Source organism: Curvibacter sp. GW821-FHT01G03 (assembly GCF_059422285.1).
This window is the reverse complement of the sequence record NZ_JBWKWP010000017.1, coordinates 1-55510: the sequence shown is the minus strand read 5'-3', so window position 1 is coordinate 55510 and position 55510 is coordinate 1. Positions and strand designations below refer to the sequence as shown.

At 65.7% G+C, this 55510-nt stretch carries 53 protein-coding genes and 1 pseudogene (1 of these 54 cut by a window edge); 11 read left to right on the top strand and 43 right to left on the bottom strand.

Features of this window, described 5'->3' with window-relative positions:
- The 9 genes from AC07VS_RS22390 to AC07VS_RS22350 all read right to left on the bottom strand — a co-directional run.
- A protein-coding gene (locus AC07VS_RS22390) for a hypothetical protein (RefSeq protein ID WP_492350293.1) crosses the window boundary here: on the bottom strand, nt 1-86 show its beginning. The gene continues 283 nt to the left of window position 1, outside the view; 86 of the gene's 369 nt are visible here — the first part of the coding sequence; the start codon lies at nt 84-86; its stop codon lies beyond the left edge, outside the window.
- A 97-nt stretch (nt 87-183) separates the two neighbouring features.
- Nucleotides 184-1047 carry a fumarylacetoacetate hydrolase family protein gene (locus AC07VS_RS22385; RefSeq protein WP_492350294.1) on the bottom strand — a complete coding sequence of 288 codons (864 nt, stop codon included), beginning with the start codon at nt 1045-1047 and terminating at the stop codon, nt 184-186.
- Nucleotides 1048-1080: 33 nt separating this feature from the next.
- Nucleotides 1081-1836 (bottom strand): SDR family oxidoreductase, encoded by a 756-nt coding sequence (locus AC07VS_RS22380; RefSeq protein ID WP_494658382.1) that lies wholly within the window; start codon nt 1834-1836, stop codon nt 1081-1083.
- A 39-nt stretch (nt 1837-1875) separates the two neighbouring features.
- A complete protein-coding gene (locus AC07VS_RS22375; RefSeq protein ID WP_494752050.1) occupies nt 1876-3285 on the bottom strand; it encodes an FAD-binding oxidoreductase in 1410 nt (469 codons plus the stop codon).
- Nucleotides 3286-3313: 28 nt separating this feature from the next.
- A complete protein-coding gene (locus AC07VS_RS22370) occupies nt 3314-4594 on the bottom strand; it encodes a TRAP transporter large permease subunit (protein WP_494658384.1) in 1281 nt (426 codons plus the stop codon).
- 47 nt (nt 4595-4641) lie between these two features.
- Nucleotides 4642-5259, bottom strand: a complete 618-nt coding sequence (locus AC07VS_RS22365; protein WP_492350298.1) for a TRAP transporter small permease — start codon at nt 5257-5259, stop codon at nt 4642-4644.
- Nucleotides 5260-5342: 83 nt separating this feature from the next.
- Nucleotides 5343-6578: a fumarylacetoacetate hydrolase family protein gene (locus AC07VS_RS22360; RefSeq protein WP_494752049.1), complete on the bottom strand. Its 1236-nt coding sequence runs from the start codon at nt 6576-6578 to the stop codon at nt 5343-5345.
- 19 nt (nt 6579-6597) lie between these two features.
- Complete coding sequence (locus tag AC07VS_RS22355) at nt 6598-8379, bottom strand: IlvD/Edd family dehydratase (protein WP_494752048.1); 1782 nt, start codon at nt 8377-8379, stop codon at nt 6598-6600.
- 84 nt (nt 8380-8463) lie between these two features.
- Nucleotides 8464-9474: a TRAP transporter substrate-binding protein gene (locus AC07VS_RS22350; protein ID WP_492350301.1), complete on the bottom strand. Its 1011-nt coding sequence runs from the start codon at nt 9472-9474 to the stop codon at nt 8464-8466.
- 153 nt (nt 9475-9627) lie between these two features.
- Here AC07VS_RS22350 and AC07VS_RS22345 point away from each other — a divergent pair, with 153 nt between their 5' ends.
- A complete protein-coding gene (locus AC07VS_RS22345; protein ID WP_494752105.1) occupies nt 9628-10611 on the top strand; it encodes a LysR family transcriptional regulator in 984 nt (327 codons plus the stop codon).
- Here AC07VS_RS22345 and AC07VS_RS22340 read toward each other — a convergent pair.
- The 16 genes from AC07VS_RS22340 to AC07VS_RS22265 form a co-directional block, all read right to left on the bottom strand.
- The gene (locus AC07VS_RS22340) at nt 10606-11205 is read right to left on the bottom strand and encodes a hypothetical protein (RefSeq protein ID WP_494752047.1); all 600 of its coding nucleotides are present in this window, start codon (nt 11203-11205) and stop codon (nt 10606-10608) included. The two genes, AC07VS_RS22345 and AC07VS_RS22340, sit on opposite strands and share 6 nt — an antisense overlap.
- Entirely contained in the window at nt 11202-12353 is a 1152-nt protein-coding gene (locus tag AC07VS_RS22335) for an AAA family ATPase (protein WP_494752046.1), read from the bottom strand. The genes AC07VS_RS22340 and AC07VS_RS22335 overlap by 4 nt, the downstream gene beginning before the upstream one ends.
- Nucleotides 12354-12459: 106 nt before the next feature.
- The gene (locus AC07VS_RS22330; RefSeq protein WP_494658388.1) at nt 12460-13704 is read right to left on the bottom strand and encodes a Zn-dependent hydrolase; all 1245 of its coding nucleotides are present in this window, start codon (nt 13702-13704) and stop codon (nt 12460-12462) included.
- A gap of 40 nt (nt 13705-13744) precedes the next feature.
- A complete protein-coding gene (locus AC07VS_RS22325) occupies nt 13745-15217 on the bottom strand; it encodes a M81 family metallopeptidase (RefSeq protein ID WP_494752045.1) in 1473 nt (490 codons plus the stop codon).
- 10 nt (nt 15218-15227) lie between these two features.
- On the bottom strand, nt 15228-15929 hold the full coding sequence (locus AC07VS_RS22320; RefSeq protein WP_494752044.1) for an ABC transporter ATP-binding protein: 702 nt from the start codon (nt 15927-15929) through the stop codon (nt 15228-15230).
- Nucleotides 15926-16696, bottom strand: coding sequence for an ABC transporter ATP-binding protein (locus AC07VS_RS22315; protein WP_494752043.1), 771 nt, complete (start codon nt 16694-16696; stop codon nt 15926-15928). Before AC07VS_RS22315 ends, AC07VS_RS22320 begins: the two co-directional genes overlap by 4 nt.
- Nucleotides 16693-17598 carry a branched-chain amino acid ABC transporter permease gene (locus AC07VS_RS22310; RefSeq protein WP_494752104.1) on the bottom strand — a complete coding sequence of 302 codons (906 nt, stop codon included), beginning with the start codon at nt 17596-17598 and terminating at the stop codon, nt 16693-16695. The genes AC07VS_RS22315 and AC07VS_RS22310 overlap by 4 nt, the downstream gene beginning before the upstream one ends.
- A 92-nt stretch (nt 17599-17690) precedes the next feature.
- The gene (locus AC07VS_RS22305; protein ID WP_492349817.1) at nt 17691-18551 is read right to left on the bottom strand and encodes a branched-chain amino acid ABC transporter permease; all 861 of its coding nucleotides are present in this window, start codon (nt 18549-18551) and stop codon (nt 17691-17693) included.
- A gap of 102 nt (nt 18552-18653) precedes the next feature.
- Nucleotides 18654-19865, bottom strand: coding sequence for an ABC transporter substrate-binding protein (locus AC07VS_RS22300; RefSeq protein WP_494752042.1), 1212 nt, complete (start codon nt 19863-19865; stop codon nt 18654-18656).
- Nucleotides 19866-20061: 196 nt separating this feature from the next.
- The gene (locus tag AC07VS_RS22295; RefSeq protein ID WP_494752041.1) at nt 20062-20799 is read right to left on the bottom strand and encodes a response regulator transcription factor; all 738 of its coding nucleotides are present in this window, start codon (nt 20797-20799) and stop codon (nt 20062-20064) included.
- Nucleotides 20800-21010: 211 nt separating this feature from the next.
- Nucleotides 21011-23026, bottom strand: a complete 2016-nt coding sequence (locus tag AC07VS_RS22290) for a cache domain-containing sensor histidine kinase (protein WP_494752040.1) — start codon at nt 23024-23026, stop codon at nt 21011-21013.
- Between the two features lie 51 nt (nt 23027-23077).
- Nucleotides 23078-25390, bottom strand: coding sequence for an FAD-dependent oxidoreductase (locus AC07VS_RS22285; RefSeq protein ID WP_494752039.1), 2313 nt, complete (start codon nt 25388-25390; stop codon nt 23078-23080).
- Nucleotides 25391-25451: 61 nt separating this feature from the next.
- The gene (locus tag AC07VS_RS22280) at nt 25452-26366 is read right to left on the bottom strand and encodes a VTT domain-containing protein (protein WP_494752038.1); all 915 of its coding nucleotides are present in this window, start codon (nt 26364-26366) and stop codon (nt 25452-25454) included.
- Between the two features lie 208 nt (nt 26367-26574).
- Complete coding sequence (locus AC07VS_RS22275) at nt 26575-27933, bottom strand: HipA domain-containing protein (RefSeq protein ID WP_494752037.1); 1359 nt, start codon at nt 27931-27933, stop codon at nt 26575-26577.
- A 10-nt stretch (nt 27934-27943) separates the two neighbouring features.
- The gene (locus tag AC07VS_RS22270; protein ID WP_494752036.1) at nt 27944-28246 is read right to left on the bottom strand and encodes a helix-turn-helix domain-containing protein; all 303 of its coding nucleotides are present in this window, start codon (nt 28244-28246) and stop codon (nt 27944-27946) included.
- A gap of 196 nt (nt 28247-28442) precedes the next feature.
- Nucleotides 28443-28970, bottom strand: a complete 528-nt coding sequence (locus AC07VS_RS22265) for a GNAT family N-acetyltransferase (RefSeq protein WP_494752035.1) — start codon at nt 28968-28970, stop codon at nt 28443-28445.
- Between the two features lie 185 nt (nt 28971-29155).
- Here AC07VS_RS22265 and AC07VS_RS22260 point away from each other — a divergent pair, with 185 nt between their 5' ends.
- Both AC07VS_RS22260 and AC07VS_RS22255 read left to right on the top strand, forming a co-directional pair.
- Nucleotides 29156-29545 (top strand): DUF488 domain-containing protein, encoded by a 390-nt coding sequence (locus tag AC07VS_RS22260; protein WP_494752034.1) that lies wholly within the window; start codon nt 29156-29158, stop codon nt 29543-29545.
- Between the two features lie 69 nt (nt 29546-29614).
- Complete coding sequence (locus AC07VS_RS22255; protein ID WP_494752033.1) at nt 29615-31393, top strand: NYN domain-containing protein; 1779 nt, start codon at nt 29615-29617, stop codon at nt 31391-31393.
- 8 nt (nt 31394-31401) lie between these two features.
- Here AC07VS_RS22255 and AC07VS_RS22250 read toward each other — a convergent pair whose 3' ends face one another.
- A complete protein-coding gene (locus AC07VS_RS22250; RefSeq protein ID WP_494752032.1) occupies nt 31402-32334 on the bottom strand; it encodes a LysR family transcriptional regulator in 933 nt (310 codons plus the stop codon).
- 88 nt (nt 32335-32422) lie between these two features.
- Between AC07VS_RS22250 and AC07VS_RS22245 the strand changes: the two genes are divergently transcribed.
- From AC07VS_RS22245 to AC07VS_RS22220, 6 genes are read left to right on the top strand one after another with little or no spacing between them, the layout of a single operon-like run.
- Nucleotides 32423-32983 (top strand): VOC family protein, encoded by a 561-nt coding sequence (locus AC07VS_RS22245; RefSeq protein WP_494752031.1) that lies wholly within the window; start codon nt 32423-32425, stop codon nt 32981-32983.
- A 36-nt stretch (nt 32984-33019) separates the two neighbouring features.
- Nucleotides 33020-34699: an FAD-dependent monooxygenase gene (locus AC07VS_RS22240; RefSeq protein WP_494752030.1), complete on the top strand. Its 1680-nt coding sequence runs from the start codon at nt 33020-33022 to the stop codon at nt 34697-34699.
- A gap of 12 nt (nt 34700-34711) precedes the next feature.
- The gene (locus AC07VS_RS22235) at nt 34712-34912 is read left to right on the top strand and encodes a DUF2783 domain-containing protein (protein ID WP_492349803.1); all 201 of its coding nucleotides are present in this window, start codon (nt 34712-34714) and stop codon (nt 34910-34912) included.
- Nucleotides 34913-34922: 10 nt separating this feature from the next.
- Complete coding sequence (locus AC07VS_RS22230) at nt 34923-35885, top strand: MBL fold metallo-hydrolase (RefSeq protein ID WP_494752029.1); 963 nt, start codon at nt 34923-34925, stop codon at nt 35883-35885.
- Nucleotides 35886-35945: 60 nt separating this feature from the next.
- Entirely contained in the window at nt 35946-36941 is a 996-nt protein-coding gene (locus AC07VS_RS22225) for a Bug family tripartite tricarboxylate transporter substrate binding protein (protein ID WP_494752028.1), read from the top strand.
- Nucleotides 36942-36967: 26 nt separating this feature from the next.
- On the top strand, nt 36968-37963 hold the full coding sequence (locus AC07VS_RS22220; RefSeq protein ID WP_494658416.1) for a fumarylacetoacetate hydrolase family protein: 996 nt from the start codon (nt 36968-36970) through the stop codon (nt 37961-37963).
- Between the two features lie 504 nt (nt 37964-38467).
- On the opposite strand, the gene AC07VS_RS22215 is transcribed toward AC07VS_RS22220, so the two are convergent.
- The 12 genes from AC07VS_RS22215 to AC07VS_RS22160 all read right to left on the bottom strand — a co-directional run bounded on the left by AC07VS_RS22215 (nt 38468) and on the right by AC07VS_RS22160 (nt 49491).
- Nucleotides 38468-39448 carry a Bug family tripartite tricarboxylate transporter substrate binding protein gene (locus AC07VS_RS22215; RefSeq protein WP_494658402.1) on the bottom strand — a complete coding sequence of 327 codons (981 nt, stop codon included), beginning with the start codon at nt 39446-39448 and terminating at the stop codon, nt 38468-38470.
- Nucleotide 39449: 1 nt separating this feature from the next.
- A complete protein-coding gene (catC, locus tag AC07VS_RS22210; RefSeq protein WP_494752027.1) occupies nt 39450-39728 on the bottom strand; it encodes a muconolactone Delta-isomerase in 279 nt (92 codons plus the stop codon).
- 16 nt (nt 39729-39744) lie between these two features.
- Nucleotides 39745-40572, bottom strand: coding sequence for a 3-oxoadipate enol-lactonase (gene pcaD, locus AC07VS_RS22205; RefSeq protein ID WP_494752026.1), 828 nt, complete (start codon nt 40570-40572; stop codon nt 39745-39747).
- A gap of 113 nt (nt 40573-40685) precedes the next feature.
- Nucleotides 40686-41378: a 3-oxoacid CoA-transferase subunit B gene (locus AC07VS_RS22200; RefSeq protein WP_494752025.1), complete on the bottom strand. Its 693-nt coding sequence runs from the start codon at nt 41376-41378 to the stop codon at nt 40686-40688.
- Nucleotides 41379-41380: 2 nt separating this feature from the next.
- Nucleotides 41381-42082, bottom strand: a complete 702-nt coding sequence (locus tag AC07VS_RS22195; RefSeq protein WP_492349786.1) for a 3-oxoacid CoA-transferase subunit A — start codon at nt 42080-42082, stop codon at nt 41381-41383.
- Between the two features lie 52 nt (nt 42083-42134).
- The gene (locus AC07VS_RS22190; protein ID WP_494752024.1) at nt 42135-43478 is read right to left on the bottom strand and encodes an MFS transporter; all 1344 of its coding nucleotides are present in this window, start codon (nt 43476-43478) and stop codon (nt 42135-42137) included.
- A gap of 29 nt (nt 43479-43507) precedes the next feature.
- Complete coding sequence (gene benD / locus AC07VS_RS22185; RefSeq protein WP_494752023.1) at nt 43508-44302, bottom strand: benzoate diol dehydrogenase BenD; 795 nt, start codon at nt 44300-44302, stop codon at nt 43508-43510.
- Nucleotides 44299-45321: a benzoate 1,2-dioxygenase electron transfer component BenC gene (benC, locus tag AC07VS_RS22180; protein WP_494752022.1), complete on the bottom strand. Its 1023-nt coding sequence runs from the start codon at nt 45319-45321 to the stop codon at nt 44299-44301. Before benC ends, benD begins: the two co-directional genes overlap by 4 nt.
- Before the next feature lie 15 nt (nt 45322-45336).
- On the bottom strand, nt 45337-45828 hold the full coding sequence (gene benB, locus AC07VS_RS22175) for a benzoate 1,2-dioxygenase small subunit (protein ID WP_492349782.1): 492 nt from the start codon (nt 45826-45828) through the stop codon (nt 45337-45339).
- On the bottom strand, nt 45825-47189 hold the full coding sequence (locus tag AC07VS_RS22170; protein WP_494752021.1) for a Rieske 2Fe-2S domain-containing protein: 1365 nt from the start codon (nt 47187-47189) through the stop codon (nt 45825-45827). Before AC07VS_RS22170 ends, benB begins: the two co-directional genes overlap by 4 nt.
- 111 nt (nt 47190-47300) lie before the next feature.
- On the bottom strand, nt 47301-48236 hold the full coding sequence (gene catA, locus AC07VS_RS22165; RefSeq protein WP_494752020.1) for a catechol 1,2-dioxygenase: 936 nt from the start codon (nt 48234-48236) through the stop codon (nt 47301-47303).
- Between the two features lie 67 nt (nt 48237-48303).
- Nucleotides 48304-49491 (bottom strand): muconate/chloromuconate family cycloisomerase, encoded by a 1188-nt coding sequence (locus tag AC07VS_RS22160; RefSeq protein ID WP_494658411.1) that lies wholly within the window; start codon nt 49489-49491, stop codon nt 48304-48306.
- Nucleotides 49492-49634: 143 nt separating this feature from the next.
- Here AC07VS_RS22160 and AC07VS_RS22155 point away from each other — a divergent pair, with 143 nt between their 5' ends.
- A complete protein-coding gene (locus tag AC07VS_RS22155) occupies nt 49635-50675 on the top strand; it encodes a LysR family transcriptional regulator (RefSeq protein WP_494752019.1) in 1041 nt (346 codons plus the stop codon).
- Nucleotides 50676-50792: 117 nt separating this feature from the next.
- On the opposite strand, the gene AC07VS_RS22150 is transcribed toward AC07VS_RS22155, so the two are convergent.
- From AC07VS_RS22150 to AC07VS_RS22130, 5 genes and pseudogenes are all read right to left on the bottom strand, one after another.
- Nucleotides 50793-51272 (bottom strand): (R)-mandelonitrile lyase, encoded by a 480-nt coding sequence (locus AC07VS_RS22150; RefSeq protein WP_492349777.1) that lies wholly within the window; start codon nt 51270-51272, stop codon nt 50793-50795.
- Nucleotides 51273-51367: 95 nt separating this feature from the next.
- A pseudogene (locus AC07VS_RS22145) lies at nt 51368-51529 on the bottom strand (aldo/keto reductase); the annotation flags it as partial.
- Entirely contained in the window at nt 51526-52233 is a 708-nt protein-coding gene (locus AC07VS_RS22140) for an MFS transporter (RefSeq protein WP_494752018.1), read from the bottom strand. The pseudogene AC07VS_RS22145 and the gene AC07VS_RS22140, both read right to left, overlap by 4 nt.
- Before the next feature lie 62 nt (nt 52234-52295).
- Complete coding sequence (locus AC07VS_RS22135) at nt 52296-53030, bottom strand: response regulator transcription factor (RefSeq protein WP_494752017.1); 735 nt, start codon at nt 53028-53030, stop codon at nt 52296-52298.
- Nucleotides 53027-54994: a PAS-domain containing protein gene (locus AC07VS_RS22130; RefSeq protein WP_494752016.1), complete on the bottom strand. Its 1968-nt coding sequence runs from the start codon at nt 54992-54994 to the stop codon at nt 53027-53029. Before AC07VS_RS22130 ends, AC07VS_RS22135 begins: the two co-directional genes overlap by 4 nt.
- A 140-nt stretch (nt 54995-55134) precedes the next feature.
- On the opposite strand from AC07VS_RS22130, the gene AC07VS_RS22125 reads away from it, so the two are divergent.
- Nucleotides 55135-55371, top strand: coding sequence for a hypothetical protein (locus AC07VS_RS22125; RefSeq protein WP_494752015.1), 237 nt, complete (start codon nt 55135-55137; stop codon nt 55369-55371).
- Nucleotides 55372-55510: the final 139 nt, after the last annotated feature.

Here is a 55510-nt window from a genome sequence, read left to right as displayed (position 1 = left end):
ACGGACGACAGAAATTCTTCAGCCGTGACGATGCCCCAGAAACGTTTGTGGATACCTTGGGGTTCGCGGATGATTTCGTAGGGCATGGTCTGGAAACTGCAAATCTGATCGTCTGGACGCCATAAATTCGCCCATCGGTCTCTATTTGACCATGAACGGACAAGGGGCAGGCGCCCCCGCCCTTCAACCGTCGATCAGCGCCGGATCCCAGGCAAACACCGTCTGCTGCTGCGTGCCGAGTTTCTCGATGCCCAGCGTCATCACATCCCCCGGACGCAGGAACTGCGGGGCCGGCTTTTTGCCCATGCCCACGCCGGGTGGGGTGCCGGTGGTGATCAGGTCGCCGGGCTCCAGGGTCATGAAGCGGCTCAGGTAGCTGACCAACTGGGCCACGGTGAAGATCATGGTGCGGGTGTGGCCGGTCTGCTGGCGCTGGCCGTTCACATCCAGCCACAGGGCCAGGTCTTGCGGATCGCCCACCTCGTCGGCACTGACCAGCCAGGGGCCGATGGGGCCGAAGGTGTCACAGCCCTTGCCCTTGTCCCAGGTGCCGCCGCGCTCCAGTTGGTATTCGCGCTCGGAGATGTCGTTGATGGTGCAGTAGCCGGCCACATGCTTCAGTGCATCCGCTTCGCTGACGTAGCGGGCGCGGCTGCCGATCACCACGCCCAGTTCCACCTCCCAGTCGGTCTTGACCGAGCCCTGGGGCAGCACCACGGGGTGGTGGCAGCCCACCGCGCTGTCCACGGTCTTGGTGAAGACAATGGGCTCTTGCGGGATGGGCATGTTGGCTTCGGCCGCGTGGTCGGCGTAGTTGAGGCCGATGGCGATGAACTTGCGCATGCCGGTCCAGGGCACGGCCAGGCGGCCTTGGGGCACCACGGGCAGGGTGTTGGGATCGAGGCTGGCGAGTGCGGCCATGCCGGTGGGCGACAAGGTGGCCGGGCCGATGTCGGCCAGCACCGCGCTGAGGTCACGCACGGTGCCGTCGCTGTGCAGCAGGCCGGGTTTCTCTTGGCCTTTGGGGCCGTGGCGAAGCAATTTCATGAACAGGGTTCCGCGTGAAGGGTGAAAGAAAGCTCAGTTCGACCAGCCGCCATCGATGACCTGGGCGGTGCCGGTGGTGAAGGACGATTCGTCACTGGCCAGGTAGACCGCCAGGGCCGCGATCTCTTCGGCCCGGCCCAACCGGCCCAGGGGCTGGCGTTCCACAAAGCCGGCCTCGACCTGGGCCAGCGACTGGCCGCTGGCCTGCGCCTGGGCCTGAATGCGCTCCTGCAGTGAAGGCGACATCACGGTGCCGGGGCAGATCGCATTGCAGCGGATGCCCTGGCCCACGAAATCGGCCGCCACCGACTTGGTCAGCCCCACCACGGCGGCCTTGGTGGTGCCATAGACAAAGCGGCGCGGCGCGCCCTTGATGCTGCCGGCCACCGACGACACATTGATGATGGAACCCCGCCCCTGCGCCAGCATGCCGGGCAGGAAGGCGCGGATGGTGCGCCATTGCGAGCGCACGTTGAGGTCAAACGCAAAGTCCCACTCTTCATCGGTGCAGTCCAGCAGGGTGCCGGCGTGCACAAAGCCTGCCCCGTTGAACAGCACGTCCACCGGGCCCAGCTCGGCCGCGGCGGCCTGCACGGCCTCGCTTCGGGTCACGTCCAGCACGCGGGTGATGCAGCCGGTCTGCTGCTGCAGCGAGGTCAGGGCCTCGGGGTTGATGTCGGTGGCGATCACACGGGCGCCCTCGGCAGCGAAGGCCACGGCGGTGGCGCGGCCGATGCCCTGGCCGGCGGCGGTCAGAAAGGCGGTCTTGCCTGCAAGTCGTTGGGTCATGGGGGACAGATCCTCGGGTTGGATGGAGGGGGGCCGGGTTCAGATCACCTTGCCGGGGTTGAGCAGGCCTTGTGGGTCCAGGGCCTGTTTGAGGGATTGCATCAGGGCGATTTCGGCCGGGCTGCGCGCGTGGCCCAGCCAGGCGCGCTTGAGCGTACCGATGCCGTGCTCGGCCGACACCGTGCCGCCGTACTCGCGCACCAGCCCATAGACAATGCCGTCGACCAGGCTCTTGGGCTGTTCGGCCACGCCCGCCTGGTGCACGATGATGTGCAGGTTGCCATCACCCACATGCCCGTAGAACAGGGTGCAGGCGTTGGGAATGCGCGCCTGCAAAGCCTGGCGGCAGCGGCTCACGTAGTCGTCCATGCGGGCCACGGGCAGGCCGACGTCGAAGGCCAGATGGTGGGGCAGTTGGGGGTGCAACTCGCCCGTGGCGTCACGCACGGCCCAGAAAGCCTTCACATCGGCCAACGACTGGGCCAGGGCCGCATTGGGCAGCACGCCGGTCTCCATCAGGCCGGCCAGCCAGGCCTCGAAGCGTGGCGCGTCGTGGGCTTCATCGGTGCCCAGGGCTTCGACCAGCACATAGGCGCCGTGCGGGCTGTTGTCGCCCTGCAGGGGGTTGCGCACCCCAGGCACCCGGGTGGTGGCGAACTGCCAGTACTCGGGCCACATCACCTCGAAAGCCGAGAGCAACGGCCCCAGGTTCTGGCGCGCCGAGTTCAGCAAGGTGAGCACCCCGGCGTAGTCGCGCACCGCGCACATCGCCACCAGGGTGGAGGCCGGCTTGGGGTACAGGCGCAGCACCACGCGGGTGATCACCCCCAGCGTGCCTTCGCTGCCGATGAACAGGTGCTTGAGGTCAAAGCCTGCGTTGTTCTTGATCATCTTGTTGAGGCTGGTGATCACCGTGCCATCGGCCAGCACCACCTCCAGGCCCAGCACCATCTCGCGTGCCATGCCGTAGCGGATCACGCGGTTGCCGCCGGCATTGGTGGCCAGGTTGCCGCCGATGCTGCACGAGCCGCGGGCCCCCAGGTCCAGCGGGCAAAAAAAGCCCGCCTCGGCCGCCGCCTGCTGCACCACCTCCAGCGGGGTGCCCGCCCGCACCGTGAGGGTGGCCGCGGCCGGATCGATCTCCTCGATGCCCACCAGGCGCTCCAGCGACAGTGCGATCTGCGATCCGCTGGCCCGGGCGCCGCCGCACAGGCCGGTCAGGCCACCCTGCGGGACCACGGCCACCCCATGCTGGCGGCACAGGCGCAGCGCGGCCGCCACACCCGCGGTGTCGGCCGGTCGCAGCACGGCCAGGGGTCGACTGGGTTGCAGGCCGCTGTAGTCGTTGTGATTGCGCTCTGGCGCCTCGGCACCAACCAGCACGGCCTGGGGCCCCAGTTCGGCCTGCAGGGCGGCCATCAGGGCCGGGGGAAGGGTTGCTGCGGTCATGACCATCTCCATCAGCGGGGTCATGGCCTCAGGCGGTGAACCAGCGCAGCGGCGCCAGCACGGTCTGGGGGAAAGCCACCATGATGAACATCACCACAAACTCGGCCACCATGAAGGGCCAGACCCCGCGGGTCACCTCGTCCATCTTCATGCGCCCTACCCCGGCCACCACGTTCAGGATGGTGCCCACCGGCGGGGTGATCAGGCCGATCGAGTTGTTGATGATGAACAGCACGCCAAAGTAGATCGGGTCGATGCCGGCGGCCTTGATCACGGGCATCAGCACCGGGGTCATGATCAGGATGGTGGGGGTCATGTCCATCGCCGTGCCGACCAGCATCACCAGCACCATGATGGCCACCAGCAGCAGGGTCTGGTTGCCCATGAAGGGCTTGAGCAGCTCGACCATCTGGGTGGGCAGGTTGGCCACCGTGATCAGCCACGACGACACCATGGCCGCCGCCACCAGGAACATCACCACCGAGGTGGTCTTGGCCGCCGTGGTGAAGATGGGCAGCAGCGCCGACAGGGGCAGCTCGCGGTAGATGACCGTGGCCACGAACAGCGAGTACACCGCCGCCACCACGGCCGCCTCGGTGGGCGTGAACACGCCCATGCGCAGGCCCACCAGGATGAACACCGGCAGCGTCAGCGCCCAGACCGACTCGCGTGCGGCGCGCCAGATCTCGGCCTGGGTCTTCTTCTCGGGCAGGGCCAGTTGCTCCTTGCGGCCCACCCACCACCAGGTGAGGGCCAGGCCGGCCCCGATCATGATGCCGGGGAAGATGCCCGCGATGAACAGCTTGCTGATCGACACGTTGGCGGCCACGCCGAAGATCACAAAGCCGATGCTGGGGGGGATGATGGGGCCGATCACCCCTGAGGCAGCGATCAGGCCGCCCGACACTTCTTTCTTGTGCCCGGCCTTGACCATCATGGGCAGCAGCAGCGCCGTCAGGGCCGCCGCATCGGCCACCGCCGAGCCGGACAGGGACGACAGCAGGCAGGCCGCCAGGATCACCACGTAGCCCAGCCCCCCCTTCACATGCCCCACCAGGGCCAGCGCGAAGTTCACGATGCGCTGGGACAGCCCCCCCACGTTCATGATCTCGCCCGCCAGCATGAAGAAGGGCACGGCCAGCAGCGGAAAGCTGTCGGCCCCGTTGATGAAGTTCTGCGCCAGGATCTGGGCGTCGAACAGGTCCAGCTGCCACATCAGGCCCACGCCACTGGCCAGCAGGGCGTAGGCAATCGGAATGCCCAGGGCCATGGCGCCCACCAGGCCGCCCAGAAAAATCAATACGGTCATGTTTCAGTCTCCGGTGTTGTTCTTGGTCTCGTCTGCATCGCGCCGGCTCAGCGGCCCGCGTGCGGCAGGGGCTTGTCGCCCAGGGGGGAGTGGCTGGCGCCGTGGCCGGCCGCGTTCTCACGCGCCAGCTCGGCCTGCAGGGCCTCCAGCTCGCCCTGCTCCTCGGATTCCTTGATCATCACCAGCTCGGCCTCGCTGAGCTGGCCGGTCAGCACGCGCAGCAGCTGCAGCACGATGAGGCCGGCTGCACACACCGAGAACACCACCCCAGAGGCATAGAAGATGGCCGTGGACGCACCGGTGACCGGGGCTTCCACGTCCCAATTGATCACGGTCTGCTGCCAGCTGCCCTGAAAAAACAGCCAGGTGATGTAGAGCATCAGCACCTGCCCCAGCACCATGCAGACCTTCTTGCCCGCCACCGGCAGTCGCGAGACCAGCATGTCGGTGCCCAGGTGGGCGTTCTCCTTGATGGCGCTGACGGCGCCCAGGAAGGTGATCCAGACGAAGAGCCAGCGCGACAGCTCTTCGCTGATGGCAATGCCCGAATTGAAGGCGTAACGCAGCACCACGTTGCCGAACACCAGCACCACCATGACGGCCAGGGCCAGCGCGATGAGCAGGTTGATGAACCGGCAGTACCGGTCGATGAGGGTATTGAGCATGTTGTTGTCTCCTTCGGTGGCTGGGCCACCATGGCGGTTTTTGAGTTCAATCGTCTCGTCTGGCCAGCTTCACAGCGCCCAACTCACAGCGCCCCGCCCTGCAGCAAACCGCGGGCGGCCAGGTTGGCGATGAAGGCACGCAGGCCGAAGCGCCAGGGGGCGGCGCTTTCGCTGTGCGTCACGCGGTTGTGCAGCGCCCCCAGCCAGCGGCTCTGGATGGTGACCACATCGCCCAGCTTGTGGGTGAACCCCCCGCCCGGCTGGTCCCGGTCTTCGATGGGGGCAAACAGGGTGCCCAGGAACAGCATGAAGCCGTCGGGGTACTGGTGGGCGGCCAGGGTCTGGGCCACCAGATCGACCGGATCGCGGCTGATGCTGGCCATGGTGTTGATGCCACGCAGCTCAAAGCCATCGGGCCCGGCCACGCGCAGGTTCACGGTCTCCTGGCGCACCTGGTCCAGGCCGAATCCGGCATCGAACAGTCGGATGAAGGGCCCGATGGCACAGGAGGCGTTGTTGTCCTTGGCCTTGCCCAGCAACAACGCGCTGCGGCCTTCGATGTCGCGCAGATTGACGTCGTTGCCCAGTGTGGCGCCCACGATGTCGCCCCGGCTGTTGACGGCCAGGACCACCTCGGGCTCGGGGTTGTTCCAGGCCGAATCGGCGCGGATGCCGATGTCCTCGCCCGTGCCCACCGAGGCCAGTACCGGGGCCTTGGTGAACACCTCGGCGTCGGGGCCGATGCCCACCTCCAGGTACTGCGACCACAGGCCTTTGTCCTGCAGCAGGGCCTTGAGGGCCATGGCCTGCTCCGAACCGGGCCGGATGTCGGCCAGGCTCTCGCCGATCAGGCCCACCACCTGGCTGCGCAGGCCCTGGGCGCGGCTGGCGTCACCGCGGGCCTGCTCTTCGATCACGCGCTCGATCAGGCTGGCGGCAAAGGTCACACCGGCCGCCTTGATCACCTGCAGATCGCACGGGGCCAGCAACCAGGGCCCCTGGCTGTCACGGGCACCAAGCTGGCTGTTGCCCAGCAGGTCGGCCACGCTGCACACCCGCTGACCGGGTGCCTCGCGCACGGCCTGGGCAGGGTTGGGCGCATCGAGCAAGGTGCTCATGGTGGGAAAGCGCCGGCTCAGGTCGAACACGCCCTCGGGGCGCAATGCCACCACGGCCGGGCCAGGCAGTTCGCCTGGGAGGGTGGCGGGGCGCCAGATGCGCCCCACCAGGGTGCCGGCCAGGCCGTCGTCGGGAAGAATCTGGGCGTGCGTGACCGCACCGTCCACCGCAGCTGCGGTGGACGTTGTGTTGGAACTCATGGCGGAATCCTTGAAAACGTCAGTGGTTGTGGCGCGGGGTGTGCTCGGAGATCCGGCGGTAGTCCAACGCAAAATCCAGCGTGGCACCGTCCACGAGTTGGCCGGTCTTCTCGCGGTACAGCGCCTCCCAGGGCGACTGGCTGCGGGGCACAGGCGGCGGGGGTAGCTCGCGGCGGCGGCGCTCGATCTCTTCGGGTGCCACCAGGGCATCGCAGCGACCGGTGTTGAGGTCGATGCGCAGCCTGTCGCCGCTTTGCAGCCAGCTCAAGCCACCGCCCACCGCGCTCTCGGGCGAGACATTGAGGATGGACGGGCTGTCGGCCGTGCCAGATTGGCGTCCGTCGCCCAAGGTGGGCAGGGTGTTGATGCCGCGCCGGATCAGGGCATCGGGCGGCTGCATGTTGACCACCTCGGCCGAGCCAGGCCAGCCGATGGGGCCGGCACCACGCATCACCAGGATGCAGCCCTCGTCGATGTCGAGGGCGGGGTCGTTGATGCGCGCGTGGTAATCGTCAGCCCCCTCGAACACCACGGCGCGGGCCTCGAACACGCCCTCCTGCCTGGGCTGGTTCAGGTAGCGCTGACGGAAGGCCTCAGAGATCACCGAGGTCTTGAGGATGCCGAAATCAAACAGATTGCCCGCCAGCACCAGGAAACCAGCCTTCTGCATCAAAGGTTGGGCGAAGGGGTAGATCACCTCGCGGTCGCGTGTTTCGCGGCCTTGCAGGTTGGTGGCGATGTTTTGGCCGCTCACACTCAGGCAATCGCCATTCAGGCGGCCGGCCTGCAACAGCTCCCACATCAGGGCCGGCACCCCGCCGGCACGAAAGAAGCGCTCGCCCAGAAACTGGCCTGCAGGCTGCATATTGAGCAGCAGCGGCAGGTCATAGGCGTGCTGGGTCCAGTCCTGGGCATGCAATTCGACACCGGCGTGCCGCGCCATGGCCATGATGTGCACCTGGGCGTTGCTGGAGCCGCCTGCCGCGCTGACCACTGCCAGCGCGTTGAGGAAGCTCTCGCGGCTCAGGATGCGTGACGGGCGCAGGTCCTCATAGGCCATCTCGACGATGCGCCGCCCGGTCTCGTAGGCCATCTGGCCGCGTTCGCGGTAAGGCGCCGGGATGGCGGCGCACCCTGGCAGCGACAGGCCCAGGGCCTCGGCCACCGCATTCATGGTGGAGGCCGTGCCCATGGTGTTGCAATGGCCGGCCGACGGGGCACTGCTGCAGGCGCGCTGCAGAAACTCTTCTTCATCGATCTCACCGGCGGCCAGTTGGCGGCGGCTGCGCCAGATCACGGTGCCCGAGCCCACCAGCTCGCCGTCGTGCCAACCGTCGAGCATGGGGCCACCCGACAGCACGATGGCGGGAATGTCCACGGTGGAGGCGGCCATGATGCCGGCCGGCGTGGTCTTGTCGCAGCCGGTGGTCAGCACCACGGCATCGATGGGGTAACCGTACAGGGTCTCGACCAGCCCCAGGTAGGCCAGGTTGCGGTCCAACGCAGCCGTGGGGCGGCGACAGTTCTCGAAGATCGGGTGCACCGGGAACTCCATCGGGATGCCGCCGGCATCGCGAATGCCGTCACGTACCCGCTTGGCCAGATCCAGGTGGATGCGGTTGCAGGGCGACAGATCGCTGCCGGTCTGGGCGATGCCGATGATGGGGCGGCCCGAGCGCAACTCTTCGGGCGTGAGCCCGTAGTTCATGAAGCGTTCAAGGTAGAGCGCGGTCATGTCCGAGCGTTCGGGGTCGGCAAACCACTCACGCGAGCGGAAGGGGCGCTGGGGCTTTTTGTCCATGGCGTACAGCAAGAAATAGAGACGAAACACCGGGGCCCGGCGCCAGGCTCAGCCCGCGCACCGGCCCCGACAAGGGATGGCGCCTTACTTGGCGGTGCCGCGCACCTTGGCCAGTTCTGCGTTGAGTTCGCCCGTGGTCTCTTCACCAAACTCCTTGGCGTACTTGGCCAGCACCGGCTGCAATTTGGTGCGCATCTTGGCCTGCTCGGCCGCCGGCAGCTCGGTCACCTGCATGCCCACCTTCTTGAGCTCGCCCAGGGCCTTGTCGCCAAAGGCGCGGATGGTCTTGCGCTCGTACAGCGTGGCCTCGCGGGCAGCGTCCTGCACGATCTTCTGCTCTTGCGCCGAAAGGCCGTCCCAGGTCTTCTTGGACATCAGCAGGGCCCAGGTGCTGTACATGTGGCGCGACAGCACCATGTGCTTCTGCACTTCGTAGAACTTGCTCGACAGGATGGTGGCCGAAGGGTTCTCCTGCCCATCCACCGCGGCCTGTTCCATGGCCGAATACAGCTCGGTGAAAGGCATGGGCGTGGCGTTGGCGCCGAGGGCGCTGAAGGTGTCAAGGAACAGCGGGCTCTGGATCACGCGCAGCTTCAGCCCCACCAGGTCATCGGCCTTGGTGATGGGCCGGCGCGAATTGGTCACGTGGCGAAAGCCGTTCTCCCAATAGCCCAGTCCCACCAGGCCTTTTTCAGGCAGCTTGGCGAGCAGCTTCTGGCCAAAGGGGCCATCCAGCACGGCATCGGCCTCTTGCTCATTGTTGAAGGTCAGGGGCAGGTTCAGCACACCGAAGGGCTTGATCAGCGACATCAGGGTGGAGGTGTCGGGCACCGTCATCTCGAGGGTGCCGCCGCGCAGCGCCGAGGTCATGCTGACATCGTTGCCCAGCGAGCCGCTGGCATAGAGCTTGGCCACCAGCTTGCCGCCGCTCTTGGCCGACAACTGCTCGGCAAAGTACTTGACCGCCAGGGCCTGGGGGTGGTCTTCGTTGAGGCCGATGCCCACCTTGAACACGTGGTCCTTGATCTGGGCCGAGACCGGGGCGGCCAGAGCGGCCAGGATCGTGGCCGCCAGGGCCAGGGCTTTGAATTGCATGAATGTCTCCGAATTTGGAATGTCTGGACCACGGCGGATCAGGCCACCGGCAGCAAGGAATCTCTGATGGATCCTCTCGATGCAGGCGAGAGATTAGGTAGTCAAGGCCCCTGGGTCCACTGACTTTTTTGCTAGCATCCATTCCAAATGCTGATGAGTCCAGACCCGATTTCGGGTAAACCCCTATCGCTGGCCCAGGCCTGTGCCCGCCTGCGCTTTCGCCATCTGCAGTTTCTGGACATCCTGGGCCAGACCCGCAACCTGCGCCTGACGGCCGAGCAGATGCACATCACCCAGCCCGCAGCCACCAAGATCCTGATGGACATCGAAGAGATCCTGGAAGCGCGCCTGTTCGAACGCCTGTCGCGCGGCATGCGGCCCAACGAACTGGGCCTGTTCACGCTGCGCTATGCCGCCAGCGCGCTGGCCGGGCACCGCAAGTTTGTGGATGAATTCAATGCCCTCAAACAGGGCGGTCATGGCCACCTGTCGATCGGCGCGATCACGGGCTCGGCAGCCCATGTGCTGATCGCCTCGGTGGCCGAGATTCAGCGCCTGCGCCCCCTGCTGGTGCTGAAGGTGCTGGAGCAAAGCAGCGACCAGTTGGTGGTGTGGCTGGCCGAGCGCAAGATCGACCTGATGATCGGTCGCTTCACCGATGAATCGCAGCGCAGCCAGTTCCACTACGAGCGCCTTTCGGATGAGCCGCTGCAAGTGGTGGGTGGCCTGCATCACCCGCTGCGGGGCGCGCGTGAGCTGGACATGGCCGAGCTGTCGCACTGGCCCTGGATTCTCTACCCCGCCTCCACCGCAGTGCGCAAAGTGTCGGACGACATCTTCGGCCGCAACGGCCTCGCCCTGACCTCAGGGGTGGTGGAAACGCCCTCTTTCCTGTTTGCACTGGAGATGATGCAGACCACCGACATGCTGTCGCTGCAGCCCACCGCCTTGGTCAAGCGCTACATCGACAAAGGCCTGCTGGCCCGCATCCCCGTCGACCTGCCCGACCGCATGCCCGACTACGGCATGCTGACCCGCCTGGGCGAGACCCCCACGCCGGCGACGCTGGCCTTCATGGCGGTGTTGCGGCAGATGGCTGTGCCGGCTGGCCATGGCAGACCTGCCTCGGATTCATGAAACGCTCTGGCGCAAATGCTGCAAGCGCTGGCGTGTTCGTGCCAAGCTAGGAGAACGTTCAGCCGCTCGCTCTGCACACCATGCTGTTCTAACCCAATCACACAACAAGGTGTTGTAGCCAATCCCCTGACTGGCCATAGCGCCCTTTTCCTTCACCAAGTCCTGACGCACCCGACGGGGGGCCTGTTTGGCCAAGCTCAACAAATGTGCTTTGGGGTCAGGTAATTCATCAGGGGCAGGGGGGAATTTGCCGCTGGATCCGATCAATTGGCGCATTCCCTCATGGTCAGCAAGCAACCAGGATTCGACTTCTCGCACAGCGATGCGCATCCATAGCTTGGGCGGTATCGGATCTGTTCCCAGCCAATTCTGACGCATGGCCACAGGACAGGCCAATTGATCCAGATCGGTCAACAAAAGAACATACCGTCTCCTGGCAAGCTCTTTCCAGCTGGCAACTTTGGATCGCAGATAACCGAATCCGCTTCGCCCCAATAATTGAACATCCTGGGCAGGAATGCCGACCTCGCCCAACAATCGAAGGCCAACCGCTTCACTGAGGACATCCTCAGTCACCAAGGAAAGGACCGTCACTGCCACAGCCCCAGTTGATCAACATGAGTCGGGCGGGTCTTGGGCAGCACGACTTCTGCCACCGAAAAGCCCGCCTCCATGGCATCCGCCTCGTCGTTGCCCAGCGTTCGGCCTGTCGTCCCTTGAGACCCCGTTTCCAGCAGGACCACACCGCGCCCGTCAATGCCAGGATTGCTCAACAAGGCTTCACTGTGGGTGCTGAGCACGATCTGTCTTCTGTTTTTGCGATCACGCTGCAAACGCTGAAGGATGAGAGGGATTTCCTTGACGATGGCGTCATTCAGAGAAATCTCCGGCTCTTCAAGCAACAACAGAGATGAGCCATCCAGCAAGGACCACAGCAAGCCCAGGAGGCGCAGAGTACCGTCTGAAAAATGCTCTTCATTCTGCCAACCTGCATTCGGCCGATGATGGGCATACAGAGCCTGCAAATGGGGGTGTCCCAACTCGTCCTTGACGAACCTCAATTCTTCAAACTGAGGAACGGCCAGCTTCAAGGCTTTGCCAATCTTGATCAACCGGGCGGTCCGTGTCCTTTCCGGTGTTCTGGCTACGCGCTCAAGAAATCCCTGACCAAAGGGATCATCTTCAATTCGTTGACCACCCAGTTTCTCCGAATATTTCAGTAACTGCGGCACCAGATGGAGGTAAGTGATCGCACCAAAAAAATCCGGCAATTCACGGAAATCACTGTTGGCAGCAATTTGCTCCAGCCGGGTCTGTGTCAACAACATCGGATCGCTCTGGTCATTCCGATCCGGGCGGCTGAACAGAAGTGTATGACCACGCCATACCTCCTCTTTGGAAATCAAGATTCGCTGAGCACCTTTGCCCTCAGGTTTGAAACCAAGGCTGTAACGCCACTCAGAAGGTGCATCCGGGGAAGAGGCCAGCTCAATCTCAATTCGCACCTCCGGATCACGCCGCGCGTGAAGACAACGCAGTTTGCTGATACCACCTCGATCTGCCACGGCAGTTTGCAATCCCCCGCCCTTGGGCTTGCTCACGTCACGAAGGAAGCGCAACGCATCCAATAAATTAGATTTACCAGATGCATTGGGACCCAACAGATACGTAACGTCCCGCAAAGGAATGTCCAATTCCCGGAAATTGCGCCAATTCTTGAGTTTGATTCGGGTGACCAGCATGTCCAGATCCTCGACGGCAATTCACCCGCACTGTGCGGGGTGAAGCCGTCGAACGAGACTGTACACGCCCTGCAAGAAGAATTCAGTTATGAAAACAGTCGCCCCTTCAGCCCGCCCGCTCCAGCATGGCCTGCAGCAGCACGTTGCAGCCGGCGGTGATGTGCTCGGGCTTGGCGTCTTCGATCTCGTTGTGGCTGATGCCATCTTTGCAGGGGATGAAGATCATGCCCGTGGGCGCCAGCTTGGCCATGTAGACGGCATCGTGGCCCGCGCCTGACACGGCGGGCATGTGGCTGTAGCCCAGGCGCTCGGCGGCGCGCTGCACCGCGTTGACACAGTCGGCGTGGAAGGGCTGGGCCGGGTAGTGCGACACCAGTTCGACCTCGATCTTGAGCCCGGTCTCGGCGGCCACCTGGGCCGCGTAGGCGCGGATGTCGGCGTCCATCTGGTCAACCAGGGCGTCGGTGCTGTTGCGCAGGTCCATCGAGAACTTGACCCGGCCCGGGATCACGTTGCGGCTGTTGGGGTGCACGTTGACCATGCCCACGGTGCCACGCCCGTGCGGAGCGTAGCGGTTGCCGATGGCCACCACCTCTTGCATCACGCGGGTAGCGACCTGCAACGCGTCCTTGCGCAGGCCCATGGGGGTGGGGCCGGCGTGGGCTTCCATGCCGGTCACGGTGCAGTCGTACCAGCGGATGCCCAGCACCGCGCTGACCACGCCGATGGTCTTGTCGTGGTCCTCCAGCACCGGGCCCTGCTCGATGTGGGTCTCAAAGTAGGCGCCGATGGGGTGCTGGCCCGGCACTTGGTCCCCGATGTAGCCGATGCGGGCCAACTCGTCCTTGACGCTCTTGCCCTCGGTGTCGGTGGCGGCGTAGGCGTGTTCCAGGGTGAAGGCGCCGGCGAACACGCCCGAGCCCATCATCACGGGCACGAAGCGCGAGCCCTCTTCGTTGGTCCAGAAGGCGACCTCGATCGGGGCCTCGGTCTGGATGCCGTGGTCGTTCAAGGTGCGCACCACCTCCAGGCCGGCCAGCACGCCGTAGTTGCCGTCGAACTTGCCGCCGGTCGGCTGGGTGTCGATGTGGCTGCCGGTCATGACGGGGGGCAGGCTGTTGTTGCGACCGGGGCGGCGCATGAAGACGTTGCCGATCTGGTCGACGGTGATGCTCAGGCCGGCGTCGCGGGCCCAGCCCACGACCAGGTCACGGCCCTGGCGGTCGAGCTCGGTCAGGGCCAGACGGCACACGCCGCCCTTGTCGGTGCCGCCGATGCGGGCCAGGGTCATCAGGCTGTCCCACAGGCGTTCGCCGTTGATGCGCAGGGTTTGGGGGTTGGCAGTGGTCATGGTGAAAGAAGATGGGTTTTGAATCGTGCAGTGCAGGCTCTTAGACCGCATCGAGCGGGAACACCGGCCGCTTCACGTGCCGGAACGGGAACAGACTGAAATCGGAGCTGGTCACGCCCGGGCTGTCGCATTCGACCAGGCCGGCCGACAGGGGCACAAACACGGGGCGGCAGTACATGCGCGACTTCAGCAGCAGAAAACGGGCCAGCAGCGGATCCAGCCCGACGCAGCTGAACACCCCGAGGTCCCAGGGCTCGTGCGGGGTTTCGGTGACGACGATCTGCGTGCTGCCGGTGTCCAGCCACACGGTGCGGCCCATGTGGCAGCGCTGGCCAGTGTAGATCGGGCCGCTGACCGTGTAGCTGCCATCGCTGATGGCGCGCACCCGGCCTTGCACCAGCACGGGGGTCTTGAGCAGGCCCAGGCCGGCCAGCGACACCTTGTTGCCCAGCGGCACGCTGAGCTCTGCCCCCTCGCCGGCCGCGATCAGAGCGGCCACCGCCTCGGGGTCGCACAAAGGCCCCACGGTGATGCCACTCAAGCCTTGGGCCCAGGCGGCCTGCAGCACGTCCAGGGTGTCGCAGCTGCCGCCCGACATGCAGTTGTCGCCATGGTCGAGCAGCAGCACGGGCCGGGTGGCCCCCTGGGCCAGGGCCTGGGCCCGCTGCAGCGAATCGGCCAGGGGCTCGCTGTCATAGATGAAACCCTGGCGCTGGGCCCAGATCTGATCGGCCAGCGCATCGAGTGCCTGCTGGCCCTGGGCCTCGCCCTCGGCATCGAGCCGCACCGTGGCCACCACGCTGACGCAGGGCGCCGCAATGTCGGCCAGCGAGAAGCCCGCAAACACGGTCATGGCCGGCAGGCCCTGGGCCTCCAGGGCCTTGGCGCGCTCCACCGCCTGGGCCATGGCGCCGCCCAGCGTGGTGCTGCGCAGGGTGTGGCTCATCAGCGGCAGGGGGCGCCAGCGCACGCCGTAGCGCGGCCCGCCCTTCAGCATGGAGAGCAACAACCGGGCCACATGGGCACCGGTCTCGTACATGTCGATGTGCGGGTAGGTCTTGAAGCCCACCATCACGTCGGCGTTGTCCACCATGCGCTCGGTGATGTTGCCGTGAAGGTCCAGCGCCACGCCAATGGGCACGCCGGGGGCGGCGGCACGCACCCTGGCCAGCAGATCGCCTTCGCCGTCAGCACTGTTTTCGGCCACCATGGCGCCGTGCAGGTCGAGCAGGATGGCGTCGCAGCCCGGGGCGGCAGCCACGATGCGGTCACACAGCTCGGTATAGGCCTGGGCCTGCACCGGCCCGCTGGGGTTGGCCGTGGCCGAGACCGGGGTGATGCACCCGGCGCCCAAGGCCTGGGCGGCGTCCAGGAACGCAGCCATCGCGGTGCGCATGCCCTGCTGGGCCTGGAGCGCCTCAGCCCCAAAGGTGGGGGCAAACGCCGCCAGGGGCGTGGGCACAGGCGAGAAGGTGTTGGTCTCGTGGTTGAGTCGGGCAATCAGCAGTTTCATCAAAGAGTCCTCATGCAAGACCCACGCCGAGGTAACGGTCCTTGACCTCGGTGTCGGCCAGAAAAGTGATGTTGTCGGCCTCGTAGACGATGCGCCCCTGCTCCAGGATCAGGTGGCGGTCGGCCAGTTGGGTGCAGACCTCGAGGTTTTGCTCCACCAGCAGGATGGACACGCCCTCGGCCTTGATCACCTTGAGCTGGGCCACGATCTCTTCGACGATGACGGGGGCCAGGCCCTCCACCGGCTCATCAAGCATCAGCAGCTTGGGGTCGTTCATCAAGGCCCGGCCGATGGCCAGCATCTGCTGCTCACCGCCCGACAACTGGGCCCCGCCGTTCTTGCGGCGCTCCTTCAGGCGCGGAAAGATGCGATAGATGTCCTGCAACTGCCAGGGTGAGTGGCGGCGCTGCCCCAACAGCAGATTCTCCTCGACCGTCAGCAGCTTGAAGATGCCGCGGTGCTCGGGCACCAGACAGGCCCCCTGCCGGGCGATGGCATGCGGGGCCAGGCCCTGCAGCTCGTGCCCGTAAAGGCGCACCGTGCCCTGGCTGGGCCGCAGCACGCCGACGATGGTCTTCAGCGTGGTGGTCTTGCCGGCCCCATTGCGGCCCAGCAGGGTGACCAGTTCGCCGCTGTTCACATGCAGGCTCACGCCCTGCAGCACATGGCTTTTGCCATAGTGGGCGTGCACCTCGTTGAGCGAAAGAATCATGCCTTGCCTCCGGTGATCATGTTGCCCAGGTAGGCCGCGCGCACGCGGTCGTCGCTGCGGATGTCGTGTGGCAGGCCTTCGGCCAGCACCCTGCCGGCCTGCATCACGGTGACGGTGTCGGAGATGTCCATCACGATGTTCATGTTGTGCTCGATCAGCACCACGGTGTGCTCATCGCGCAGGCTCTGGATCAGGTGCTTCATCTCCTCGAGGTCGTCGATGCCCATGCCCGAGGTGGGCTCGTCCAGAAAGATCGCCTTGGGCCGGGCCGCCAGCGCCATGCCCACCTCAAGGCGACGCTGCTGGCCATGCGACAGGTTGCCTGCCGGCGTGTCGGCCAGTCCTTGCAGCCCCACCCGCGCCAGCACGCGGTCCACCACCTCGGCCAGCGCCCTGGGGCCCACCGGGGCCTGCCAGCCATTGAAGGCGGCACGCGGCGCCACGCCCTGGGCCGCCAGGCGCAGGTTTTCGCGCACCGGCAGACTCAGGAACAGGCTGGTGACCTGGAACGAGCGGGCCATGCCTCGCTGTACGCGACGGTGGTCGGGCTCCCGGGTCACATCGTGGCCGTCGAACACAATGCGCCCGGCGCTGACCGATTTGGTACCCGTCAACAGGTGGAACAGCGTGGTCTTTCCCGCGCCATTGGGCCCGATGACCGAGTGCACGGTATGCGCCCGCACCTTGAGGTTGACGCCCCCCAGGGCAGCAAACTTGCCATAGTGTTTTTCGAGGCCACTGGCCTCCAGCAGAATCGGGGCGCTCATGCCTGCTCTCCTTGGCGGGACAGCCGCCTCCAAATGCTTTCGGCCAGGCCCCACAGCCCGCGCTGCATCCACAGACTGACGGCCATCAGGATCAGGCCCAGAACCAGCAGCCAGCGCGGCCACAGGGCCGACAGCCAGTCGCCCAGCAACAGGTAGAAGGCCGAGCCCAGCACCGAGGCCAGCAAGTTGCCGGTGCCACCGATCACGGTCATCACCAGGATCATCTCGCTGGTGTGGTGTTCGGCATTCGACAGTGGTGCCAAGCCTGTCATCATGGCGTGCAGGGCCCCAGCCAGACCGGTCACGGCGCCCGAGATCACAAAAGCCTGCAGCTTGAGCAGCTTCAGGGGGTAGCCGATGGCGCCCGCGCGCTCTTCGTTGTCTCGCACGGCCAGCAGCGTGCGGCCGAAGATCGACTGCGACACCTTGAGCAGGGCCCAGAACACCAACATGAAGAGCGCCGCCACAAAGCCATAGAACTGCCAGGGCGTGACCAGGCTCCACAGGGGCATGCCCATCAGCGTGACGCTGGGACGCGGGATGTCCATCAGGCCGTTGTCGCCCCCGGTGAGGCCGGTGGCGGTGTAGGCGATGAAATAGAACATCTGCGAGAAGGCCAGCGTGAGCATCACGAAATAGGTGCCCTTCTGCCGGATCGACACCCAGCCCACCACGGCCGCCCCCAGGGCGCCCACGGCCATGGCCAGCACCAGGGCCAGCGGCATGGGCAGGGTCCAGCGGGTCAGCGTGAGGGCCACCGTGTAGCTGCCCAGGCCAAAAAAGATGCCCTGGCCGAACGAAAGCAGGCCGGTGTAGCCCAGCAGCAGATTGCAGCCCATGGCGGCCAGGCCGAAGATCAGCACCTCACTGGCCAGTGAACCCGAATGCATGAGCAGCGGCATGGCCGCCACCACGGCCAGGGCCAGCCAGAACTGCAGCAGGGGCCCGCGAAGGCGCGGCCATGAGGATGGGGTTTGCTTCTTGCTCATCTCACTCACTCCTTGCGGCCCAGCAGGCCATGCGGACGCAGCAACAGCACCGCGGCCATGGCGATGTAGATCATCAGACGCGCCCCTTCGGGCCAGACCGTGCTCATCAGGCTTTGCACGACACCGATCAAAAGCCCCCCCAACAGCGCACCGCTGAAGCTGCCCATACCGCCCACCACCACGACCACAAAGGCCACCGAGAGCGCTTCGATGCCCATGAAAGGCTCGGCCCCCCGGATCGGTGCCGCCAGCACCCCGGCCAGCGCCGCCGTGGCGGCCCCCAGGCCGAACACCAGGCTGAAGATGCGATGCACATTGATGCCGAGCAGCGAGACCATCTCGGTCGACTCACTGCCGGCGCGCACGGCACTGCCCAGCCGCGTGCCCTCCAGCACCCACCACAGCAGCACGGCCAGCGCGGCGGTGAAACCGATCACGAACAGCCGGTACTTGGGGTAGACAAAGCTTCCCCACATGACCACGCCCTGCAGGGCGTCGGGCACCGCCACGCTGTCGCCCAGGGGGCCCCATTGCAGGATCACCAGTTCCTGCACGGCCAGGGCCAGGCCGACGGTGACCAGGATGTGGAACTCATGGGCCTTGGCATACACATGGCGCAGCACCACCTTCTCGGTGAGCCAGCCCAGGGCCCCCACCAGCAGCGGTGCGGCCAGCAGGGTGAGCCAGTAGCTCACGCCCCAGCGCGTCATCTGGTAGCAGGCATAGGCGCCAATCAGGTAGAAGGCGCCGTGGGCAAAGTTGACGAAACGCAGCAGTCCAAACACGATGGACAAGCCCACGGCCAACAGGAAGTACAGCATGCCGATGCCGACCCCGTTGATGATCTGAAGCAGGTAGATGTTCATGCGTTGATCAGGTTGAAAGACAGGTCCGCAGGTCCGCCCGCGGCCCCAGGGGGCACGCGTTGCGGGCGGCGGAGAAGGGGGAGCGCGCGTGCGGCGGGGGGATCAGGCCCGCTTGCAGCCGGTCTTGTCGACCGGCAGGAAGGACTTGCCGGCGCTGAGCACGTCGACGTAGTCGTCCTTGTTCTTCATCTGGGCCTTGGCCTTGCCCTTGAGCAGGTAATAGTTCTTGAGCACCTGGTGGTCGGCCTTGCGCACTTCCTCTTCACCGGTGAGGCCGGCGTACTTGAGGCCCTCCAGCGCGGCCACCACGGCCTTGGGCTCGACCGTGCCGGCCTTCAGGATGCCGTCGATCATCAGCTTGGTGCAGATGTAGGAGCCCGCCAGGCTGTAGTTGGGGTTGATCTTGAGCTTGTCGTTGCTGCGCTTGACCAGATCGCGGTTGAGCTCGGAGTCGACGGTGTGCCAATACTGGGCGCCGAAATAAATGCCTTCGCACAGGTCGGCACCGAGTGACTCGAACTGCTCCAGGCCCGAGGCCCAGGCCACCAGGATGGTCATGTTCTTGTGCATGCCGAAGCTGATCGCCTGGCGCAGTGTGTCGGCACACTGAGCACCGAAGTTGAGCAGCAACAGCACGTCAGGCTTGGCGGCCATCGCGTTGGTGATGTAGCCGCTGAACTCCTTCTCGGCGAGCGAGTGGTAGCTGTTGCCCACGTGCTCGATGCCTTTCTCCTTGAAGATGTTCTTGGCCGCCGACAGCAGGCCGTCTCCAAACACGTACTGCGGCGTGATGGTGTACCAGCGCTTGGCCTTGGGCATCAGGTCGGTCAAGGGACGCACGGTCTGCTCGATGGCGCCATACGTGGGCACTGACCAGCGGAAGGTGGCCGCATTGCAGTCCTGGCCGGTGATCTCGTCGGCACCCGCGGTGGTCACGAAGATGCCGCCGGCCTTCTCGGCCTCTTTGCCCATGGCCAGGGCCTCGCCCGACAGAATGCCGCCGGCAAAGAAGCGTGTGCCCTGCTGCTGGGCCGATTCCTGCACTTTGCGCACGGCGGTGGCCGGCTTGCCCTCGGTGTCCAGCACGGTGTAGGCCAGCGGCCGCTTGAGCACCGAGCCATATTGCTCGATGGCCAGGCGCATGCCCAGGTCGGCAAACTTGCCGTTGGCGGCAAACGCCCCAGACATGGGCACCGGGCAGGCAAACTGGATCGGGCCATTGGCGGCCTGGGCCAGCGCGCTGCGACCGGCCAGCCCCAGGGAGGCAGACAGGGCGCTGAGGGCGGAGACTTGCAGAATTTGGCGACGTTGCATGAGGGGGCTCCTGGATCGGTGCGTGGACTGAATGGGGTGAAGCCGACGGAGCCGGTACCGGCCTGCAGGGCCGGTCCGTCTCTCGCTGCTGCATTCAGTGTTGCCCGGTCGGGGGCTTCGTGCGCTTTCCAAAACTTTCATTTGGATTCAGCGCGACCTGGGGAAAGCCCTAAAAAGCTCCCTGCCCCAAAGGGGTTCAGACCAGCTCGCCCACCCGCACCGACACGGTGAACGCGTACCCGATCTGGTGCAGGGTCTTGATGGGCAAGGCCTCGCCCAGGGCCTCGGTGGCTTTTTTGCGCAGGCGAGTCACCAGCAGGTTCAGGCGCTCGCTGCCGTTCTGGGCCCGAGCACCGAACAGCTTGTCGCTGAGGTCGCGCTTGGACACCGGTTGCCCCTGGGCCTGCACCAGGTGCTGCACGAACAGGAACTCGTGCGTGGTGAGGGCGAGGCTGCGGCCTTCGGGCGAGCACAGCACCCAGTCCTTCAGGGCCAGCGACCAGCTGCGCGGCAGGGCCTGCTCCGGCCGCTCGGGTGGGCTGCTCGCGGCGCTTGCCCGGGGTTGCAAACGGCTGGCCGTGGCGTCGATGTTGGCCGCCAGCTCCAGCAGGTTGACGGGTTTGACCAGGTAACGATCGGCCCCGGCACGCATGCCAGCCAGGCGGTCACCCAGGGCATCGCGCGCACTGAGGATGATCACCCCCACCTCGGGTCGCGCCTTGAGCAGGCCGGCCACCGACAGGCCATCGTCGCCGGGCAGACCGATGTCGAGCAGCACCACGTCAACGGGGTCGCTCATGAACTTTTTGTAAAAGGCCTCGGCACTGCCCACGCCCCAGGCCCGGTAGCCCGAGTCGAGCAGGAATTCTTCGATGCTGTGCAGCTGGTCGGCGTCGTCTTCGACGATGGCAATGCGGGGTTTGGAGTGGCTCATGTTGCGCTGATGGGGACAAGCCCGCCGGGCAGATTGACAAGGCAAAGGCCCTGCCCCGGCGGATGACGGCCCAGATGCCGGTCGCGGTCGGGGCTCAGGCCAGGGCAAGCGATTTTCGAGCCAGCCCCCGGCCTCTTGCCTTGGCTGCTGATGTTGTAACAGGCATCGCAGGGCTTGCTGCGCGGGGTTTTCCCGGGGCTTGGAAGTGACTTCAGACCGGGTGAATGGCCGACCCGGGTCCAAATGGCAGCTCGATCACGAAGCGGCTGCCCTGGGGCTGGCGGGCCTCCAGCCAGACCCGTCCGCCATGCAGTTGCGCGATGCGCCGGACCAGGGCCAGGCCCAGGCCGGCGCCAGGCTTGCCCTCGGCGCCGCGGCCACGGCGGTATTTGTCGAACACCACCTCGGCCTCTTCCGGGGGGATGCCGGGGCCCGCATCGTCGACCGCCAGGCACAGGCGATCGCCCTGCCGCCAGGCATGCAAGGCCACCGGCGCCCCCTCGGGCGAGTACTTGAAGGCGTTGGACACCAGGTTCATCAGCATGATGCGCAGCAACACTTGGTCGCCATGCAACGCAGGCAGGCCCGACCCGACCTGCATCTGCAAGGGGTGGCCGGGCGACAGCTGCAAGCCGTTGTCAAGCACCCAGGCCATCAGACCGGGGACGTCAATGGGGGTGGGCTCCAGCACGAAGCTCTCGCTGTCGATGCGGTCCTGCGTGAGGCAGTTGTCAAAAAAGTAGTTGAGGCGAATGGCCCCGCGCAGGATTCGCTCGGCCTGGGCCAGCTGGGTGGGCGAATCCTTGGCACGCAGGCACATCAGCTGCGCCGTGGTGTGGATGACGGCCAGCGGTGAACGCACCTCATGCGACAGCATGGCGATGAAATGGCGCTGGTCGGTCAGGGTCTGCTCGATGGCCTGCAGGGCCTCCTTCAGCTCACGCGTGCGCAAGGTGACGGTCTGCTCCAGGTCCTGGGCGTGCTCCTGCAGGTGGCGAGCCATGTAGCGCATGGCGTCTGACAGGGCACCCAGCTCGCGGATCGGGCTGGGCGCCGGCGCGCTGGCATGCCATTCGCCGCGGGTCAGACGCCCGGCCCAGTGCCCCAGGCGGGCCAGCGGGCGCACCACGCGGTTGGCCACATGCACCGAGAACAGCAGGGCCGCCAGCATCACGGCCAGGGTCAGGTACAAGGTGTTGTGCAACACGCCGCGCAGCGGGGTGTTGAAGCGGCTCTCGGGCAAGATCACGCCCAAGGTGAGGCTGGGCCCGTTGTGCAGTGGCTGGGTCCACCAACGGGCCAGATGCTGGGTAGAGCCCACATCGATGAAGCGGTTGCCCTCGGGCTGGCCGCTGGCCCGGATGGCACGGCCCACGGCCTTCAACACCGGGTCGGCACTGTCTTCGGCCTTGCGCGCCTGCAGCCCGTCGGCGGGCAGGCCGGGCTCGGGCGTGGACGAAGCCAGCAGGGCCCCATGCTCATCGGCCAGGAAGGCCTGGCCGCCAGACTCACGGGCCACCCGGGCCAGGAACTCGTTGATCTGCGACAGCGCCACATCGGCCGTGACCACGCCCACCAGGGCGCCCTGTCGGTCGCGCACCGGGGCCGATACCCCCATTCCGATGGCGGCATAGGCGCCCTGGGCATCGTTGATCAGGTAGCGGTAAGGAGCGTACCAGGCCAGGCCGTCGCGGGCCAGCGCCGACTGGAACCAGGGCCGGGTGCGGGCGTCGTAGGCGATCTCGCTGCGCGAAACAGGCACCAGGGCCCGGCTGGCCTCGTCCAGGCGCAGTACCTCCATGGCACGGCCATCGGCGATGCGCGCACGCAGCAGTTGCAAGGGGCGGTTGGCCCCGATGGGGGGCCGGCTGCCAGCGTAGTACTGGCCATCGGCCAAGCCCATCGAGATGAAGGTGAGCTGGGGCTGCTGGTCGATCTGCAGCAGAAACTGCCGCATCAAGGCCTCGGGCTGGGCATACAGCAGTTGGCCGGCCCGGGCCTGCTCGACGTTGAAGGTGACCACCCGCATGGGCACGTCGAAAAAACTGACGATCTTCTCGCGCACGCGGCTGGACACCTCGTCGGCCAGTTGCTGCGCGAACTCCTCACGCGCACTCAGGGCTGAGCGGTAGAAAAACCAGCCGCTGGCCACCACGATGGGCAACAGCACCAGCAGCAAGGCCAGGATCAGAAAGGTGCGGAAGGCAATGCGGCTGCGAAGGGACATGGCGCGAAAGTCAGGGCGCGAAGAACAGGGCGCAACAAGGCGTCGGACGCCTCAGCGCTGCAGCGCCTTGCGGGTCATGCGATAACCCGCGGCCTGCAACTGGGCCACGGTCTCGCGCGAGAAATCGTAATCGCGGGAGGACGGGGCGTCATCGCTGTCCTCGCGCACGATGCGCGTGATGGTCATGGGGGCATCGTCACCCATCAGCTGAATGTAGCGCGGCTGATGGCGCAAGCGCGCCGCGGCGTCGGGCGGCAGTTCGGCCATCAGGTCTTCCACCAGGCGCTGGTAGTCGCGGGCCTGCTCACGGGTGCGCACGTCGCTGCGCACCCGTTCTGAGTACAGGATCTCGTCGCGGCGGGCCATCACCTCACTCAGGTTACCGGGCAGGCGGCGGCGCTGGCCCGGGAACAAGTCGATGATGTAGACCTGCTTGCCCGCCGAACCGCAACGCTCGACCACGCGCTCCAGCGGCGAGTTGCTGACAATGCCGCCGTCCCAGTAATGGCGCCCATTGACTGTGGTCCAGGGGAAGGCGGGCGGCAGGCTGCCGCTGGCCAGGATGTGATCAGGCGTGAGCTCGTCGATGTAGCTGTCAAACACCACCAGCTCGCTGGTCTCCAGGTCAACCGCGCTGACCATCAGCCGCACCGGGCTGGCCTTGAGGCGACTGAAATCCACGTAGCGCGCGAGCAATGCCCGCATGGGGCTGGTGTCGTACAGGCTGGTCCAGTTCTGCGGCCACTGCGCCATGCCGAGCATGGGCTGCAGCCAGCGGGGCGTGAAGAACGGCTGCACGCCCCAGGTGGCAATCTGCTGGCAGGCCAGGGTCTGGCGCAGGGCTTCGTCGGGCACCGCCGGGGTCAAGGTCGCCAGCTCGGCCCAGAAGGCCTGCAGCGCCTCGGCCGGCCGATCGGGGTTGCCGGCGATGATGGCGCCATTGAAGGCCCCGATCGACACCCCGGCCACCACGTCGGGGCGCACGCCGGCCTCTTGCAAGGCCTGCACCGCGCCGCACTCGAAGGCCCCATAGGCCCCACCGCCCTGCAGAATCAGAAAGGTCTGATTCGGGATCTGCTGCAGCGTGAACTGCGGATCGGACAACTGCGGCTTGAGGCGGCTCAGGTTGACGCGCCGCTTGATCAGGTTTTCGACCAGCCGGGTCTCCTGCGAAGGCCGCCCCAGCGAGAACAAGGCCTGCGGCACGTCGTGGCGCAGGTAGAAAGCCGCAAACGAGCCCGCTTGCAGCGAGCCCCGGTCGATGCGCTGCAGACCGGGCTCGATCTCGCCCAGCAGGTTGAAGCTGTGCTCGAAGACCTGGCTGAAAAAGTAGCTGACCTCGTCATAGGGCAGACGCTGGCCCAGCATGTTGCGCGCCGCCAGGCGGCCTTGCTTGATGGCGTTGTCCCAGTGCTCCACCCGGTGGCGCCGGCCCAGCACCGGGTCGTCGAAGAAGGCCACATCGCCAGCGGCAAACACCCCGGGCTGGCTGGCCTGCAAAAAGCGGTCGACCACCACCCCCTCGTCAAGCTGCAGGCCGCTGCCCTCCAGAAAGCCAGTCTGGGGTTGCACCCCGGCACCGATCACCACCATGTCGCAAGCCAGCACCTGCCCGCCCTGGGTATGCACGGCCTGGACCCGGTCGCTGCCGCTGAAAAACACCGGGCTGTCACCCAGCAGCACCTGGGCGCCGCGCTCGGTGAAACAACGGTGGAAAAAATCGGACAAGGCCGGCGTGTTGAAGCGCCCAAACAAGTCGCCGCGTTCGATCAACGTGACCTCGATGCCGCGCTGGCGCAGCGAAGCAGCCACCTCCAGCCCGATGAAGCTGCCCCCGATCACCACAGCCCGGCGGGCCTGCAGCGCACTGGCCCGGAGGGCCTGGGCATCGGCCAGCGAGCGCAGGTAGTGAATGCCGGGCAGCTCCGCCCCGGGCAGTTCCAGCCGCAGGGGCCGGGCCCCGGTGGCAATCAGCAGTTGGCCGTAGGTCCATTGGGAGCCGGCCTCGGTGTGCAGCGTGCGCTTTGCCGTGTCGAGTCGACTGACGCGGCAACCCAGCACCAGCTCAATGCCCAGCGCTTGCCAGGCCCCGTCGGCCAACACGGTGCTGACGCGCGGGGGTTGGTTCAGTGTCAGGAAGCTCTTGGACAGCGGCGGCCGCTGGTAGGGCGGCTGGTCCTCGTCGCCCAGCACCACGATGCGGCCGGTGGCCCCCTCGGCCCGCAGGGTTTCGGCCGCGGTGGCACCGGCCAGGCCGGCGCCCACGATCAGGTAGTCGGCGTGCGGGTTGCTTGAGGGCGGTTTGGGAGCTCGGGTGGCTTGGGGCACAGAGGGCTTGGCAGCGCCACGTGGGGCTGGGCTCATGAACGACTCCAGAGGGCCGGGCCAGCGGTCCGGCAGAGGTTGGAAACCGGGCGAATCCGCATCACTTTGAGGCCATCCAGGCCTCGTAGCCGCCTTCGAGCGGTCGCACCGACAGGTAACCCAGGTCCAGCAGGCGGCGTGCCGCCAGGATGGCGCCGGCATCTTGCGGGCAGGCGCACAAGGTCACGATGGGGTGGTTGCGGGGCCAGTCGCCCACAGCCTGTTCCAGCTGGCTGTGTTCGGCCACGCGGGCCCCTTCGATGGGGCCGGTCTGGGCCACCATCACGGCGCCGCGCAAGTCCAGCAACAAGGGGCGGGGCTCACGCGCCAGCGCGGCGCGCAACTCCTCGATGCCGATGCGGGGCACGGCGCTGAGGCGGCGAAAACGGTATTTCTGCCAGAACTTCCAGGCCAACCAGGCGGCGGCCAGCACCACCACCACGGTCAAGGCCTCGGCGGTGTTGCGCTCGAGCGCCGCAATCACCTGGCGCACGGTGTCGCGCAGCAGCCAGCCTGCCCCCAGCGCCAGGCCGGCCCACAGGCCGCCGCCGGCACCGGCCGCGATCAGAAAACTGGGCTGGTGCATGCGCAGGGCCCCCGCAATCGGTGGCGCCACGGTCGAAAAACCGGGCACGAACTTGGCCACCACCAGCGAGGCCGGCCCCCAGCGTAGAAAACGGGCCTCGGTCTGGCTGACGCAGGACGAGGGATTGATGGACAGCTTGCACAAACCCGACAACACCCGGTAGCCAAAGCGCTTGCCCGCGTGGTACCAGCCCCAATCGGCCAGCACGGAGGCCAGCATGGCGCCGGCCGCCAGTTTGCCCAGCGCCCCCGGCGTGGCGGCCAGGCTGCCCGCCAGCAGCAGGGTGGGCACCGCCGGCACCGGCAAGCCCAGTTGCTGCAGCAGCACGTTGAGAAACACCACGCCGAGCGCGTCGTGCTCCAGGGTTTGGCTGAGCTGCTGAAGGTCCATGGCGGAAAGGGGTGGGGAGTGGAGAGGCCGCTGGGCCTCAAACCGGCCCACCCATCAGTTTAGCCCCAGGCTTCGAAGCACCCGGCCGCGGATGGGCCATGTCCCTCAGGCCTGCGAAGCTCGATGCGCACAGTTTGCTGATCCAGGTGGGGTACCTCATGCGTCACGCTGAGCAGGTCCAGGCTTCTCGCAGCATGTCCAGAGGCTCTCAGGGGTACTCATCTTTCAAGCTTGCAGCGTCCTCGACCAGTTGCGTCAGCCGCCGGGCCTGTTCAGTGATGTAGCCAGCCAGGCGCTGCACAAACGCCCGTTCGGACTCGTCTTCATAGTCGGTACCCTGGGCCTGAGCCGCCGCCTCGGTGACGGCCAGCTTGGCCAGTCGCTGGCCTTCGCGGCGCATCAGCTTGCGGTTGATGCCACAGCGCGCCGCGAAATCCGCCAGGGCGAAGGGCGACACCTCGGCATGGCTGAACACATCGCCAAAGGCCATGGCCAACTCGGTGTCCAATCCGTCGTACTGCAGAACGCTCACCAGGTCGTACCAGGGTGCAGGTTCCAGCAGGCCGCCGGGGTGGACGAAAAATGAGAAGTTCTTGCCGTGCGCATCGCTGTTGCCAATCAGAAACTGAAAGAGGGCCCAGCGCAGCAGGGCCAGGCGCGCCACAGCCGTGTTGGCTGTCAGCCCAGCGCAGCCGAACAGACGTTCAAAGCTCATGCCGTCGCGGATGTGTTGGACTGCAGGCGCGTTGCCCAAATACCGCTCATATTTGTAGGCCACCGGCAGGTCGCAAGCCTGGCAGGCATCGATGATGTGCCGACGGTGAACCCTGGGTGGGCCGTGATCGACTTCTACAGCACGGTCGAAGCGCCGAACGACCAGCACGGGTCGGGGCGTGCGCAGCAGCCCCACCTCGGCAGCCGGCAGGCCCATGCGGCGGGCGAGCGACATGCAAAAGTGCTCATTGACCGCCAGGTGCGGTGTTTTCGGATTGCCGGTGTCGGGCTTAAGGATGTGCGTCGACGCCAGGCGCGGCCCATCCACCAGGAACAGCCGCCCGCCATCATTCAGGGGTCGATCGAGATAGACCAAGAGCTTGTCCTGCAGGCCAGCCACCGACATGCGTACCCGGCCATCCCACACCGTCAGCGGCAGGTGGTCTCGCTCGCCGATGCGTTGTTCGAGTTCCTGGCGGGAGACTTCCCGCAGCACGGGTTCGCCCACCGGCAGCGCTGCCTCTGCATCGCCTGTGAAGCGCAAAGCGCCCGCGGTCTCGGCACCCAGTGCCCAGATCAGGCCAAAGAGGTTGGTCCTGGCCAGGCCGTTGTAGGCCACGGCCACATCCAATGCCCGACCTTCAGGCAACAGATGCTCGATGAAGCGTTTGATGGACGCAGAGGGCAGGTCAGCCGGCTGACGCGTCAGGGGCAGGGCCGGTGACAGGGGATAGGACTGGGCGTCAGAGACCCAGTGCCCGGCATAGCTCAAGCGCCAGCGGTCGTCCTGCCCCTCGTGTTCGAGGGTGGCGATTCGGTTCTGTTCGGCCCAGACGTTAAGTGCGTGGGTCATGACAGCCGCCTCATGCCTTGCCAGTGCTGAGCGGCTCCGATGCGCGAGCGCCGGCGGCCTCGCGGGCCCAGGGGTGCTCCTTGGGCAGCACCACCAGCGCCAGGCCGAGGCCATCGAGCACGGTCAGTGCCTTGTCCAGGCGCACCGACCCTTGGCCATTCTCGAGGCGAGACACGAGGTCCACTGAGACGCCAAGCAGCTCTGCGGCATCATCGATGCGAAGTGACTGCGACTTGCGTCGCTCACGCACGACCGGTCCCAACTCAGGGGCGGACATCAGTCGGGTGGGACTGCGGCTGGACGCATCACTCATTTCGGAATCTCCGGCAAAAGCCCCTTCAAGTGGACTCTGCAGTGAATATTTCTGCTATTCCGAAATATTAGGTGTATTTCTCGATTTCCACCAGTAGTTTCGGAAATTCAGAAATCACGAATTCCGATCGTCAACAAGAACAACTATTTCTGTTTCTCCGAAATCACCGCAGGGGTGTGGGTGGCAGCGCCGCCCCTCACGCGCCCATCGGCAATGCTTTCTCCAGCATGGTGTAGTGCAGCGGCAGCCCTGTCGGCGGCGTGAAGCTGACCGGGAAGCGCCCGCTGACGGTATAGCCCATGGCTTGCCAGAAACCGGCCACGTCCGTATCGGGTGGGTAGACCTTCAGCCGAATTCGGCGGGTCAGCGTCGACGCGATGGCCTCGAGTTGTTGCACGGCCTGCCGCGCCAGACCCGCACCTCGGAAACGTTCATCGATCACCAGAAAGTGGATGTACGCCCCGTCCCAATGGGCATAACCCAGGCCCAGTGTGATGAAGCCCACCGTTTTGCTGACGCCGTTGTGGAGATCGATGGCATAGACACGGTGCTCTGAAGCGTCGACATCGCGGTGCAGCAACTCAAAGAGTTGCGCGCCTTCAATGCCCACCAGGCGGTGACCAAATGACTCTTCAACATAACGCCGGGCATGGTTCAGCACCCCTTGCAAAAGCGCCTGGCCTGCCGCGTTCTCTTCAACCTGGGTCAACCCAATGTGTTGCACTACCACCTCGTCTCCTGCTCGCGATTCTTTCTGTTGCAAGGCATGCTAGGCTGGACCGGCGGGTGGTTCGCAAAGGCAGCAAATACATTTGTTACAAAGCATTTCTGCGATGAGAATCGATGACCTAGCCCCGATTTGGGGCAGCGCCACACCATCACATCTGAGCATTTCGACGGATTAATGACATGACTCTGCGCATCGTGAAACTCGGCAGCCCCCGGACCGCGGACGAAGGCACCCGCATCGGCACGGTGCGGCGCCCCCCGCGGGGCGTGCCCAAGACCGAGTTCGCCAGCCAGAACTGGTACGACGTCTGGTACCCCAACCTGTCCCCGACCCCGGACACCATGAAGCTGGGCCAGGAGGCCGACACCCCGGCCCGGTGGCAGGCTTTTGAGCGCCAGTTCCGCAAGGAGATGGCCCAGCCCGAGGCCAGCCGCAGCCTGGACGTGCTGGCCGCCCTGTCCCACCACAGCAATTTCTCGCTAGGCTGCTATTGCGAGGATGAGGCCCGCTGCCACCGCTCGGTGCTGCGCGCCTTGCTGCTCGAAAAGGGCGCAGAGCTTGCGCCCTGAACTTCAGTGCAGGCTTGGCTGTGTCAATCCATGTGATGATCCAGGGCTGCAACCCCAATGGAGAGCCTGATGGCCAACTCACCCGATAACCTCAGCATGGCGCTGTTCTGTGATTTCGAAAACGTGGCGCTGGGCGTGCGTGACGCCAACTACGAAAAGTTCGACATCAAGCCCGTGCTCGAACGGCTGCTGCTCAAGGGCAGCATCGTGGTCAAGAAGGCCTATTGCGACTGGGACCGTTACAAGGGCTTCAAGGCCACCATGCACGAGGCGAATTTCGAACTGATCGAGATCCCGCATGTGCGCCAGTCCGGCAAGAACTCGGCCGACATCCGCATGGTGGTCGATGCCCTGGACCTGTGCTACACCAAGTCGCACGTGAACACCTTCGTGATCATCAGCGGCGACTCTGATTTTTCACCCCTGGTGTCCAAGCTGCGCGAGAACAACAAGCAGGTGATCGGCGTGGGCGTGAAGCAGTCGACTTCCGATCTGCTGATTGCCAACTGCGATGAATTCATCTTCTACGACGACCTGGTTCGTGAAAAACAGCGCGCCCTGGCCCGCCGCCAGCAGCCCGCCGATGCGCCGCAGCAAGCCCGCCGCACCCCGGAAGAGGAGCGCAAGCGCAAGGAAGCCAGCGACGCCCGGCGCAGCGAAGCGCTGGAGCTGGCCGTGGAGACCTTCGACGCCCTCATGGCCGAGCGCGGCGACAGCGGCAAGATCTGGGCCTCGGTGCTCAAGGAGGCCATCAAGCGCCGCCGCCCCGATTTCAATGAAAACTACTTTGGCTTTCGCACCTTCGGCAACCTGCTCGAAGAGGCCCACAACCGGGGACTGATGGAGTTTGGCCGCGACGACAAGTCGGGCGCCTATGTGTTCCGCAGCAGTGGCGGCAGCAGCGCAGGCACAGCACCCTCGCAAACCTCCGGTTCTCAAGCCTTCAATTCGCAGGCCCCTGCCGCCCAGGCGCCCCGCGCCGAGCAGCCCTATGAACGCCCGGTGTCGCGTTACTTCCCGCCGGAAGCATTCGCACCGGCCGCCGCACCCACACCGGTCCCCGCCCCCGTGGCAGTCGCAGACCCGGTGGCGGATGCCCCAGAGGTCGAAGCCGAGAACGACGAGCAACCCCCAGCCAGTTATGGCCGCTCACGGGGCGGCCGCCGGGGTGGCCAACGTGACGGACGTGACGGACGTGACGGACGTGACGGCCGTGAAGGCCGTGACAACCGCGACGGTCGGGACAGCCGGGACGGGCGAGAAAACCGCTCCGAAGCCGGTGCACCGCGTGGCGAGGGCCAGCCAGCCCAACAGCCCCCTCGCAGCCAGGGCCAGAACCCGCCAGTGCTGCCAGAGCATGACAGCGCCATTGCGGCGGCCGCCGCCGAGGCCGAAGCCCGGGCGCGCGCCCGCAAGGCCCGCGAACTGCGCGAGCGCCAGGAACAGGCGGCGGCCACAAGCCGCCGTGCCGCAACTCCGGCGCCCGAAGAAAACGATGCGCCAGCAGGGTTGCCCCCGGCCCCGGTGAACGAGCAGACCAGTGCCGCCCCCACCAATGAGGGCGCAACACCCGACGCCACCGCAGAAGACACCTCGACCCAGGCCTCGCCACGCCGCCGCAGCCGCGGTGGCCGCTCGGGCGCCAAGGCCCGCGCCCAGGCCAACGAAGCGCAGGCTGAGTTGCCCAATGACACGGTCGGCGCGCCGGTCGAAGCCGCCGAACCAGCAGCCACCGTCGTTGTGGCGTCGCCCGAGGCCACCCCGATCGATGCCGCGTCCGTGGACACGGCAGCGCCGGCGGCCAAAAAGGCCCGTCGCCCACGCGCTGCGGCCAAAAAGGCAGGCTGAGGCCTTCTTCAGCCTCTGGGCGACACCGGCTCGGCAAAGGCCGCGTCGGCCACCACCTCGCCCAGGCATTGGACAAAGCTCGCAGCCGCGGGTGACAGCTCTTTGCCAAGCTGGCTGTAGACACAGACCTCGCGGTAGAAGGCGGGCTCTTGCAGCGCCAGCATCTGCAGGCCATAGGCCTTCACCAGCGGCGCGGCATAGGTGGGACACAGGGTGACCCCCATGCCGGCTGAGACCAGGCCAAACGCGGTCGTGAAGTACGAGGTCTCCTGCCAGGGGTTCATCAGCAGGGCCTCGCTGTAGGCGCCCAGGCTGGCTTTCATGCGCGCAATGAAGTCGCGTGTGGGGGCGATGAAATGGCAGGCATCCAGGTCCTGCCAGCGCAGCGGGCTCTTTGCGCACAGGGGATCGTCGGTGCGGCAGATCAGCCAATGCCGGTCCCTCAGAAACGGGTAGCGCCGCAAGCCGGCGTCGTCCAGCACGCCATCCGGACCGATGGCCAGTTCAACTTCACCGGCCTGCAGCCGCTCCATCAAGTGCTCAGGCAAGGTGTCCTGCAGGCGGATGTCCACGCCCGGATACTGCCGCCGGTATACCGCCAACACCCGGGGCACCAGCGTGCAGGCCATCAGTTGGGGCGCTGCCACGCGCAACACGCCTCGGCGTTTGTCGCGCAAGTCGATCATGCTGCCCACCGCCACGCTGAGCTCATTGAGCATGCGGCGCACATGCGGGTAGAAATCTCGCCCCGCCTCCGACAGCTCCACCCGCCGGGTATGGCGGTCAAACAACGACAGGCCGAGTTCGCGCTCCATGTCGCGCACCAGCACGCTCAGGGCCGACTGGGTCAGGAACAGGCGCTGAGCCGCTTTGGTGAAGCTGCCTTCGGCCGCCACCGCCTCGAACGCCCGCAACTGCCTGAGGCTCAGATTTCCATTCATATGAATCCTTCATCAATCGATGAAATTTTTTCGTTTGAATGATAAGACAGCTCTCGATGTAATGCGGTCCTCACCTCAAGGCCGCCCCATGACCGTCCCTGTCACCAACCCCATCACTGCATCGGAACCTGCCGGTTTCGTCCCCATCCGATCGCTGCATCACTTCGCCTGGCGCTGCCGGGATTGCGAAGAGACGCGCCATTTCTACGAAGACCTGCTGGGCCTGCCCCTGGTACACGTGATCAAGAGCGACGTGGTGCCCAGCACCGGCGAGTACTGCCCTTACGTGCACATCTTTTTCCAGATGCGTGACGGCTCGTACATCGCCTTCTTCGACCTGGGCGACGACACAGCCGCCCAGCCCTCGCCCAACACGCCGGCCTGGGTCAATCACCTGGCCCTGCGCGTCGACTCGGTGGCCGAGTTGGAGCAAGCCAAGGCCCAGCTGCAGGCCGCCGGCGTCGAGGTGCTGGGCGTGACGGACCACCACATCATCCGCTCGATCTATTTCTTCGACCCCAACGGCATCCGCCTTGAACTCACCACCCCCACGGTGGACATGGCCGAAATGAACCAGTTGGCCAGGCAGGCCCATCAAGAGGTCCGTGACTGGACGGCCTTCAAGGCCCTCCGCAAGGCCAGCCACTGACAGGACCGCCCCCCTAGAACAAACCGGAGACAGACCATGACAAGCTACCGTTTCGCGTCGCCCTACGAGCTGCCCAGCTTCGCCTACACCCCCCCACCGGAGCGCCAGGGCCAGGCCCCGGGCCGCTACCCCATCGTGATCGTGGGGGCCGGCCCGGCCGGGCTGACCCTGGCCTGCGACCTGGCCCAGCGCGGTGTGCGCAGCGTGCTGATCGACGAAGACAACACCGTGGGCGTGCGGGGCGCCTCGTCGCGCGGCATCTGCTACGCGCAGAAGTCGCTTGAGATCCTGGATCGGCTGGGCGTCGCCGAGCAAGCTCTCGCCAAAGGGGTGGCCTGGTCGCTGGGTCGCACTTTCTCGGGCACCCAAGAGGTCTACAGCTTCAACCTGCAAGACCACAGCGTCTCCAGCCAGCCCCCCTTCATCAACCTGCAGCAGTTCTATCTGGAGTGGTTCCTGGTGGATCGCATCCAGACCCTGGGGCTGACCGATCTGCGCTGGAGCAGCCGGGTGACCCGGATCGAGGCCGGGGACGACCATGTGCAACTGCAGATCGAGACCCCCGACGGCGCGTATGCCCTGGAGGCGGATTACCTGATCGACGCCACAGGCGCCAACAGCCCCATCCGCACCCAACTGGGCCTGGAAACACACGCCTCACGCAGCACCGATCGCTGGTGCATCACCGATGTGCGCTTCACCCACCCCTTGCCCACCGAGCGCTGGACCTGGGTGGACGCCCCGTTCAATGACGGGCGAGCGGTGTGGCAGCACCTGATGGCCGATGGCGTCTGGCGAATCGACTATCAAATGCCCGAGGATGCCGACCCCGAGGCCATCAGTCAGCCCGAGGTGGCAGGCTCCAGGCTGCGGTCGCAATTGGGGCCGGATGTCGACTTTGAATTTGTCTGGATCGGCCCCTATGGCTACCGAGACCACCTGCTGGACAACTTCCGGGCCGGCCGGGTGTTCTTCATCGGCGATGCGGCCCACGTGGTCAGCCCTTTCGGTGCACGGGGTGGCAACACCGGCATGCAGGATGCGGCCAACCTCGGCTGGAAGCTGGCCCTGGTGAACCAGGGCCAAGCCCCCGACGCCCTGCTGGACAGCTTCAGCGCCGAGCGCCGCGCCGCCTGTGTCGAGAACCTGCAGGTGACCGGCCGCTCGGCCCGTTTTCTGGCCCCTCGCAGCCCGGCAGAACACACCTTGCGCCGCGCGGTCCTGGCGCTGGCGCGCCAGCACCCCTTCGCCCGGGCCCTGGTCAACACGGGGCGCATGTCTGTAGCCAATGACTACCCGCCCTCAGCTTGCTTGCCCCAGGGGGCGCGCAGCGTGCAGAACCTGGCACTGCCAGACCGACAGGGCCACCCCACGACGCTGATGCACCTGCTGCGCCAGGGCAGCGATTGCCTGGGCCTGTGGTTTGCCCCCACAGCGGCCGCACGGGCCGAGACCGAGCGGCGCCTGCGACAGACCACGCTGCCGGCCCGGCTGGTGCTCATCGGGGGGCCCGAGGCCGACCTGCAAGACCCCGGCGGCGTGCTGGCCCGGCACCTGGGGCTCGACCCCGATCACAGCGCCGGCACCTTGTGCCTGCTGCGCCCCGACGCCTACCTGGCGGCCACCTTGCCGGCCTGTGACGCCGATGCCTTGATCCAGGCCCTGTGCCGCGTCACTGGCCAAACCACCCCGACCCTTGAACCCCTGACCGCCTGAGCCTGGACCCCCATGAACACCAAACCCAACATCCCCGACCCGGACGCCTTCTACGCAGCCCTGGTGCAAGCCCATGAGGGCCTGAGTGAAGCCGCCAGCGCCGACCTCAATGCCCGCCTGCTGCTGCTGCTGGCCAATCAATGCGGGCAGCAAGACGTGCTGCTCGCCTGCCTGAACGCCGCCCGCGAGGCCGCCCCCGCCACCCCGACCTGAAAGCCCATCCATGAGCACCCATGCCCCTTCCTTTGCCTCGGCCTCCGACCTGCAGGAGCAAAAGCCCCAGGTCCAGGCGCTGGCCCCAGGCGTCTACGGCTACATCAGCGCCTTCGACCCCAACTGCGGCTTTGTGGTCGGCGACGAGCATGTCGTGGCCATCGACACCCGCCCCACCCCCCGGCTGGCACGCGACTTTCTGGCGGCCATCCGCAGCGTCACCGACAAGCCTGTGAAGTTCATTGTGCTGACCCACTACCATGCCGTGCGTGTGATGGGTGCCAGCGCCTTCCCAGAGGTGCAGGCCATCATCGCCAGCCAGGGCACGGCCGACTGGGTGCGCACCCGGGGCCAGGCCGACTTCGACTCGGAAGTGGGGCGCTTCCCACGCCTGTTTGCAGGTGTCGAGGAGGTCCCCGGCCTGACCCGGCCCAGCCTGAGCTTCGAGCGCGAAATGCGTCTGAACCTGGGCTCGCGTGAGATCCACCTGCACTGCCTGGGCCGCGGCCACTCGGGGGGCGACACCGTCGCCTGGCTGCCCGACTGCGGCGTGCTGTTTGCGGGCGACGTGGTCGAGAACCGCTGCGGCGTGTATGCCGGGGATGCCTACTTGCAAGACTGGCTGGGCACGCTGGACGCCGTGCGGGCACTCCAACCACGCACCCTGGTACCGGGGCGTGGCGCCGTGCAACACGGCCAGGCCGCCTGTGCCGAAGCCATCGACCTGACCCAGGCCTTCTTGCGCACCCTGCGGGACAGTGTGCGACAGAGCCTGGCCGCCGGCCTCGGCTTGCGGGCCTGCTTCGAGAACGCGCAACAAGCCATGACGCCACGCTTCGGCGACTGGCCCGTATTCCAGCACGTGCTGCCCTTCGACGTGGCCCGCGCAGTTGAAGAACTGCAAGGCACCGAGCATCCCACGATCTGGACCGCCGAACGCGACCAGCAACTCTGGGCCACGCTGCGCGGCTGAGGCCTGCCACGCGCCTACCAACGGCCCCCCAACCACAACAAACCCACACCGGAGACAGACATGAACAAGCCCCCTTCCCTGACCCGCCGAGCCTGCGCTGGCCTGGCCCTGACCTTGCTGGCTGGCGTCGCCGGGCAGGCCCAGGCCCAGACACCGCCCTACCCCAACCAGCCCGTGCGTTGGCTGGTGCCCTACGCCGCCGGCGGCGGCACCGACGCCATGGCCCGAGCCCTGGCCGACGCCATGCAGCCCCTGCTGGGACAGCCCCTGATCATCGACAACCGCCCGGGCGCGTCGACCAACATCGCGGTATCGGTGTTGCTGCAGGCCAAGCCCGACGGCTACACCGTGATGCAGGCCGAAAACGCTGCGCTGCTGTTCAACGAGCACATGTTCGCCCGCCTGCCCTACAAGCCCGCCACCGACTTCACGTACATCGGAGCCATCGGCCGCATTCCGGTGGCCCTGGTGGTGCACCCCGACTTTCCGGCCAAGACGCTGGCTGAATTCATCGCTTACGCCAAGGCTCACCGCGACGGGGTCAACTACGCCTCACCCGGCAACGGCTCACCTCACCATGTGGCGATGGAGCTGTTCAAGCAGAAGGCCGACATCAGCCTCACCCACGTGGCCTACAAGGGTGCCGCACCGGCCATGCAGGATGTGATGGGCGGACAGGTGCCGGTAATGATGCTGGACCTGGCCTCGGGGCTGCAGATGATGCGCGCCGGCAAGGTGCGTGTGCTGGCCCTGGCCTCACCGCAGCGCGCCAGCGCCCTGCCCGACACCCCCACCTTTGCCGAGTTGGGCTACAAGGAGGTCAACGCCGCGGCTTTCCACGGCCTGGTCGGCCCTGCCGGCATGCCTGCCGAGGTGGTGAGCCGCCTGAACGCCGAACTGCGCCGTGCCACCCAGAACCCCAAGGTGGTGAAGCTGTTTGCCGATTTCGGCTTCGAGCCCCTGCCGGGCAGCCCGGCCGATTTTCAGGCCCTGGCCCGCAGCGAGAGCGCTCGCTGGGGCAAGGTGATCAAGGCCTCCAACATCCAGCTCGACTGAGGACACACACCATGCCCCAACACGATCTGCGACTGGCCACGCGCCACAACGGCCGCCGCGATGGCGAACTGATGCTGGTCAGCCCCTCACGCCAACGTTGGGCCCCGGCCGGCCCCGCCGCCCCCACCCTGCAAGCCCTGCTGGACGACTGGGCAGCGCTGGCCCCGGCCCTGGCCCGGCGCTCCCACAGCCTGGATGCCTCAGGTTGGCAGGGCTGCACGGCCTTGGAGCCGCAGCAATGCCTGGCCCCATTGCCCCGGGCCTACCAATGGGCCGACGCCTCGGTATACCGCAACCACGCCCGCCTGATCTACCAATGGCGGCAGGAGCCCATCCCGCCGCGCTACGAAGACGAGCCCCTGGTCTACCAGGGCGGCTCGGACGTGATGTTGTCGGGCGCCGAAGCCATCGTGGCGTGCGATGAGGCCCATGGCATCGACCTGGAGGCCGAGATCGCCGTCATCACCACCGACGTGCCGATGGGGGTCAGCCCCGAACAGGCCCTGCAACACATCGCCCTGGTGGTGCTGCTCAACGACGTGTCGCTGCGCGGCCTGATCCCGGCCGAGCTGGCCCGCGGCTTTGGCTTCTACCAGAGCAAGCCGGCCACCAGCTTCGCACCGGTCGCTGTCACGCCGGCGGCCTTGGGCACGGCCTGGCAGGGTGGCATGCTGCACCTACCGGTGCACATCGAGCTCAATGGCCAATGGTTCGGGCAACCCGATGCAGGCGAAGAGACGGTGTTCCATTTCGGCCAGATCATGGCCCACCTGGCCCGCACCCGGGCCCTGGGCGCGGGCAGCATCATCGGCGCCGGCACCATCAGCAATGCAGCCCCCGAGACCGGCAATGCGTGCATCACCGAGGCACGGGTGCGCCAGATGCTGGCGGGCACCCCCGAGGTCGGGCTGCACCCCTACCTGCGCCACGGCGACCGCGTGCGCATCGAGGTGCAGGATACGCACGGTATTTCAGTGTTCGGAGCCATCGACCAGACGGTCCAGGTGCGACCGCCGGCTTGAGGCGGGCACCGGCCGCCCGGGGCCACGCCTCACACCAAGCCTTGCAACAGACCGCCCCGCTTGAGGCGGTAGGCCAGGCGCGGCTCAGGCCCAGCACCCATGCACCGTCGAACCAGGCAAGCCATTCGCTGCAACGAAGGCGACCAATCCATGTCGTCTCCTGCGGTGATGCGGTATGACAGCCGACCAAAGGAATCCTTGTGCCTGTCATGTCGGCACACGACCGTGTGTGATCCGCGACCTTGGAGCGAGGCAGACTCCGCGATGAATTGATGGCGATCGGTACTTCACCCATGGATACGAGCGTGGCTCATCGACGCCTCTGGGCCAGCCCCTGTGAGCCCGCAACGGCACCTGCCTCCTGGAATTCGGGCGCACCGATGAACTGGTACGCGACCAGGCCCGGAGTTCATGTTCGTGCTGGGCACCCCACTTGACGCAGGCGGTGTGCAGGCGGTGGTGAACCCGGTGGCGATCCGCTGAGGGCCTGGGCCGGGCGCGCACTCAGTCCAACCGGATACCCCGCTCCTGGATGAGCGCGCCCCAACGCAGCAGCTCCTTGTTCAGGTGCTCAGCCAGCGCCTGAGGTGTCGAACCGATCGGTTCAGCCCCCACGCTTTCGAGCTTGCGGACGATCTCGGGCTGACGCATGGCGGTGATCAGTGCCTTGTTCAGCCTGGCCACCACGTCTGGGGGCGTCCCTGCAGGCGCGAACACGGCAAACCAGGGTGACACCTCGTAGCCCGGCACGCCGGCTTCCGCGATGGTGGGCACTTCGGGCAATGCCGATGAACGCCGCGCCGAGGTCACGCCCAGCGCCTTCAACTTGCCCGACTGGATGTGGGGCCGCGCGGAGGTGATGCTGTCAAACATGAGATCGACCTGCCCACCGAGCATGTCGGTCACGGCCGGGCCACTCCCCTTGTAGGGGATGTGGAGCAGTTTCAGCTGAGCCATGGACGCAAACACTTCGCCGGCCAGATGGATGGACGTGCCGTTGCCGGCGGACGCATACGTCAGTTGGCCGGGCGCTTGCCTGGCGTGGGCCAGCACGTCCTTGACCGACTTGTCGCTGCTGCGGGCGGGATTGACCACCAGCACGTTCGGCACCACAGCGAGCAGGCTGACCGGCGTGAAGTCTTTCACCGGGTCGTAGCTGAGCTTGGGGTACAAGGCCTTGTTGGTCGCCATGCCGATCGAGGTGATCATGATCGTGTGGCCGTCAGCAGGCTGCTTGGCCACATAGTCAGCGCCGATGTTGCCCCCGGCGCCAGGTCGGTTCTCGATCACAAAGGCCTGCCCGAGGTCCTGGGCAAGGCGATCGCCGAGGGTACGAGCGATGACGTCCATCGCCCCACCCGGCGGGAACGGCACCACCCACTTCACGGGCTTGTTGGGCCATCGGGCTTCGGTCTGGGCTTGCGTGCCCCAGGGCAGCATGAGGCCTGCGGTCAGCATGGCCAGCGTTCTTCGGTTCATGGCCATGTCAGGCAATCGAAGACGGATGCTTGGCCAGCGGTGTGACCGTGATCTTCATGAAAGGAAACAGCGGCAGCTGGCTCAAGATGTCATGCAACTCGTCGTTGCTGGCGACGTCGAACACGCTGTAGTTGGCGTACTCGCCCACCACACGCCAGAGGTGAGGCCATTGGCCGGAGCGCTGAAGCTGCTGTGAGTAGGCCTTTTCGTCGGCCTTGATGCGGGCGGCCTCTTCAGGCGCAAGCGTCGAAGGAATGTCGACGACCATGTGAACCAGATACAGCATCGGTTTTCCTCAAAGATCAGGAAGCTTGTTCCAGGGTTGCAAGAAACTGAAGAACCGCTTGATTGAATGCCTGCGGTGCTTCGAGGTTGGAAAGGTGGGAGGCGGGCACCACCGCCAGCCCAGCGCCGGCAATGGCCGCTTGCATGGCCTGTGCATCGGCCACGGTCGTGACCGGGTCGGATGAGCCCGCCAGCAACAGGGTGGGTGTGGTGATTCGATGCAGGTCGGCGCGCAGATCGGACGTGGCCAGGGCCTCGCAACACGCTGCATAGCCTTGCGGCGCGATGCCGGCCATCCAGGATTGGGCACGTTGCACGACGGCCGGATGCGCCCGAACAAACTCAGCGCTGAACCAGCGGCCCGGCGCAGACTCGGCCAGGGCCAACAGGGCGGGTTTGCCGCCTTCACGCACCGCCTTGGCGCGCTCATGCCAGCCCTGCGCCGAACCGATCCGGGCCGCACTGTTGCAGACCGCAATGCCGTTGAACCGCTGGCCCGCATGGGCGCCCAGCCAAAGCCCGGTATGCCCCCCCATGGAGATGCCACAGAACGCGGCCTGCTCGATGTTCAGGGCGTCAAGCACGGCCAACACGTCCAGCCCCAGGTCCTCGAAGCTGCAAGGTCCGGGCGTGATCGGGCTGCCACCGTGTCCTCGTGTGTCGTAGCGGATCAGGCGGTGGCTTTTTGACAGCGCCTCGACCTGCGGGTCCCACATCTCCAGGGTGGTCCCCAGCGAATTGGAGAGGATCAAAGCAGGCGCAGCGGCATCCCCATCGACACAGACGCGGAACGTGCCGCGGGATGTGGCCAAGGGCGTTGGAAAGGAGGGGCTTGGTGGGGACATGGACTTCATCCTTCAAACACGTTCAGACACGTTCAAACATCGATCGAATGCAAGACAGCACACCGCCGTGCCGGCCGAAAGGCAGGCGAACAGTGTCGCCATTGAACACAGGCTCAGTCATGGGCCGTTCCACCGACTGAGGCCGGGCTGGGCGCGCAGGGGGCAATGGGGACGATGGGCAGGCCCACGATGTTTTCCAGCGCCTCCCGGCTGAGCCCCTCGACGGCGTCGATCAGCTGCAACCCATGGGGTGTACAGGCCAACGTCGCGAGGTCGGTGTAGACACGCTTCACGCAGGCCAGCCCCGTCAGGGGGTAGCTGCACTGCGCGACCAGCTTGCTCTGGCCCGACTTGCTCAGCAGGTCCATCATGACCCAGGTCTGCTTGGCGCCGATGGCCAGGTCCATGGCGCCGCCCACGGCAGGGATGGCGCCCGGCTCGCCGGTGCTCCAGTTGGCCAGGTCGCCCGTGGCCGACACCTGGAAGGCGCCCAGCACACAGATGTCGAGGTGGCCGCCACGCATCATGGCAAAGCTGTCGGCATGGTGAAAGAAGGCGCCGCCCGGCAGCAGGGTGACCGGCTGCTTGCCGGCGTTGATGAGGTCGTAGTCCTCCTGACCAGGGGCCGGTGCCGGGCCCATGCCCAGGATGCCGTTCTCGCTGTGCAGCACCACCTCGACACCTGCGGGCAGGTGATTGGCCACTTGGGTGGGCATGCCGATGCCCAGGTTGACATAGGCGCCGTCGAAGATGTCCTGGGCGACCCGCGCTGCGAGCTGATCCTTGGTGCGAGCTTGGTAGTCCATGTTCATGCTGCCTTCTTGAAGCCGCCAGCCTGCGTGGCAACGCGGTCGATCTGCACGATCTTGTTGACGAAGATCCCAGGCGTGACGATGGTTTCGGGATCCAGGGCGCCCAGTTCCACGATCTCGTGCACCGTGGCAATGGTGCGGCGTGCCGCCATGGCCATCACGGGGCCGAAGTTGCGCGCGGCCTGGCGATACACCAGGTTGCCCCAGCGGTCACCCGCCTCGGCCTTGATCAAAGCCACATCACCCCGGATCGGGTACTCGAGCACATGGTGTATGCCATCGATCTCGCGCGTTTCCCGGTCGCCCGCCAATTCGGTGCCGAAGCCGGTGGGGCAAAAGAAGGCCCCGATGCCCGCACCGGCCGCACGGATGCGTTCTGCCAGATTGCCCTGCGGAACAAGTTCTAGCTCCAGCTGGCCGGCCCGGTACAGGCCATCGAAGACCTGGCTGTCCGCCTGCCGCGGAAAGCTGCAGATGATCTTGCGCACCCGCCCGGTCTTGAGCAACGCGGCCAGACCGGTCTCGCCGTTGCCGGCGTTGTTGTTGACCACCGTGAGATCGCGTGCACCTTGCTCAATCAGGCCCTCGATCAACTCATTGGGAATGCCGGCCGTGCCGAAGCCCCCGATCAGGATGGTGGCCCCGTCGGGGATGCCGGCCATCGCCTCGGCCACCGAGTTGGCGATTTTGTTGATCATGAAAATCTGTCTTTCAAAGCAAGGATGGAAGAGGTCGCTGCAAAGCGTGGGCTCAGTTCAGCGCCACGCCAGAGGCCGTTACGGCCTTGGCTTGCGCAGCACGGCTGTGCTGGATGCAGAACACGGCCACCGCAGCGATCACGGCCGGCAAGGCGATGGCCAGAAAGTTCTTCTCCAGCGGCAAGGCCATGGCCACCAGGCTGCCGATGACGATCGGGGCCAGGATGGCACCGCTGCGCCCGACACCCGAGGCCCAGCCGATGCCGGTGGAACGCACAGCCATGGGGTAGTACTGACCGACGTAGGCATAGGTCACGATCTGGGTGCCGATGGTCGAAGCGCCGGCCAAGCCGACCAGAACAAACAACACCGAAGTGGGCACCGGATAGCCCAGCAGGGTGATCGACACCGCGGCCAGCAGGTACATGCCGACCAGCACGTACTTGATGGGAAAGCGGTCGGCCAGCCAGCCGCCACCGATGGCGCCGAACATGCCGCCGAAGTTCAGCACCAGCACAAAGGTCAGCGCCGAACCCAGGGTGTAGCCAGCCCCCGCCATCAACTTGGTCAGCCACGAGCTCAGGGCGTAGACCATGAACAGGCACATGAAAAAGGCCACCCAGAACATCACGGTGCTGAAGCCACGGCCCTCTTGGAACAGCTTGCCAATGGGGGCACTCGCATCGCGGTCTTGCTGCGGCAAGTCGAAGCAATCACCCGGCTGCGGCTGGAAGGCCGGATCGAGCTTCACGGCGATGGCCTGCAGCCGGGCCACCTGCTGGGTTTTGATGAGAAAGGGCATGGACTCGGGCATGGCCTTCAAGACCACCGGGATCAGCAGCACCGGCAGGCCCGCGGCCAGGAACACCGAGGGCCAACCATAGCTCTCGATCAGCCCCTTGCCCACCACAGCCGCCAGCATGCCGCCCACGGCGTAACCGCTGAACATCAGCGTGACCATCGTGCTGCGGACCTTGCGGGGTGCGTACTCGGTCATCTGCGCCACCACGTTCGGCATCACGCCCCCAATGCCCAGCCCCGCCAGAAAGCGCATGACGCTGAAGGTCACCGGATCACTGCTGAAGCCCGCCGCTGCGGTGAACACGCTGAACAGGGCGATGCAGATCGCAATCGCCATCCGGCGCCCGATGCGATCGGCAACAGTGCCCAGGAAGATGGCGCCAAACATCATGCCGAACAGGGCTGAGCTGACCATGAAGCCCGCGTTGGTGGGGCTCACGCCCATCTGTTTCATGATCGAGGGCAAGGCAATGCCCGCCACGGCCAGGTCGTAGCCGTCAAAGATGATGATCAAGGCGCACCAGAGCAGCACGCCCCGGTGGAATCCGCTGAATCTGGCCTCGTCTGCCAGCTTGTGCAGGTCGATGTGTCTCATGGGTTGTCTCCGTTTTGTTGTTGTGGGGGTCAGCCCTGGTCGCCGCCGGCCACAGCCAAGACCGAGCCAGTGATGTAAGAAGACTCGTCGGACGCCAGGAACAGGATCGGGGCCACCTGTTCGTCGATGGTCCCGTAGCGGTGCATGAGGCTCGATTCCTTGGTCTGATCGATGACTCCCTGGTACCAGGCCGCCTCGGTGGCCGTGGGCTGGCTGGGAGCCGCCTGGTTGCGAGGCACGCGCCGTGGTGGGGCTTCGGTGCCGCCCGGGGCCGTGGCGTTGATGCGGATACCGTGCCGGGTGTGCTCCATCGCCAGGGAGGCCGTCAAGGCGTTCACGCCCCCCTTGGCAGCCGAGTACGGCACACGATGAACGCCCCGCGTGGCCACCGAGGACACGTTGACGATCACGCCCTGCCGGCGCTCCACCATGTGAGGCAAGACCGCCCGGCAGCACCACAGGGTTGGAAACAGCGAACGGCGGATCTCCGCTTCGATCTGCTGCTCTTCGTAGTGCTCGTAAGGCTTGGCCCAGATCGTGCCACCCACGTTGTTGATCAGCACATCGACGCGACCGAAATGGGCCAGACATTGCGCCACCGCGTGCTGCGCACCGGCATAGGTTTCGAGGTCGACCTGGGCCGAGGCAACCACCCCGCCGGCTGCGCGGATCTGCGCCACCACCTCATCGACGATGTCGGAGCGGTCCACCGCCAGCACCTGGGCGCCCTCGGCCGCAATGCGCAGCGCGACACCACGTCCGATGCCCTGGGCCGCGCCGGTCACCAGCACCACCTTGGCTTGAAAGCGTTGCGTCTTGCTCATGCGGCCACCGTCTGGTTGGGGGTGAACTTCTCATAGTGGAAGCTGGCGGGCTCGATGGCCTCGGCCCTGAAGTGCTTCTGCACCGCCTCCACCATCGGTGGTGGGCCGCACAGGTAGACATCGACATTGCCGCCGTGCAGTGCCTGCGCCGGCATGTGCTGGGTCACATAGCCCTGGCGCTCGTGCCGGGTCTGCGGGTCCGCCACACAGGTGCCAAAGGTGAACCCCGGGATGCGCCGCGCGTACTCGACGAGCCGATCCACCATGACCAGGTCCTGGTCGCGCGTGACGCCATAGATCAGGTGCACGGCTTGCTGGATGCCCTGCTCTGCCAGCACCTCGAGCATGGACAGGAAAGGCGCCAACCCGGTGCCGCCGGCCAGGAACAGCAAAGGCCGGGTCACGGCGCGCAGGTAGAAGCTGCCCAACGGGCCGCTCAGCTGCAGCGCCTGCCCTGCCTGGGCCGCCTCGAGCCAGCCGCTCATCAATCCCGCAGGCACCTGTTTGATCATGAAGCTCAGGCGCTGATGCCCTGGCGCAGAACTGAAGGAATACGCGCGGTGCTGGCCACTGCCGGGCACCTCGATGTTGACGTACTGCCCCGGCAGAAAGGCCGGGGCATCAGAGGCGACATCCAGCACCAGTTCGTAGGCGGCGTCACCAAAGGACGTGACCCCGCTCACCGTGGCAGCGAATCGAGCGGTGCCGGTCTTGCAGGCTGTCGATGGCACGGGCACGGCGATCACGCAGTCCGACGTCGGAACCATCTGGCAGGTCAGCACCAGGCCCTCGTCGGCCTCGTCCTGTGTCAACGCTTCTTCGATGTAGTCGTCGCCGAGCTCATAGCTGCCCGCTTCCGCGCGGCACTTGCAGGTTCCGCACACGCCGTCGGAGCAATCCATGGGCAGGTTGATGCGATGGCGAAAGGCGGCGTCCAGCACCTTCTCTTGGGCGCCGCACTCCACGAAGCGGGTCACCCCATCCTCGAAGTTCAAGGCGATGCGGTAGTTGTGGGTCATGTGGGTTCCCGCCTCTCAGATGTGATAGATGTCGACGACCTGGCTGATGTAGTCGTTCTTCAGCACGATCTTCTTGCGCTCAATCAGGTAGCCGGCGTCACCGCCCTGGCGCAGGGTCGCGTAGATCGTGCCGAAGTAGTGGTCGGTCGACTTGTAGCGGTGGCTGAGCGTGTGGAAGTTGTAGCGGATGTCCACGGCCCCACCCCGGTCTTCGAGCACCTCCACATTGGTGAGCATGTGGCTGGTGCGCGGCTCGGGCATGGAGGCGCTGGAGCGCTCGGTCTTGATGCGAAAGACCCGGTCTTCAAGCCCGTTGCGGTTCGGGTAGTAGATCAGCGAGATCTGGCTTTGCGGGTCGTCGGTGAGTTGGTCATCGTCGTCCCAGGCCGGCATCCAGTACGTCACGTCCGGGGCATACAAGGCCAGCCAGGCATCGAACTCGCGGTCATCCAGGTGCCTGGCCTCGCGGTACAGAAAGGTGCAGATGTCTGCGTAGTTCGCGATCATGACTTGGCTCCTTCACGTTCCTGTTGCAGCCCTTTTTTCATGGTCTTGGCCCAATACTCGTGCTGGCACACGAACAGGCCTTCGTCTTCGCTGCGCTCACCACTGATCAGCGGCTTCATGCCCATCTTGCTGGCGTTCTCATCCGGGCCGGCCACCCACAAGGGGGCACCGCGACTCAGGTCGTTCCAGGGGGCTGCCTTGCCTGCATAGCCGGTCTGGCAGGATCGGAACTCCTCCAGATCATCGGCCGTGCCCATGCCGGACACGTTGAAAAAGTCCTCGTACTGGCGGATGCGCAACGCACGGTCCTCGGCGCTCTCACCCTTGGGGCCAAAGCAATAGATGGTGACCTCGGTCTTGTCGACGCTGATGGGGCGCGTCACGCGGATCTGCGTGGAGAACTGGTCCATCAGGTACACATTGGGGTACAGGCACAGATTGCGCGTCTGGCTGACGATGAACTCGGCCCGGCTCTCACCCAGGCGCTGTTGAAGCTCCTCGCGGCGGTTGTAGACCGGGCGCACCTCGGGGTTCATGGTTTGGGTCCACAGCAGGATGTGGCCGTTCTCGAAGCCGTAGACACCGCCCACGCTCTTGCTCCAGCCATTGGCGTCGACCGCCTTGGTGCCGCCGTCGGCGCGACGGCCCATGGTGGCCGCGTAGTTCCAGTGCACGGAGCTGACGTGGTAGCCGTCACTGCCGTTTTCCATCTGCAGCTTCCAGTTGCCGTCGTAGGTATAGCTGGAGTTGCCGCGCAGCACCTCCAGGCCCTCGGGCGCCTGGTCGACGATCTGGTCGATGATGACCTTGGTCTCGCCCAGGTAGTCATCCAGCGAAGGCACATCGGCGTTCAGGCTGCCAAACAGAAAGCCCTTGTAGCTCTCGAAGCGCGCGACCTTTTTCAGGTCGTGCGAGCCTTGCTGGTTGAACTGCACCGGGTACTCGGTGGTCTTTTCGTCCTTGACCTTGAGCAGCTTGCCGGTGTTGTTGAAGGTCCAGCCATGGAAGGGGCAGGTGAAGCTGCCCTTGTTGCCGTGCTTTTTGCGGCACAGCATCGCACCGCGGTGCGCACAGGCATTGATCACGGCATTGAGCTGGCCATCCTTGCCACGCGTGATGACGATGGGCTGGCGACCGATGGTGGTCGTGAAGTAGTCGTTGATCTCGGGGATCTGGCTCTCATGAGCCAGGTAGACCCAGTTGCTCTCGAAGATGTGCTTCATCTCCAGCTCGAAAAGCGCAGGGTCGGTGAAGATGTCGCGACGGCAACGGAAGACGCCAGCATCTCGATCTTCCTGCAAGGCGTTGTCCAGCAGCTTTTCAACGTCGCCGTACTTGTCGGGGCTTGTGCTCGTGTTCATGGCTAGGTTTCTTTGGGGTGAGGTCATCCCCCACGACGAGCGTCGCGGCTTGCAGCAGGGGATGTGGGAGTGACTGCTGCGGCGGCGGCCTGCACCGCAGCACGATCACGCTCAGGCGGCCAGGCGGGGGCGGTCGACGATCTGGTTGTCAACGCCTTGGACCAGCGCGCTGAGGCGGATGTCAAAGACGATCTCGGCGAAGGGGCCGTTCAGCCCTTCTGCCTGGATGCTGGCCGCATCCGTGCGCTCGACCAGCGGAGGAACCAGGCCTTCGCGGGTGGCGTAAGCAAAGTCATCGAAGACCAGCGGATCACCGTCGATGTTGATTTGCGTGGTCAGCTTGCGATGACCTTCGGCCGTGACGAAGAAGTGGATGTGCGCCGGTCGATTGCCGTGACGGCCCAGCTGGTTCAGCAGGGCCTGCGTCGGGCCATCAGGCGGGCAGCCGTAACCCACGGGCACGATGCTCTGGAATTTGTAGCGGCCCTGTGCATCGGTGACGATGGTGCGGCGCATGTTGAACGGGCGCTGCTCGCCAGTGGGATCAAAGTGCGAATAGAAGCCCTTGGTGTTGGCGTGCCAGACCTCGACCGTGGCATTGGGCACCGGCTGGCCGTCGGCGCCGTAGACCGTGCCGTGCATGATCAGGGTGTGGCCCTTGGCATCGCTGCCGTCATCGAGGCGGGCAAAGCCCTTTTCCACCGGAGCGCCAGCCACGTACAGCGGGCCCTCGATGGTCCGCGGCGTGCCATTCTCGACGCCCAGTGCGGCATCTTCTGCATCCATGCGCATGTCAAAGTAGCGGTCCAGCCCCAGGCCGGGCGACAGCAGACCGGCCTCGCCGCGTGCGCCAAGCTGATTCAGGTAGGCCATGCCGGCCCAGTATTCGTCCGAGGTGATGTCCAGGTCTTCGATGGCCTTGAACAGGTCAGAAAGGATGCGGAACACGATTCGCTTGGTGCGGGGGTTGCCGCCGTTCTGGTCCAGGCCGCTGGCCAGGCGCAGGAAATCCTGAACTTCCTGGGTTTTGAAAATTTGAACACTCATCGCAGTCTCCGTTGGGTAGGGGTTTGAAAGGGGTCAGGTGGGCCGCGCTCTGGGGCGCCAGGTCCCGTCAGCTCAGCGGCGCGGCGGCAGGGCCGACCGTTGTGCGGGTCCGGTCGCGGCGGAAGTGCTGGACACGGTCCTCGTCCAACGCGATGCCCAGCCCGGGCAGCGCAGGCACGGTGAGGTGGAAATCCTGGTACTCGAGCGGCTGGGCCAGGATCTCCTCGGTCAGCAGCAGGGGGCCGAACAGTTCGGTGCCCCAGCGCAGCTCGCGGAAGGTGGAGAACACATGGGCCGAGGCCATCGTGCCCACGGCGCCTTCCAGCATGGTGCCGCCGTACAGGTCGATGTGGGCCGCCTCGGCAATCGCTGCCACATGCTGGGCCGCCTGCAGCCCGCCGGACTGCTCGATCTTGATGGCGAAAACATTGGCACCGGCCACGCGGGCCAGAGCAAAGGCGGTCTCCGGCCCCATCAGGGATTCATCGGCCATCAACGCGATCGGGTACTTGCCTGTGAGGCGAGCCAGGGCATCCACGCTGGCCACCGGCTGCTCGACCAGCTCACAGCCCGCATCGACCAGGCCTGCCAGACCATGCTGGGCGTCCAGCTCGCTCCAGGCCATGTTCACGTCCACGCGCACCGAGGCCTGGTCGCCCAGCGCCTTCTTGATCGCGGCAACGTGCGCAACGTCCTCGCGTACCGGACGGCGGCCGATCTTGAGCTTGAAAATCTGATGCCGGCGCAGTTGCAGCATGCGCTGCGCTTCGTCGATGTCACGACCGGTGTCGCCAGAGGCCAGGGTCCAGGCCACCGGCAGGCGATCCCGCAGGCGGCCGCCCAGCAGTTCTGACACCGGCAGGCCGGTGCGGTGGCCCAACGCGTCGAACAGCGCGGTCTCGACCGCACACTTGGCAAATCGGTTGTCGCGGATGGCGACGTTCAGGCGGGCCATCAAGGCGGCCACGCGGTTGGCATCGGCACCGATGAGCTGGGGTGCAAAGTAGGTGTCGATGGCCAGCTTCATCCCCTCGGGCGACTCGGCGCCATAGGCCAGACCTCCGATGGTGGTGCCTTCGCCAATGCCCACCGTGCCATCCGAGCAGCGGATGCGTACCAGCATCAGCGTCTGGCCGTTCATGACGGCCATCGACAGTTTGTGAGGACGGATCGTGGGCAAATCGACCAGCATCGTCTCGACACGTTCGATGACCACGGGGCCGGCGGCGGCTGTTGGGCGGGCGGTGTTTTGCATAGCCCGTATTGGACGGAAACAGGCCGTTCAAGGCCAACACCATATTCATCTAATACGATACCTATTAGGTATGATCACCATGCTTTTTATTGAAAAACAAGCACTTACATCAACAGTATCCCAACCGGCTATGGTTTTCCCCTATGGATCTGCGCCAACTCAGGTATTTTGTGGCGGTAGCCACCACCCGCAACTTCACACGTGCGGCCGAGCAGATGCACATCGCTCAGCCACCGTTGAGCCGGCAGATCCAGCAGCTTGAAGAGGAACTGGGCGTCCAACTCATCCAGCGCAACAGCCGTCCGTTGCGGCTCACCGAGGCGGGCAGGTTGTTCTACGAACAGTCGCTGCAGGTGCTGCACCGGGTCGATCAGATGAAAAGCACGGCACGGCAGGCCGGGCGCGACCACCGACAGTCGATCACGATCGGCTACGTGCCAACCACGCTGTACGGCGGTCTGCCGATGCTGGTGCGGATCTTTCGCCGCCGCTACCCCGACACCGATGTGCATCTGGTCGACCTGGGCTCGATCCAGCAGATCAGCGAACTCAAGTCGGGCCGCATCGACCTGGGGCTGGGGCGCCTGCGCAGCCATGACACCTCGGTGGCACGCAGGGTGCTGCGCGAGGAACGGCTGGTGCTGGCCATCCCGCCGGCCTGGCCGCTGGCCGCCGAGAGCGGGCCGGTCCCGCTGCATGAGCTCGATGGCCTGCCCATGCTGGTGTTCCCCAAAGAGCCCCGCCCCAGTTTTGCAGACCATGTGCTGGGCCTGTTGCACGAGAAAGGCGTGAAGCTGGCCGAGGTGCACGAAGTGCGAGAGCTACACACCGCACTGGGCCTGGTCGCGGCCGAGGTGGGCTTGTGCATTGTGCCGGCGGCGGCGCGCCTGCGCTCTGATCTGGTCTATCGGCTGATCGCCGACGAGACCGCCACCTCGCCCATCATCCTGAGCCATCGCCTCAACGATGACTCGTGGTACATCGGGGCCGTCAAGCAGCTCATCGCGGAGATGTACGCCCAAAACCCGCCCTGGCTGGACTTTCAGACCAACGCCTTTCCATCGGATCTGACAACCGGTGGCGAGCTGAAGCTCGACCGGGATAGCGCCACGCTCAAGCAAGACCGCGGCAGCCAAGCCCACGGACAGGATCAGGCAGCGGGCGTCAGCGATCCAAAGCGCTAGGCCGCCGTTCACGCCGCCATCCATCAAAAAGTCGCTGCCGGCGATGAAGCTGCCGGCTGGGCCCCTCATCTTCATCATCGATTTTTTTCAGAAAGCAGGCCCTGAAAGCAGCCTGGCTCAGGATGCCGGGCGCTGCTGATATTGCGCGTCGGTCACGGCCTCCAGCCAGTCGGCGGCACTGCCGTGCAGGACCTCGGTGATCGCCGTGTGGGTCATGGCGCTGTCGGGGGCCGCCCCATGCCAATGCTTGGCATGGGGCGGGATGTGCACCACGTCACCGACGCGGATCTCTTCCACCGGGCCACCCCAGCGCTGGATGCGGCCGACGCCGGCCGTGACGATCAAGGTCTGGCCCAGCGGGTGGCTGTGCCAGTGGGTGCGAGCGCCGGGATTGAAAGTGACCGCGCCGGCCGAACTGCGCTCTTCGCCACTGGGCACTTGCAGCATCTCGACGCTGACACGGCCAGTGAAATACTGCTCAGGGGCCGCATTGACAGGGCGGTGGCCCGCTCGGGTGATCTGCAGACCGGTGTCGGCGGCCAAGGCCGTATCGGGCGCGGCCTGGGGCAGGCCGCCAGCGGTGAAGAGAGGGTTCATGGGGTGTTCCTTGAAAGGGTTGGAGGTGATCAACGCCCGACACGAGCGGCCAGTTGCACAGGATAACGGGCGCCCTGCACAGGAATGCGTTCCAGCACCTCGGCGGTGTCGGAGAAGGTCACGCCACGCTCGATCGCCTGCCGGATCAGTTGCACGGCAGTCACGCGATCGACACCGGGTCCGTCGCCGAGGCCCATGCAGCCCAGGCCAAGGGCCGAGACTTGAAGGCCACTGCGGCCCGATTGACCATGTTTCATGAGGCGTCCTTTCTGAAGCCGTGCGATGTCAGTACCACCGGGTCATGGCCCCTGGCGGCGCGCTTTTGAAGCACAAACAGCAGCACCGTGACCAGCGACAGCGCCAGCAAAACCGCACTGCCGCCCAGGCAATTGGCCACCCGATGGGCCAGGTCGACCTTGCTGTCCGTGACGGAGCCCGTGCCTGGGTGGGCGCTGCCCGAAAACACCACGACCAGCCAAGCCAGGCCGAGCGAGCCGCCCAACTGGTGCGCGGCATTGACCAGGCCAGAGGCCGCACCAGCGTCCTGGGCTCGCACGCCGGCCACTCCGGCGATGGTCAAGGGGCTGAGCGTCAGCCCCTGGCCCACCCCCAGCACCACCATGGGCCAGGCCACATTGGCCAGATAGCTGCCCTGGGGACCGAGCTGCGCCAGCCACGCCATGCCCAGCACCCCTTGCAGGTATTGGGTCAGGTAGAACCAGAAGCCGATCACGCCGGCCAAGAACAAGACCCGGGCAGCATAAGCCCCCGAGCGCACGCGGCTGTCAAAAAGCCGCAGCGGCAACAGAGGTTCTGCGGCACGGGCCTCATGGACGATGAAGCCGATCAGCAGCAGCCCCCCCAAACCCAGCGGACCCCAGCTGTGGGCCGACAGCCAGGTGGTCTCCGGCGCCTCGACCAGGCCATACACCAGGGCCAGCATGCCCAGGGTGGACAACAAGGCGCCGGCCAGACATTGACAAGGCCCGGCACTGAGGCACCAAGCGCCCCCTGCGGACACGGTCAGCGCCAACTGACCTGCGCCATGAGCATGTAGCCCGCGCCATAGACGGTCTTGATGATTTTCGGGTTCTGTGGATCGGCTTCGAGCTTTCTGCGAATGCGCGAGATTCGGACGTCGATGGTGCGGTCAGCGGGCGACAGGTCGCGCTGGGCCAGCAAATGCTCGCGATTCAGGATCTGGTGGGGCCGCAACAGAAAGGCACGCAGCACCTCCGCCTCGGCCACGCCCAACAAGTGGGTGGCGCCATCGCTGCCCGTCAGGGTGTTGGACGACGCATCGAAAATCCAGCCTGCAAAGTGCGCATGACGCGCGGACTCTGCCCCCGGCGACGGGGCTCGGCGGCGACGCAGGATGCTGCGCACCCGGGCCACCAGCTCGCGCGGCTCGAAGGGCTTGACCACGTAATCGTCGGCACCCAGCTCCAGCCCCATGACCCGGTCGATCATGTGGCCGCGCCCGGTCAGGACGAGCAAGCCGCAACTGGACTGCAGGCTGATCTGTCGCAGCAGCTCGATGCCATCGATGTCAGGCAAACCGAGGTCGACGATGCACAGATCGGCGGATTCCTGTTTCAAGCGCCGCAGCACCGAGCTGCCATTGCGAAACCACTCGGTGGCAAAGCCGAACTCGGCCAGGCTGCGGGTCACGATCTGGGCCACGGCCTCGTCGTCTTCGATGACGTAGATCAGGGGCTGGGTCGGGCTGCCTGATGCTGGTTTCACCGGGCGCGTCATGCGCCGATCTCCCGCAACGCGGCACTGAGCTCGGCCTTGCCAAAGGGCTTGGCCAACAAAGGGGTGTCCAGAGGCCCTTCGGATTCTGCGGCGTACCCGCTCATCAATAGGATGTGCGCCACCTCGCCGGATCGTCGGGCATACCGGGCCAACTCCCGGCCATCAATGGCCCCGGGCATCACGATATCGGACAGCAACAACTGGATGTTGGGCGTCTGATCCAGGATGTCCTGGGCTTCTGCTCCGTTCTCGGCCTCCAGCACCGCGTAGCCCAGGTCAAGCAACAGGCGGCGCACCGTGACCCGGACCTGAACATCATCATCGACCAGCAAGGCCAACCCGGCCTGGGTCGGCGGCAACACGAGCGGCGCGGGGTCCAAGGCTTGCGCCACCGCATCAGGCGGTGCCTGCGGCAGCCAGAGGCTGACACAGCAGCCTTTGCCAGGACTGCTCTGGATGTCAATGCCGCCACCACTTTGCCGCACAAAGCCGTAGACCATCGACAGCCCCAGGCCCGTGCCCTGCCCTGCCGATTTGGTGGTGAAGAAGGGCTCGAACACGCGGGCCCGGGTGCTGGCATCCATGCCACAGCCGTTGTCACTGACCTGCAGGCAGGCGTAGGCACCAGGCTCCAGCCCCAAATGCGAGGCCTGAAGCCCATCGAGTTGTTGGTGCGTGCTGCGCACCTCGATGCGTCCGTGCCCGGCGGTGGCATCGTGGGCGTTGAGGATGAGGTTCAACAAGGAGTTCTGCAACTGCTGGGGATCAACCGACACCATGATCGGCGCCGGGCTCACCTGGGTCACCAGTTGCTGCGTGCTGGGCAAGGTGTGCTTGACCAGATCTTGCACCCCACCCACCAAGGGGTTCAGATCGACGATCCGTGCCTCAATGGCTTGCTTGCGCGAAAAAGTCAGCAAGCCCCGGATCAGCTTGGTGCCGCGGCGCACCGCCTCGATGGCTGGCTGGATGTACTCGCCCACGTGGGCCTGTGCCGGCGCCTGCTCCGCCAGTGCTGTGAGGTTGCCCAGCACGACCATGAGAATGTTGTTGAAGTCGTGCGCCAGGCCTCCGGTCAGCTGCCCCAAGGCCTCCATCTTCTGGGCCTGGACCAGCAACTCCTGGGCGCGCCTCTCTTCGGTGATGTCGAAGGTCAATTCGAAACAGCCGATCACCTGCGCATCGGCATTCAACTCGGGGATCAGCGTGGTCCGGGCCATCAAGGTTCGCCCGTCAATGGTGTGGATGTGGTACTCGAACGTGACCGGCCTGCCCTGGAGGGCCTGGGCCACATTGGGTTTGATCTGGGTGTAGGTCTCCAGGCCCAGGAACTCGCGGGCACTGACCTTTTCAGGTTGGCTGGGGTCCAGGCCAAACCAATCCTGGTAACCCCGGTTGATGAAGCGGTAATTGCGATGCTGGTCAAAGTACGCCACCAGCGCAGGGATCGAGTCGGTGATCAGGCGCATCTGCGCCTCGCTGCGGCGCAGCTCGATGGTTCGCTCTGCGACGCGGGTCTCCAGCAATGCGTTTTGATCGCGCATCATCTGCTCGGCACTGCGCTGCTCGGTGACGTCGGTGTACACGGTCAGAAATCCGTGCCCCGGCACACTCACGCCAGTGACCCGCAGCACGGCGCCTGAAGGCGTCACGTGCTCCAGCGAATGAGGCTCACCACGCCGCGCCACACGCAAGCGCTCCTGGATCAGGGCCTCGACATCGCCACCCCCCTCATCGTGTCGGGCCGCGTTGAAGCGAATCACCGCCTCCAGCGGGCTGCCCCGCTGAACCAGGGCCGGGGGCAGGTCCAGCAGACGCAGAAAGGCCTCGTTCCAGGCCAGCAAGTGCAGGTCATCATCCACCAGGGTGAAACCTTGCTCGACCCGGCTCAGAGCGGCATACAAGGGCGTCGAGCGTTCCGCAGGGCGGATGGGCTCGACAGGGAACAGCGAACTCAAGAGCATCTCCTGCGCAGTTGAAATGCGTGCCGGCGGAATTGTAGGAGCAAGGCACGGGGCCGGGTTTGCATGCAAACATTCGTCACATTTGCCCAAAACTGCTGCAAACATGTTCTGTGAAGATCCTGCCCAAAAGCAGGAGACCCATGAACGAGCAGCGCGGCCACCCCATTGAAGACCCGAAGGTGAGCAGGCAGGCCGCCTTCGCCAAGCCCCTCACCGAATCCGCCATCGTGCGGCTTGCCGGTGTTTCGGGTGGCCACAGCGCCGCATTTGCACACCTATTTGCGCACCTGTCCGGTCTGGTCACAGGGTGCACCCCCCCATCACAGTCAAGTCCGTGGACCTCAAACAAGCCGGGGCGTGCCGCAAACGGCCTGTGACGTGAACAACACGCGGGTGCATGACGGCAAAGCCAAGGCCATGCCCCCGTTCAGCGAACGCAAAAAACCCAACAACAGGAGCCATGAAATGAAGATTCTCGTCCCCGTCAAACGCGTGGTGGACTACAACGTGAAGGTT

What these genes read in the sequence shown, in the direction of transcription:
- AC07VS_RS22225 (WP_494752028.1), top strand. Translation starts at nt 35,946, where the DNA reads ATGAACAAGCCCCCTTCCCTGACCCGCCGAGCCTGCGCTGGCCTGGCC.
- AC07VS_RS22325 (WP_494752045.1), bottom strand. Translation starts at nt 15,217, where the DNA reads ATGAAACTGCTGATTGCCCGACTCAACCACGAGACCAACACCTTCTCG.
- AC07VS_RS22245 (WP_494752031.1), top strand. Translation starts at nt 32,423, where the DNA reads ATGACCGTCCCTGTCACCAACCCCATCACTGCATCGGAACCTGCCGGT.
- AC07VS_RS22345 (WP_494752105.1), top strand. Translation starts at nt 9,628, where the DNA reads ATGAGTCCAGACCCGATTTCGGGTAAACCCCTATCGCTGGCCCAGGCC.
- catA (WP_494752020.1), bottom strand. Translation starts at nt 48,236, where the DNA reads ATGAGTGTTCAAATTTTCAAAACCCAGGAAGTTCAGGATTTCCTGCGC.
- AC07VS_RS22125 (WP_494752015.1), top strand. Translation starts at nt 55,135, where the DNA reads ATGAACGAGCAGCGCGGCCACCCCATTGAAGACCCGAAGGTGAGCAGG.
- AC07VS_RS22195 (WP_492349786.1), bottom strand. Translation starts at nt 42,082, where the DNA reads ATGATCAACAAAATCGCCAACTCGGTGGCCGAGGCGATGGCCGGCATC.
- AC07VS_RS22255 (WP_494752033.1), top strand. Translation starts at nt 29,615, where the DNA reads ATGGCCAACTCACCCGATAACCTCAGCATGGCGCTGTTCTGTGATTTC.
- AC07VS_RS22135 (WP_494752017.1), bottom strand. Translation starts at nt 53,030, where the DNA reads ATGACGCGCCCGGTGAAACCAGCATCAGGCAGCCCGACCCAGCCCCTG.
- AC07VS_RS22190 (WP_494752024.1), bottom strand. Translation starts at nt 43,478, where the DNA reads ATGAGACACATCGACCTGCACAAGCTGGCAGACGAGGCCAGATTCAGC.
- benB (WP_492349782.1), bottom strand. Translation starts at nt 45,828, where the DNA reads ATGATCGCGAACTACGCAGACATCTGCACCTTTCTGTACCGCGAGGCC.
- AC07VS_RS22320 (WP_494752044.1), bottom strand. Translation starts at nt 15,929, where the DNA reads ATGATTCTTTCGCTCAACGAGGTGCACGCCCACTATGGCAAAAGCCAT.
- AC07VS_RS22235 (WP_492349803.1), top strand. Translation starts at nt 34,712, where the DNA reads ATGAACACCAAACCCAACATCCCCGACCCGGACGCCTTCTACGCAGCC.
- benC (WP_494752022.1), bottom strand. Translation starts at nt 45,321, where the DNA reads ATGACCCACAACTACCGCATCGCCTTGAACTTCGAGGATGGGGTGACC.
- AC07VS_RS22365 (WP_492350298.1), bottom strand. Translation starts at nt 5,259, where the DNA reads ATGCTCAATACCCTCATCGACCGGTACTGCCGGTTCATCAACCTGCTC.
- AC07VS_RS22270 (WP_494752036.1), bottom strand. Translation starts at nt 28,246, where the DNA reads ATGAGTGATGCGTCCAGCCGCAGTCCCACCCGACTGATGTCCGCCCCT.
- AC07VS_RS22310 (WP_494752104.1), bottom strand. Translation starts at nt 17,598, where the DNA reads ATGCCGCTGCTCATGCATTCGGGTTCACTGGCCAGTGAGGTGCTGATC.
- AC07VS_RS22295 (WP_494752041.1), bottom strand. Translation starts at nt 20,799, where the DNA reads ATGAGCCACTCCAAACCCCGCATTGCCATCGTCGAAGACGACGCCGAC.
- AC07VS_RS22350 (WP_492350301.1), bottom strand. Translation starts at nt 9,474, where the DNA reads ATGCAATTCAAAGCCCTGGCCCTGGCGGCCACGATCCTGGCCGCTCTG.
- AC07VS_RS22260 (WP_494752034.1), top strand. Translation starts at nt 29,156, where the DNA reads ATGACTCTGCGCATCGTGAAACTCGGCAGCCCCCGGACCGCGGACGAA.
- AC07VS_RS22370 (WP_494658384.1), bottom strand. Translation starts at nt 4,594, where the DNA reads ATGACCGTATTGATTTTTCTGGGCGGCCTGGTGGGCGCCATGGCCCTG.
- AC07VS_RS22355 (WP_494752048.1), bottom strand. Translation starts at nt 8,379, where the DNA reads ATGGACAAAAAGCCCCAGCGCCCCTTCCGCTCGCGTGAGTGGTTTGCC.
- AC07VS_RS22385 (WP_492350294.1), bottom strand. Translation starts at nt 1,047, where the DNA reads ATGAAATTGCTTCGCCACGGCCCCAAAGGCCAAGAGAAACCCGGCCTG.
- AC07VS_RS22375 (WP_494752050.1), bottom strand. Translation starts at nt 3,285, where the DNA reads ATGACCGCAGCAACCCTTCCCCCGGCCCTGATGGCCGCCCTGCAGGCC.
- AC07VS_RS22130 (WP_494752016.1), bottom strand. Translation starts at nt 54,994, where the DNA reads ATGCTCTTGAGTTCGCTGTTCCCTGTCGAGCCCATCCGCCCTGCGGAA.
- AC07VS_RS22215 (WP_494658402.1), bottom strand. Translation starts at nt 39,448, where the DNA reads ATGGCCATGAACCGAAGAACGCTGGCCATGCTGACCGCAGGCCTCATG.
- AC07VS_RS22250 (WP_494752032.1), bottom strand. Translation starts at nt 32,334, where the DNA reads ATGAATGGAAATCTGAGCCTCAGGCAGTTGCGGGCGTTCGAGGCGGTG.
- benD (WP_494752023.1), bottom strand. Translation starts at nt 44,302, where the DNA reads ATGAGCAAGACGCAACGCTTTCAAGCCAAGGTGGTGCTGGTGACCGGC.
- AC07VS_RS22335 (WP_494752046.1), bottom strand. Translation starts at nt 12,353, where the DNA reads ATGCTGGTCACCCGAATCAAACTCAAGAATTGGCGCAATTTCCGGGAA.
- AC07VS_RS22290 (WP_494752040.1), bottom strand. Translation starts at nt 23,026, where the DNA reads ATGTCCCTTCGCAGCCGCATTGCCTTCCGCACCTTTCTGATCCTGGCC.
- AC07VS_RS22200 (WP_494752025.1), bottom strand. Translation starts at nt 41,378, where the DNA reads ATGGACTACCAAGCTCGCACCAAGGATCAGCTCGCAGCGCGGGTCGCC.
- AC07VS_RS22305 (WP_492349817.1), bottom strand. Translation starts at nt 18,551, where the DNA reads ATGAACATCTACCTGCTTCAGATCATCAACGGGGTCGGCATCGGCATG.
- AC07VS_RS22230 (WP_494752029.1), top strand. Translation starts at nt 34,923, where the DNA reads ATGAGCACCCATGCCCCTTCCTTTGCCTCGGCCTCCGACCTGCAGGAG.
- catC (WP_494752027.1), bottom strand. Translation starts at nt 39,728, where the DNA reads ATGCTGTATCTGGTTCACATGGTCGTCGACATTCCTTCGACGCTTGCG.
- AC07VS_RS22300 (WP_494752042.1), bottom strand. Translation starts at nt 19,865, where the DNA reads ATGCAACGTCGCCAAATTCTGCAAGTCTCCGCCCTCAGCGCCCTGTCT.
- AC07VS_RS22330 (WP_494658388.1), bottom strand. Translation starts at nt 13,704, where the DNA reads ATGACCACTGCCAACCCCCAAACCCTGCGCATCAACGGCGAACGCCTG.
- AC07VS_RS22285 (WP_494752039.1), bottom strand. Translation starts at nt 25,390, where the DNA reads ATGAGCCCAGCCCCACGTGGCGCTGCCAAGCCCTCTGTGCCCCAAGCC.
- pcaD (WP_494752026.1), bottom strand. Translation starts at nt 40,572, where the DNA reads ATGTCCCCACCAAGCCCCTCCTTTCCAACGCCCTTGGCCACATCCCGC.
- AC07VS_RS22360 (WP_494752049.1), bottom strand. Translation starts at nt 6,578, where the DNA reads ATGAGTTCCAACACAACGTCCACCGCAGCTGCGGTGGACGGTGCGGTC.
- AC07VS_RS22240 (WP_494752030.1), top strand. Translation starts at nt 33,020, where the DNA reads ATGACAAGCTACCGTTTCGCGTCGCCCTACGAGCTGCCCAGCTTCGCC.
- AC07VS_RS22275 (WP_494752037.1), bottom strand. Translation starts at nt 27,933, where the DNA reads ATGACCCACGCACTTAACGTCTGGGCCGAACAGAACCGAATCGCCACC.
- AC07VS_RS22170 (WP_494752021.1), bottom strand. Translation starts at nt 47,189, where the DNA reads ATGAACACGAGCACAAGCCCCGACAAGTACGGCGACGTTGAAAAGCTG.
- AC07VS_RS22380 (WP_494658382.1), bottom strand. Translation starts at nt 1,836, where the DNA reads ATGACCCAACGACTTGCAGGCAAGACCGCCTTTCTGACCGCCGCCGGC.
- AC07VS_RS22150 (WP_492349777.1), bottom strand. Translation starts at nt 51,272, where the DNA reads ATGAACCCTCTCTTCACCGCTGGCGGCCTGCCCCAGGCCGCGCCCGAT.
- AC07VS_RS22160 (WP_494658411.1), bottom strand. Translation starts at nt 49,491, where the DNA reads ATGCAAAACACCGCCCGCCCAACAGCCGCCGCCGGCCCCGTGGTCATC.
- AC07VS_RS22155 (WP_494752019.1), top strand. Translation starts at nt 49,635, where the DNA reads ATGGATCTGCGCCAACTCAGGTATTTTGTGGCGGTAGCCACCACCCGC.
- AC07VS_RS22315 (WP_494752043.1), bottom strand. Translation starts at nt 16,696, where the DNA reads ATGAGCGCCCCGATTCTGCTGGAGGCCAGTGGCCTCGAAAAACACTAT.
- AC07VS_RS22280 (WP_494752038.1), bottom strand. Translation starts at nt 26,366, where the DNA reads ATGGACCTTCAGCAGCTCAGCCAAACCCTGGAGCACGACGCGCTCGGC.